General features: G+C 42.3%; 48 protein-coding genes and 1 riboswitch (1 of these 49 running past the window's edge). Of the genes, 24 read left to right on the forward strand and 24 right to left on the reverse strand.

Annotated features, from left to right (window positions below; translation table 11 throughout):
* Both VB836_RS06800 and glgB read left to right on the forward strand, forming a co-directional pair.
* The coding region (locus tag VB836_RS06800) for a zinc ribbon domain-containing protein (RefSeq protein WP_323218619.1) at nucleotides 1-196 on the forward strand (196 nt) is incomplete at its 5' end.
* A gap of 99 nt (nucleotides 197-295) precedes the next feature.
* Entirely contained in the window at nucleotides 296-2,608 is a 2,313-nt protein-coding gene (gene glgB, locus VB836_RS06805; protein WP_323218620.1) for a 1,4-alpha-glucan branching enzyme, read from the forward strand.
* Nucleotides 2,609-2,638: 30 nt separating this feature from the next.
* On the opposite strand, the gene VB836_RS06810 is transcribed toward glgB, so the two are convergent.
* The 4 genes from VB836_RS06810 to psaK form a co-directional block, all read right to left on the reverse strand.
* Nucleotides 2,639-4,447 (reverse strand): GGDEF domain-containing response regulator, encoded by a 1,809-nt coding sequence (locus tag VB836_RS06810; protein WP_323218621.1) that lies wholly within the window; start codon nucleotides 4,445-4,447, stop codon nucleotides 2,639-2,641.
* A gap of 4 nt (nucleotides 4,448-4,451) precedes the next feature.
* A complete protein-coding gene (locus VB836_RS06815; RefSeq protein WP_323218622.1) occupies nucleotides 4,452-7,637 on the reverse strand; it encodes an ATP-binding protein in 3,186 nt (1,061 codons plus the stop codon).
* A gap of 114 nt (nucleotides 7,638-7,751) precedes the next feature.
* Nucleotides 7,752-8,957 (reverse strand): site-2 protease family protein, encoded by a 1,206-nt coding sequence (locus VB836_RS06820; RefSeq protein WP_323218623.1) that lies wholly within the window; start codon nucleotides 8,955-8,957, stop codon nucleotides 7,752-7,754.
* A 99-nt stretch (nucleotides 8,958-9,056) separates the two neighbouring features.
* The gene (psaK, locus tag VB836_RS06825; RefSeq protein ID WP_323218624.1) at nucleotides 9,057-9,335 is read right to left on the reverse strand and encodes a photosystem I reaction center subunit PsaK; all 279 of its coding nucleotides are present in this window, start codon (nucleotides 9,333-9,335) and stop codon (nucleotides 9,057-9,059) included.
* Nucleotides 9,336-9,580: 245 nt separating this feature from the next.
* On the opposite strand from psaK, the gene VB836_RS06830 reads away from it, so the two are divergent.
* The gene (locus VB836_RS06830; protein ID WP_323218625.1) at nucleotides 9,581-10,213 is read left to right on the forward strand and encodes a phosphoribosylanthranilate isomerase; all 633 of its coding nucleotides are present in this window, start codon (nucleotides 9,581-9,583) and stop codon (nucleotides 10,211-10,213) included.
* Nucleotides 10,214-10,216: 3 nt separating this feature from the next.
* Here VB836_RS06830 and VB836_RS06835 read toward each other — a convergent pair whose 3' ends face one another.
* The 5 genes from VB836_RS06835 to ilvD form a co-directional block, all read right to left on the reverse strand.
* A complete protein-coding gene (locus tag VB836_RS06835; RefSeq protein ID WP_323218626.1) occupies nucleotides 10,217-10,405 on the reverse strand; it encodes a hypothetical protein in 189 nt (62 codons plus the stop codon).
* Entirely contained in the window at nucleotides 10,398-10,652 is a 255-nt protein-coding gene (locus VB836_RS06840; protein ID WP_046278956.1) for a UPF0175 family protein, read from the reverse strand. Before VB836_RS06840 ends, VB836_RS06835 begins: the two co-directional genes overlap by 8 nt.
* Before the next feature lie 86 nt (nucleotides 10,653-10,738).
* Nucleotides 10,739-12,430: a sodium:solute symporter family protein gene (locus VB836_RS06845; RefSeq protein WP_323218627.1), complete on the reverse strand. Its 1,692-nt coding sequence runs from the start codon at nucleotides 12,428-12,430 to the stop codon at nucleotides 10,739-10,741.
* Between the two features lie 3 nt (nucleotides 12,431-12,433).
* On the reverse strand, nucleotides 12,434-12,703 hold the full coding sequence (locus VB836_RS06850) for a DUF4212 domain-containing protein (protein ID WP_046278954.1): 270 nt from the start codon (nucleotides 12,701-12,703) through the stop codon (nucleotides 12,434-12,436).
* A gap of 212 nt (nucleotides 12,704-12,915) precedes the next feature.
* Nucleotides 12,916-14,598 (reverse strand): dihydroxy-acid dehydratase, encoded by a 1,683-nt coding sequence (gene ilvD, locus VB836_RS06855; protein ID WP_323218628.1) that lies wholly within the window; start codon nucleotides 14,596-14,598, stop codon nucleotides 12,916-12,918.
* Between the two features lie 342 nt (nucleotides 14,599-14,940).
* Here ilvD and VB836_RS06860 point away from each other — a divergent pair, with 342 nt between their 5' ends.
* From VB836_RS06860 to VB836_RS06870, 3 genes are all read left to right on the forward strand, one after another.
* Nucleotides 14,941-15,774, forward strand: coding sequence for a pentapeptide repeat-containing protein (locus VB836_RS06860; protein ID WP_046278952.1), 834 nt, complete (start codon nucleotides 14,941-14,943; stop codon nucleotides 15,772-15,774).
* Between the two features lie 83 nt (nucleotides 15,775-15,857).
* Nucleotides 15,858-16,874, forward strand: a complete 1,017-nt coding sequence (locus VB836_RS06865) for a pentapeptide repeat-containing protein (protein ID WP_323218630.1) — start codon at nucleotides 15,858-15,860, stop codon at nucleotides 16,872-16,874.
* A gap of 30 nt (nucleotides 16,875-16,904) precedes the next feature.
* Entirely contained in the window at nucleotides 16,905-17,804 is a 900-nt protein-coding gene (locus VB836_RS06870) for a ribonuclease D (protein WP_323218631.1), read from the forward strand.
* A gap of 97 nt (nucleotides 17,805-17,901) precedes the next feature.
* Here the strand turns inward: VB836_RS06870 and pgsA are convergent, their stop codons facing one another.
* The 4 genes from pgsA to VB836_RS06890 form a co-directional block, all read right to left on the reverse strand.
* Nucleotides 17,902-18,420 (reverse strand): CDP-diacylglycerol--glycerol-3-phosphate 3-phosphatidyltransferase, encoded by a 519-nt coding sequence (gene pgsA / locus VB836_RS06875; protein ID WP_046278949.1) that lies wholly within the window; start codon nucleotides 18,418-18,420, stop codon nucleotides 17,902-17,904.
* 125 nt (nucleotides 18,421-18,545) lie between these two features.
* Nucleotides 18,546-19,196 carry a sugar transferase gene (locus VB836_RS06880; RefSeq protein WP_046278960.1) on the reverse strand — a complete coding sequence of 217 codons (651 nt, stop codon included), beginning with the start codon at nucleotides 19,194-19,196 and terminating at the stop codon, nucleotides 18,546-18,548.
* A gap of 365 nt (nucleotides 19,197-19,561) precedes the next feature.
* A complete protein-coding gene (locus VB836_RS06885; RefSeq protein ID WP_323218632.1) occupies nucleotides 19,562-21,325 on the reverse strand; it encodes a hypothetical protein in 1,764 nt (587 codons plus the stop codon).
* Between the two features lie 2 nt (nucleotides 21,326-21,327).
* A complete protein-coding gene (locus VB836_RS06890; protein ID WP_323218633.1) occupies nucleotides 21,328-22,740 on the reverse strand; it encodes a hypothetical protein in 1,413 nt (470 codons plus the stop codon).
* Between the two features lie 127 nt (nucleotides 22,741-22,867).
* Here VB836_RS06890 and VB836_RS06895 point away from each other — a divergent pair, with 127 nt between their 5' ends.
* The 3 genes from VB836_RS06895 to cobT all read left to right on the forward strand — a co-directional run bounded on the left by VB836_RS06895 (nucleotide 22,868) and on the right by cobT (nucleotide 25,738).
* Nucleotides 22,868-23,575 (forward strand): Crp/Fnr family transcriptional regulator, encoded by a 708-nt coding sequence (locus VB836_RS06895; RefSeq protein WP_046278947.1) that lies wholly within the window; start codon nucleotides 22,868-22,870, stop codon nucleotides 23,573-23,575.
* 171 nt (nucleotides 23,576-23,746) lie between these two features.
* A complete protein-coding gene (locus VB836_RS06900; protein WP_082172473.1) occupies nucleotides 23,747-24,349 on the forward strand; it encodes a DUF2232 domain-containing protein in 603 nt (200 codons plus the stop codon).
* A gap of 258 nt (nucleotides 24,350-24,607) precedes the next feature.
* Nucleotides 24,608-25,738, forward strand: coding sequence for a nicotinate mononucleotide-dependent phosphoribosyltransferase CobT (gene cobT / locus VB836_RS06905; RefSeq protein ID WP_046278958.1), 1,131 nt, complete (start codon nucleotides 24,608-24,610; stop codon nucleotides 25,736-25,738).
* Nucleotides 25,739-25,765: 27 nt separating this feature from the next.
* Here the strand turns inward: cobT and VB836_RS06910 are convergent, their stop codons facing one another.
* Entirely contained in the window at nucleotides 25,766-26,146 is a 381-nt protein-coding gene (locus VB836_RS06910; RefSeq protein ID WP_046278944.1) for a hypothetical protein, read from the reverse strand.
* Nucleotides 26,147-26,999: 853 nt separating this feature from the next.
* On the opposite strand from VB836_RS06910, the gene VB836_RS06915 reads away from it, so the two are divergent.
* A complete protein-coding gene (locus VB836_RS06915) occupies nucleotides 27,000-27,539 on the forward strand; it encodes a phycobiliprotein lyase (RefSeq protein ID WP_323218635.1) in 540 nt (179 codons plus the stop codon).
* 5 nt (nucleotides 27,540-27,544) lie between these two features.
* Nucleotides 27,545-28,648: an extracellular solute-binding protein gene (locus VB836_RS06920; protein ID WP_323218637.1), complete on the forward strand. Its 1,104-nt coding sequence runs from the start codon at nucleotides 27,545-27,547 to the stop codon at nucleotides 28,646-28,648.
* 408 nt (nucleotides 28,649-29,056) lie between these two features.
* Here VB836_RS06920 and VB836_RS06925 read toward each other — a convergent pair whose 3' ends face one another.
* Nucleotides 29,057-31,846 (reverse strand): EAL domain-containing protein, encoded by a 2,790-nt coding sequence (locus VB836_RS06925; RefSeq protein WP_323218638.1) that lies wholly within the window; start codon nucleotides 31,844-31,846, stop codon nucleotides 29,057-29,059.
* A gap of 262 nt (nucleotides 31,847-32,108) precedes the next feature.
* Between VB836_RS06925 and sbcD the strand changes: the two genes are divergently transcribed.
* Complete coding sequence (gene sbcD, locus VB836_RS06930; RefSeq protein ID WP_323218639.1) at nucleotides 32,109-33,347, forward strand: exonuclease subunit SbcD; 1,239 nt, start codon at nucleotides 32,109-32,111, stop codon at nucleotides 33,345-33,347.
* On the opposite strand, the gene VB836_RS06935 is transcribed toward sbcD, so the two are convergent.
* Nucleotides 33,344-34,546, reverse strand: a complete 1,203-nt coding sequence (locus tag VB836_RS06935) for a CBS domain-containing protein (RefSeq protein WP_323218640.1) — start codon at nucleotides 34,544-34,546, stop codon at nucleotides 33,344-33,346. The two genes, sbcD and VB836_RS06935, sit on opposite strands and share 4 nt — an antisense overlap.
* Before the next feature lie 415 nt (nucleotides 34,547-34,961).
* Between VB836_RS06935 and VB836_RS06940 the strand changes: the two genes are divergently transcribed.
* The 3 genes from VB836_RS06940 to VB836_RS06950 all read left to right on the forward strand — a co-directional run bounded on the left by VB836_RS06940 (nucleotide 34,962) and on the right by VB836_RS06950 (nucleotide 38,813).
* On the forward strand, nucleotides 34,962-36,875 hold the full coding sequence (locus tag VB836_RS06940) for a hybrid sensor histidine kinase/response regulator (RefSeq protein ID WP_323218641.1): 1,914 nt from the start codon (nucleotides 34,962-34,964) through the stop codon (nucleotides 36,873-36,875).
* 94 nt (nucleotides 36,876-36,969) lie between these two features.
* Nucleotides 36,970-37,069, forward strand: a riboswitch (adenosylcobalamin-variant (AdoCbl-variant) riboswitch).
* 42 nt (nucleotides 37,070-37,111) lie between these two features.
* On the forward strand, nucleotides 37,112-38,098 hold the full coding sequence (locus VB836_RS06945; protein WP_046280855.1) for a sirohydrochlorin chelatase: 987 nt from the start codon (nucleotides 37,112-37,114) through the stop codon (nucleotides 38,096-38,098).
* A 232-nt stretch (nucleotides 38,099-38,330) separates the two neighbouring features.
* On the forward strand, nucleotides 38,331-38,813 hold the full coding sequence (locus VB836_RS06950; RefSeq protein ID WP_053221409.1) for a GUN4 domain-containing protein: 483 nt from the start codon (nucleotides 38,331-38,333) through the stop codon (nucleotides 38,811-38,813).
* 220 nt (nucleotides 38,814-39,033) lie between these two features.
* Here VB836_RS06950 and VB836_RS06955 read toward each other — a convergent pair whose 3' ends face one another.
* The 3 genes from VB836_RS06955 to trxA form a co-directional block, all read right to left on the reverse strand.
* Nucleotides 39,034-39,720: a hypothetical protein gene (locus VB836_RS06955; protein ID WP_323218642.1), complete on the reverse strand. Its 687-nt coding sequence runs from the start codon at nucleotides 39,718-39,720 to the stop codon at nucleotides 39,034-39,036.
* Between the two features lie 41 nt (nucleotides 39,721-39,761).
* Nucleotides 39,762-40,280: a hypothetical protein gene (locus VB836_RS06960; RefSeq protein ID WP_323218644.1), complete on the reverse strand. Its 519-nt coding sequence runs from the start codon at nucleotides 40,278-40,280 to the stop codon at nucleotides 39,762-39,764.
* Nucleotides 40,281-40,537: 257 nt separating this feature from the next.
* On the reverse strand, nucleotides 40,538-40,855 hold the full coding sequence (gene trxA, locus VB836_RS06965; RefSeq protein WP_046280637.1) for a thioredoxin: 318 nt from the start codon (nucleotides 40,853-40,855) through the stop codon (nucleotides 40,538-40,540).
* Between the two features lie 290 nt (nucleotides 40,856-41,145).
* Here trxA and fabG point away from each other — a divergent pair, with 290 nt between their 5' ends.
* Complete coding sequence (fabG, locus tag VB836_RS06970; RefSeq protein ID WP_323218645.1) at nucleotides 41,146-41,913, forward strand: 3-oxoacyl-[acyl-carrier-protein] reductase; 768 nt, start codon at nucleotides 41,146-41,148, stop codon at nucleotides 41,911-41,913.
* A 352-nt stretch (nucleotides 41,914-42,265) separates the two neighbouring features.
* Nucleotides 42,266-43,951 (forward strand): chaperonin GroEL, encoded by a 1,686-nt coding sequence (gene groL, locus VB836_RS06975; RefSeq protein ID WP_323218646.1) that lies wholly within the window; start codon nucleotides 42,266-42,268, stop codon nucleotides 43,949-43,951.
* Nucleotides 43,952-44,087: 136 nt separating this feature from the next.
* On the opposite strand, the gene cutA is transcribed toward groL, so the two are convergent.
* Nucleotides 44,088-44,420 carry a divalent-cation tolerance protein CutA gene (gene cutA, locus VB836_RS06980; RefSeq protein ID WP_046280641.1) on the reverse strand — a complete coding sequence of 111 codons (333 nt, stop codon included), beginning with the start codon at nucleotides 44,418-44,420 and terminating at the stop codon, nucleotides 44,088-44,090.
* 8 nt (nucleotides 44,421-44,428) lie between these two features.
* Nucleotides 44,429-45,004, reverse strand: coding sequence for a pentapeptide repeat-containing protein (locus VB836_RS06985; RefSeq protein ID WP_235440838.1), 576 nt, complete (start codon nucleotides 45,002-45,004; stop codon nucleotides 44,429-44,431).
* Between the two features lie 682 nt (nucleotides 45,005-45,686).
* On the opposite strand from VB836_RS06985, the gene VB836_RS06990 reads away from it, so the two are divergent.
* From VB836_RS06990 to VB836_RS07015, 6 genes are all read left to right on the forward strand, one after another.
* Nucleotides 45,687-51,992: a translocation/assembly module TamB domain-containing protein gene (locus VB836_RS06990; protein ID WP_323218647.1), complete on the forward strand. Its 6,306-nt coding sequence runs from the start codon at nucleotides 45,687-45,689 to the stop codon at nucleotides 51,990-51,992.
* A 65-nt stretch (nucleotides 51,993-52,057) separates the two neighbouring features.
* Complete coding sequence (locus tag VB836_RS06995; RefSeq protein ID WP_323218648.1) at nucleotides 52,058-52,462, forward strand: hypothetical protein; 405 nt, start codon at nucleotides 52,058-52,060, stop codon at nucleotides 52,460-52,462.
* Nucleotides 52,425-53,504, forward strand: a complete 1,080-nt coding sequence (locus VB836_RS07000; protein WP_323218649.1) for an RNA-guided endonuclease InsQ/TnpB family protein — start codon at nucleotides 52,425-52,427, stop codon at nucleotides 53,502-53,504. The genes VB836_RS06995 and VB836_RS07000 overlap by 38 nt, the downstream gene beginning before the upstream one ends.
* A gap of 32 nt (nucleotides 53,505-53,536) precedes the next feature.
* Entirely contained in the window at nucleotides 53,537-53,713 is a 177-nt protein-coding gene (locus tag VB836_RS07005) for a hypothetical protein (RefSeq protein ID WP_323218651.1), read from the forward strand.
* A gap of 126 nt (nucleotides 53,714-53,839) precedes the next feature.
* Nucleotides 53,840-54,205 carry a hypothetical protein gene (locus VB836_RS07010; protein ID WP_323218652.1) on the forward strand — a complete coding sequence of 122 codons (366 nt, stop codon included), beginning with the start codon at nucleotides 53,840-53,842 and terminating at the stop codon, nucleotides 54,203-54,205.
* Entirely contained in the window at nucleotides 54,202-54,606 is a 405-nt protein-coding gene (locus VB836_RS07015) for a putative toxin-antitoxin system toxin component, PIN family (protein ID WP_323218653.1), read from the forward strand. The genes VB836_RS07010 and VB836_RS07015 overlap by 4 nt, the downstream gene beginning before the upstream one ends.
* Nucleotides 54,607-54,642: 36 nt before the next feature.
* Here VB836_RS07015 and VB836_RS07020 read toward each other — a convergent pair whose 3' ends face one another.
* Nucleotides 54,643-54,798, reverse strand: coding sequence for a helix-turn-helix domain-containing protein (locus tag VB836_RS07020; protein WP_323218655.1), 156 nt, complete (start codon nucleotides 54,796-54,798; stop codon nucleotides 54,643-54,645).
* Between the two features lie 2 nt (nucleotides 54,799-54,800).
* Here VB836_RS07020 and VB836_RS07025 point away from each other — a divergent pair, with 2 nt between their 5' ends.
* On the forward strand, nucleotides 54,801-55,007 hold the full coding sequence (locus tag VB836_RS07025) for a type 1 glutamine amidotransferase family protein (protein WP_323218656.1): 207 nt from the start codon (nucleotides 54,801-54,803) through the stop codon (nucleotides 55,005-55,007).
* Between the two features lie 278 nt (nucleotides 55,008-55,285).
* Here VB836_RS07025 and petH read toward each other — a convergent pair whose 3' ends face one another.
* Both petH and VB836_RS07035 read right to left on the reverse strand, forming a co-directional pair.
* Nucleotides 55,286-56,497, reverse strand: coding sequence for a ferredoxin--NADP reductase (petH, locus tag VB836_RS07030; RefSeq protein ID WP_323218657.1), 1,212 nt, complete (start codon nucleotides 56,495-56,497; stop codon nucleotides 55,286-55,288).
* A gap of 198 nt (nucleotides 56,498-56,695) precedes the next feature.
* A protein-coding gene (locus tag VB836_RS07035) for an RNA-guided endonuclease InsQ/TnpB family protein (protein WP_323218658.1) crosses the window boundary here: on the reverse strand, nucleotides 56,696-57,671 show its 3' portion. 203 nt of this gene lie beyond the right edge of the window; the window shows 976 of its 1,179 coding nt (coding positions 204-1,179); its start codon lies beyond the right edge, outside the window — the gene reads right to left on this strand; the stop codon is at nucleotides 56,696-56,698.

Genomic DNA, 57,671 nt, shown 5'->3' on the forward strand with positions numbered 1-57,671 from the left:
CCACCCCGAACCGGGAAAGTCTTACCGTCAGGGAAAAGTGTTTAAGTGTGGTTTTTGCGGTTTTGAACATGACGCTGACGTTAATGGAGCGTTGAATATTGCTCAGTTAGGGGCTGTTGTAAACCAGCCGGAAATCTCGACCTATTCTTGTCAATTAGAGGGGCAACTTTTGTTGTTTCCTGATGGGGTGGGTTAGGGATAGAGCCCACGCCAAAAGCTTTGCGTTGGCGATGGGTAGTTTACATGAATTGCTCGTTTGAGATTAACCTGTTTGTAGTAGTAGCGTGTGAAACCCATGACGACCATTGCACTAGATCAAATTGACCGGATTGTTTGGAATCATCATCACGATCCCTTTGAAGTTCTTGGCCCCCATCAGATCGAACGGGATGGCAAAACAGTATGGGTAGTGCGAGCCTACCTCCCCACTGCTGACGCGGCATGGGTGATTTTGCCAGAGCAACGAGAAGAATATGCAATGCAGTCGGTGCATAACCCCCACTTCTTTGAATGTATTCTCGATTTTGATCTACCGAAACTCGCCAATTATCAAATTCGCTATAAGGAAGGGGAGCATGATCGGGTGATTTATGATCCCTATGCTTTCCGTTCTCCAAAACTGACTGACTTTGACATTCACCTGTTTACCGAAGGAAATCACCACCGCATCTATGAGAAACTTGGCGCTCACTTAGATACGATTGATGGGGTGAGTGGTGTTTACTTCGCGCTTTGGGCGCCGAATGCTCGTAACGTTTCGGTGTTGGGTGATTTCAACTATTGGGATGGCCGTAAACACCAAATGCGGAAATTTGGCAATGGCGTTTGGGAACTGTTTATCCCGGAAGTCGGCGTTGGCGCTCATTACAAATACGAGGTGAAAAACTGGGAAGGACACATTTATGAAAAATCCGATCCCTACGGTTTTCAACAGGAAGTCAGACCTAAAACGGCTTCGATTGTTACCGATCTCGATACCTATCAGTGGAATGATGCTCAGTGGATGGAGGAGCGCCGCCACACTGAACCCCTGACTCAGCCGATTTCCGTTTATGAATGTCATATCGGATCGTGGAACCGGGCGCCGATGTCTGAACCCCATAAACTCCCCGATGGCACTGTAGAACCTGCGATTCAAGCGATTGAACTTGATCCAGGTGGTCGCTTTTTGACCTATCGAGAAATGGCCGAGCAGTTAGTTCCCTATGTTAAGGAACTCGGCTATACCCATATTGAAATGCTTCCGGTCGCGGAACATCCGTTTGATGGATCTTGGGGCTATCAAGTCACAGGTTATTATGCCCCGACGTCTCGCTTTGGAACGCCTCAAGATTTCATGTATCTTGTGGATAAATGCCATGAAAACGGGATTGGCGTGATTGTAGACTGGGTACCGGGACATTTTCCCAAAGACGGACATGGTTTGGCGTTTTTTGATGGGACTCACCTCTATGAACATGGCGACCCCCGCGTTGGAGAACATAAAGGCTGGGGAACGTTAGTTTTTAACTATGGTCGCAACGAAGTTCGTAATTTCCTGGTGGCTAACGCTCTATTCTGGTTTGATAAATACCATATTGACGGAATGCGGGTGGATGCAGTAGCTTCGATGCTCTACCTCAACTATTGTCGGGAAGATGGGGAATGGGTTGCTAATAAATACGGCGGTTGCGAACATATTGAAGCGGCTGATTTTATTCGTCAAACCAATCATGTCTTGTTCGGCTATCATCCCGGTACTTTGATGATTGCGGAAGAATCTACCTCCTGGCCGATGGTGTCTTGGCCGACCTATGTGGGCGGTTTAGGGTTTAACCTCAAGTGGAACATGGGCTGGATGCACGATATGTTGGATTATTTCCACATGGACCCTTGGTTCCGTCAGTTCCACCAAAATAACATCACTTTCAGTATTTGGTATCACCACAGCGAAAACTTCATGTTAGCCCTATCTCACGATGAGGTGGTACATGGTAAGAGTAATATATTGGGTAAAATGCCCGGTGATGATTGGCAAAAGTTTGCGAACGTCCGGTGTTTATTTGCCTATATGTTTGCTCACCCCGGTAAAAAGACGATGTTTATGGGGATGGAGTTTGCTCAGTGGAAGGAGTGGAACGCCTGGGGAACGCTAGAATGGGAGCTGATGCAATTTGAAGCTCATCAGGGTATTAAGCGCTTCTTCCAAGATGTAAATGCTCTCTATCGCTCTGAACCTGCACTCTATGAACAGGACTTTGCAGAGGAAGGGTTCCAGTGGATTGATTGTACCGATAACCGTCATAGTGTGGTGTCGTTTATTCGTCGGGCTAAAGACACGAATGAGTTTATCGTGACGGTGTGTAATTTCACGCCTCAACCTCACAGTCACTATCGCATTGGGGTTCCTGAAGGGGGCTTCTATACGGAGTTGTTTAATAGTGACGCTCGTGAATATGGCGGAAGCAACATGGGGAACCTGGGCGGAAAGTGGACAGAAGAATGGTGGTTCCACAATTATCCCCAATCGTTGGATCTGTGTTTACCGCCTCTGGGTGTATTGATGCTGAAGTTAGATCGAGAAAAAACGGCTGCTGCTTTAGCCGAAGGTGAAGCGTCTCAAGCCTAAATTCGTTTATCTATAGGATCTGACTGGAGTTTAGAATAATTGCCCAGTTTCTTGGAGAGACTGGGTTTTTTTGCTGTTAATATTTTTGTTAATTATAATGCGATCGCGTCCTTGCTGTTTGGCTTGATAAAGGGCGTGATCGGCTGCATTCACTAAAATATTGGAAGCAGTCAGACAACTCGGAATCAGACTCGAAATCCCTAAACTTAAGGTGATATATTGACTAATATCAGACTTGACATGAGGAATGTGAAGCTGTCGAATTTTATCGCGAATTAATTCGGCGACTTGCACCGCCCCATCAACATCCGTATTCGGTAAAATCACTACAAATTCTTCACCGCCATAACGAGCGACTAAATCGGTTGAACGTTTGACGGCTTGAGCCATTGCTTGAGCAACTTGAACTAAACATTCATCTCCCGCTTGATGACCATAATGATCGTTATAACCTTTAAAATAATCCACATCACACAGAATTAAAGAAATAGGTTGTTGTTCACGAGCCGCTCGACACCATTCTCGATCTAATGTTTCATCAAAGCTACGACGATTAGCAATTTGAGTCAAACCGTCAATATTGGCTAAATGTTGTAATTTTTGGTTGGCTTCTTCTAAGGCGGCTAGAATTTTCTGACGTTCGCTAATATCTTTTACAATTGTTAATATACAAGTTTTATTTTCAACTTCTATCAATTCTGCTGAAATCAAAAGGGTTTTAATTTTCCCTGTTTTGGTTCTAAATTCAAAATCTTTATCCCTCACCATCTGGCTTTTCTGCAAAGCTTTAATAAACTTCATCCGTTCATTTAAATTAACCCAAACATTGAGTTCTTTAACGGTTTTATAAATCACTTCCTCTCGTTGATATTCCATCACACGACAAAAACTTTCATTCACTTCTAAATAACGTCCTTCTTCTAGAGTTGTAATCACAATTGGATCAGGACTCGCACGGAAAGCAGAAGCAAACTTTTCTTCAGATTGTTGTAAAGCTTCTTCAATTTGTTTGCGTTCAGTAATATCGGTTTGTATGCCAATATAGTGAGTGAAATTTCCGGCATCATCTCGCACTGGAGAAATAGAAACTTCATTCCAGAAAAGAACTCCATCTTGGCGATAGTTCCGCAGGATAACTGAACAATCTTCGTGATTTTTTAGGGCATTACGAATAATCTCTAAATTGGCTTGATCTCGATCTTCCTGTTGTAAAAAACGGCAATTTTTACCCCGAACTTCTAAAGCGGAATAGCCAGTGATTCTTTCAAAAGCTTGATTCACATAAATAATCGGATGATCGCTTTGAGTTGCATCGGTAATAATCACACCATTACGACAAGCAGAGATGGCTTTATCAAATAGTCTTAACTGGGTTTCTACTTGCTGGCGTTTAATAATTTCTTGGCGGAGGAGTTGATTTTGTTCTTTGAGTTGTTTTTTTTGATCTTGAAGTTTTAATTGCAGTTGAACTCTCACTAATACTTCTTCAGCTTGAAAGGGTTTAGTGATATAATCTATTCCGCCCACTTGAAAAGCTTTGACTTTATTAAAGGCTTCGTTAAAGGCACTGATAAAAATAATCGGAATATCAGAAGTTGCTGGATTTTCTTTGATTTTTTTACAAACTTCATAACCATCTATTCCCGGCATGACAATATCTAGTAAAATTAAATCTGGAGGCTTAGAAAATGCTGAGTTTAAAGCCATTTCACCATGAATTGCTTTTCGCAGCTTATACCCTTGAGCGCCGAGAATTTGAGTTAAAATTTTTATATTGTCAGGCTGATCATCAACGATTAAAATATTTGCAGGTTGAGAAGATGCTAAGAGGTTATTCATTTTTTTATCTGATCGGTTCAATGATATCTATAATTTTATCAAAACGAAAATTTTGAACGCAATCTGTTAAAGCTGCTGCAAGAGTTGCATGATTTTCAGGAATTTGAGCGATCAGCGTTAAAATGCAGTCATCATCTAAATCCATTGAGGCTTGATAAACTTCCTCTAACCAATCTGCTGACATCACCTTTAAACGCTCTGCATCCAAAGTATAACGGATTGTTTCCTTTTCAGCTAAATGGGTTTCTTCATAAACATAACGAACTCCTAAATGTTTTTCGATCATTTCAAATATTATAGATTCTTCAAACGGTTTGCGAACAAAATCATCACATCCGGCTGAGAGAATAATGTTTTTGTCATCTTTTAACACACTGGCTGTAATCGCAATAATCGCTGTTGCTTGCCCTTTTATTGTCGTTTTAATCTGTTTTGTTGCTTCATAACCATCCATCACAGGCATTCTCATATCCATAAAAATCAAATGGGGTTCCCAATCTTGCCAAATTTTAATTGCTTCTTTACCGTTTGTTGCTTCTTGGAGTTCAAACCCCAGAGGATTTAGGAGTTTAATTAAAAGTTTACGGTTAATCAGATTATCATCAACAATTAGAAGTTTATAAGACGGTTGATTGGGTTCAAGGGCAATAATCCGACGCTGCGAGATTTTCGTTTCAACTTCTGTCAGATTAACTAAGTTTACCTGAATTTTAAAGCTAAAAACACTTCCAATTCCCACTTGACTTTTAAGGTTAATCTCACCGCCCATCAGTTGCACAAATTTCTGACTAATTGCCAACCCCAAACCCGTTCCTTCTTGAACTTGTTTTCCACTTTGAGTTTGACTAAAGGCTTCAAAGAGTTGATTGAGTTCTTCGGGAGCGATACCCACTCCTGTATCTTCGACTTCAAAATAGAGGGTTTCGGTTAAAGGTTCTGTTTCTGGAGTTGATAAGCTTTTGACTCTCACAGATACACCGCCTACTTTTGTGAACTTCATAGCATTACTGAGTAAGTTAATTAAAACTTCCCGTAACTTAATCTCATCCGTTTGAATATATTGAGGAACATCATCAGCTCGTTCAAAATCTAATTGTAATCCTTTATTAATCGATTTAAACTTAAATAATTCTTCTATTTCATCTAACAGTCGATAGAAATCAAAGCTTTTGAGGTTGAGTGTTATTTTTCCAGCTTCTATTTTACACAGATCTAAAATATTATTAATCAGCGTCAACAAATATTCACCACTCCGTTTAATAATGTTAATATCTTCTCGATGATCACTTGAAAGATCATTAGAATCAGTCATCAGTTGAGAAAACCCAAGAATAGCATTGAGGGGAGTGCGTAATTCATGGCTCATATTGGCAATAAACTCACTTTTCGCTCTGTTTGCAACTTCGGCTTTTTCTTTGGCTTCTGCGAGTTCTTGAGTGCGTTGAGCAACTTGTATCTCTAAGGTTCGGTTATAATCTGCTAAAAGTTGTTCGGCTTGTTTACGTTGGGCAATATCTTGAAAAGCGGCAATTGTATAAATAATATTACCTTGTTCATTATAAATCGGAGTTGCCCAAACTTCTAGGGGTATAATTTGATCACGATACTGAACTTCTAGATCATCAGCGTAGACTGTTTTTCCAGTTAAAGCACGAACAACGGGTAAAGCTTCTGTGGGATAAAGTTTTCCGGTTACCGCTTGATAAATTTGGTAAGCTTGACTCAGTTCTTTTGTTTCAGCATCCAAAGGAGATTGAATGTTTAAAAGTTTTCTACTGGCTTGATTCGTATAATAAACCTTTCCGGTTTTATCATGAACTGAAACTCCCACAGGTAAAGCTTCTAGATATTGAATCAGGCGATGTTCACTATCTTTGAGTTCCGCAAAAGAAGTTTGAAGTTGATCAGCCATTTGATTGAAAGAATCAGCGAGTTCTCCCAATTCATTCGTGCGTTTTATTTCTGTGATTTTATCCCATTTTCCCTGAGCGATATCTTTAGCGGCTTGATTTAATTTAAGAATGGGTTTTGTTAGCCAACGAGCCGTGAGAATGCCTAAAAGAGTTGCTACTGTTAAAGCTATAATACATAAAATAACGGTGGTTTTAGTATTGGCATGAATCCTTGCCATAAAGTCAGATTCAGGAACAACAATTACCGTCAAGAAGTCTAAGTTTTTGTCTTGTTGAGTTCGACTGACTTGTAAAAAATAACTTTTATTGTCTAATTTAAACTTAAGTTGTTGACGATGATCAATGTGCTTGAGACTCGGAAAATGGTAAAATAAGGCTTGGGTGGCACTGCGAACGAGAAAACTTTGACTGTTAATCGCTAACTTTTTCCGTCTTTTTGGATCGAGGGTTTTGGCTTTGTCAGTATCAAAGTTTTGATTAAAAGGCATTTCTCCTGTAGAAGTTGCAATCAAAAAACCTTCAGAATTAATAAGAAATGCTTCTCCGGTTTTACCAATATCTAGCTTTGCTAAAAAATCTCCAATTTGAGAGAGATGAAAAGCCGCAGTCACCACTCCAGAAAAATTGCCTTTCTGATCATAGAAGGGTTGAAAATTTACGAGGGTTACAATCGGTTTGTCATAACCTAAAGGCGCAGAAACACTGTGTATCCAGATTAATTTTCCTGCCTCTCTTGTTCGGCTATACCAAGGATTACCGGGCGGATCGTTATGAGGATCGTAACGATGAGTTTCAATCAGTTGAATCGGATTGCCTTGCTCATTCAGTTTGTAGTTATATTGTTCTCCTTGAGTAGATTGATTAGAAATTCTCAGAACTAGAGATCCCGGTTCTATAGCTTCAATTAATAAAAAATCTTTCGTTTCGGTGACAATTCCAATAGCATTAGCCCGATCAAAAATTTTAATTTGTTGCCAAAAGTAACGCTGTAAAAGTTCGAGATCATCGGAAGGCAAAATCCCCATTTTTAGGATTTCTGCATTATTACGGGTAACTTTTTCTAGGCTATTCAAATAATTGGAAAAATTCTGCTCAACCCGATCTCCTATTTCATCCATTAACTGATGTGCTAAATCTTCAACGGCTTTTTGTCCGTTTTTATAGGAAAGATAGCCCACTAATCCGACTATCCCAAAGATTTGGAGCATAAAGGGAACAATCAGAACGACTCGCAGGGGTAGTCTAGCAAAAACTTTAGCAAACGGTTTTATCGGCATAGCAGTCAGGTCATTTTATCTGACTTGATCATTCCAATAATAACTCTGATTGCATGAACTGAGAAAATCTAGCGAAATCAATGATAAAGTTTTTGGGATTCCTCAACCCTATCTTTAAGATTTGTTATAAGAAGCTGCCATTTGAGCGATCGCAGGTAAAGGTAATCCCGGCGGATAAGTTCCTTCTGATTTAATCCGTTTGATCTCACTTTCAGGAACAGGAACTTTCAATTGAGTTAACACCGCTCTAACAATATCACCGCGATCAATAATACCTGCGACAGCACCCGCAGGAGATAAAACGGTAATTCGGGGAAGTTTTTGGATTTCTAGATAATTAATCACTTCAACTAAGGGTGATTTTTCCGAGACTGTTACTAATTGAGCGAGCGGTGTGACAATATCATGTAGGGTTTGAATATTCCACTGACTGCGTTCAATCACCCGTAGAGCCTCAACCGAAACTAAACCCCGATAACGACCATCAGACGCCGCAAAATACACCGGAATAATATCAGGTGTAATCAGATATTCATCGGCAAATTCTCGCAGGGTTAAATCGGCATCAACAACGCGAAATTCCCGCGTCATCGTTTGTTCGGCGGTGATTTTGAGTAAAATTTCTTGTAAGTCAGTCATGCGATTGTAGGAGGTTGCATTCCGAATCGCAAACCAACCAATAAACGCGATCCACAATCCCCCAAATTGATTTTCTGCTAAGGAGATTGTTAATCCTAATGCGATCGCTAACCAACCGATGAGTTGACCTGTTCTCGCCGCCCAACGAACCCCTGTAAAACGACTTCCTGTGAATTTCCACACGGCTGCTTTTAAGACTTGACCGCCATCTAAAGGTAAGCCGGGAATCATATTAAATAGAGCTAAAACGAGGTTAATTCCAGCTAGCCGATCCGCTAAGGCTCCTGTTAAACTCGATTCGGGCAGAACCTCAGCCGTTAAACTCAAAACAAAAAATAATCCTAAACTAACGAGAGGGCCTGCAATTGCCACTTGAAAAGCTTGACCCGGAGTTTTGGATTCCCGATCAATGGATGCAATCCCTCCAAACAAAAATAAAGTGATAGAATTGACTTGAATTCCTTGAGATTTGGCGACTAAACTATGCCCTAGCTCATGCAATAATACAGAGCCAAATAACAAAAGCGACACGGCTAATCCCGCAGTCCACGACAAGATTTGCCCCCACTCCAAGTAGTCCTGCCCATTGGCAAGGGTTACGACTAGCAAAATTAAAAACCAAGAAGAATCGATATAGAGTGGAATGCCAAATATCGATCCAATTCGCCAACCTGCTTGCATGAGCTTTGTCCTTGACTTTCGCTATTCCTGTTGTTGATATCCAGGATTGATTGATCTTCTTTCTTCCAGTGTACCAACAACAGCCTTATTCGTTGAGCTTTAGAGGACGCCTGCGTTACTCAGTCCGAGAATCATTCCGGCACCGAGTAGATGTCCGAAACTGGCTGTAGCCAGCAATTCGGGAACACCGAAACCTGCAAATAAACCGGGTAATTGCACCGGGAGAGCGGGGCCTTTGCCGCGATTTTGAATCGCATAAAATCCAATGATGATCGCAAATAAGTTACAGGCGATCATTACCAGTGCCACTTTCGGCGACCACGCTGCGGTTGAGGGAACGGTAGATTGCACAGCCAGAAGTAAAGATGAGTAAATCAAAATTTGGCTCTCCTAATTCAATTGATTGATGCTAAAAATGCGGTAGAATTTTAATGATCATCTGGCATTATAGGGAGTCTTTTGCCTAAAGTAGAGTTTTGTTGAAATAATTAACATAGACGTTAAAATTTGCAACAAACTCAGGTCGGATTGGAAAAATATTTCATCTGACTTCCGATAGATTCATCAAGATCGCAATAATGATTTGAGTTTAGAATTAAACCACAAAGGACTCAGGTAGAGAAATGCGCGTTAAAATTTGTGGAATTACGAAACCGGATCAGGGAAAAGCGATCACCGAGTTGGGGGCGACGACACTGGGATTTATTTGTGTTCCGAGTTCACCTCGGTTTATTACTCCCCAAGACATTCAAGCTGTTATTCAAGTGTTACCAAAAACCGTTGAACGGATCGGAGTATTTGCCAATGCGAGTTTAGATGAAATTCGTCAAACTCTATCTGAAGCCAAATTGACCGGAATTCAACTACATGGTAACGAATCTCTAGAATTTTGCGATCGCTTGCGTCAATTCTTTCCTGATTTAGAAATCATTAAAGCCATTCGAGTCAAAACACCAGAAGCCTTAGATTTGGCGGAAACTTATATTCATCACGTTGATACCTTACTCTTAGATGCCTATCATCCTCAACAACTCGGCGGAACAGGTCACACGTTAGATTGGCATAGTTTACAACAATTTCGTCCGGCTTGTGCGTGGTTATTAGCTGGAGGTTTAACGCCAGAGAATGTATTAGAAGCGTTAACGTTATTAAAACCCGATGGCATTGATTTATCGAGTGGTGTTGAATGTTCTCCGGGTGATAAAGATTTAACTAAAGTTGCTCAATTATTTCAAGTGTTATCGCTATCTGTCTGATCATTAATTAATCATTCTCATTTCGGTGTTCAGCCAGATTTTAGCCAAGTCGTCATCCATTCCATCATTAATTTCTTGAACAACTCCCGTAGGAATAACTATCTGATCACATATCTGTGAAAGTAAACCAATCTGAGAAATTTTTGCTAAAACAATTAGAGGGGAAGCATTAATCACCCATTTTCTAGTCACGGGTTAATTCCTCAGCCAGTTCATCAGGGGTGACTTGAAATGGAGAGACATCATAACGGGAAAGAGCGGTGAGAAATTCATAACGACTTATACCTGCGATCTCTGACGCCTTTGACTGAGAAATTTTCCCCAGTTCATACCATTTTACAACCGCAGCTAAACGCATTTCCTGAGCAAACTCTTGGGGGCTAATTCGCAGGGCTGAGAAAGCACTTTCAGGAAGATCGATCTGAATCTGAATGCTCATAATAAAATTGTTGATCGGGTCTACCTTTTAAAGTAGCATTGATTGTCAACTTTGTAAGGGCGCTGAATGCCCGCGCCCTAAGTTGTCTAATCCAAATAGTCTTCTCCGACTTCTTCAATGGCCGGCGGTTCATCACCAGGACTTCTTAACTCCTCAACCAACCGTTGAACCGACTCAGGTGGTGGTGGAGTAACGCGAGAAACCCCAAACGTAACAATCAAGTTAAGCATCATCCCTAACGTTCCAATTCCCTCAGCCGAAACCCCAAAAAACCAGGGTTCCATATTGTAGAATTTCACCCCAAGAATATAATACATCGTGAAGGCTAAACCGACAATCATTCCCGCAATTGCACCTTCTCGGTTGGTGCGTTTATCGAACACTCCAAGAATAATCACAGGGAAGAAACTTGCAGCCGCTAACCCAAATGCAAACGCCACAACTTCCGCAACAAATCCTGGGGGATTAATCCCAAAATAACCTGCAATGGCGATCGCAAAACCGACCATAATTCGGCCTACCATTACCCGCAAAGATTCCGATGCTCCGGGGTTAATCATGCGATAATAAACATCGTGAGCGACTGAACTCGAAATAACGAGTAATAAACCCGAAGCCGTTGATAAAGCCGCAGCGAGTCCTCCTGCTGCTACTAATGCCACAACCCAAGGGGCTAATTTTGCGACTTCTGGAGTCGAAAGAACGATAATATCACGGTCAATTTTGATTTCGTTAGTTTCAGGATCAGGAGTGAGTTGAAAGCGTCCGTCGTTGTTCTGATCTTCAAACCCTAAAAGTCCGGTTTTTTCCCATTTATTCACCCAATCTAACTGACGAACTTGTTCAATGGGTTGGTCATGTAACGTGCTAATTAAGTTGTAACGAGCGAAAGCAGCGAGTGCAGGTGCAGTCGTGTATAATAGAGCAATAAACAACAACGCCCAACCCGCAGAATATCGAGCCGCACGCACATCAGGAACCGTATAAAACCGAACGATAACATGAGGTAAACCTGCTGTTCCGACCATTAAAGCAATGGTGATAAACAGCACATCTAACATAGATTTATTCACAAACGGTTGGGTATATTCTTGAAACCCTAAATCCGTTTGAATTTGATTCAGTTTGGGGAGAATATCACTAAAAGGTAAACTGAGTTGTGGAATCGGATTTCCGGTTAGCAGTAGGGAAATAGCGATTGCGGGAATTAAAAAGGCAAAAATTAACACACAATATTGAGCAACTTGTGTCCAAGTGATGCCTTTCATGCCCCCTAAAACGGCAAAAAATCCCACAATCACCATGCCAATCACAACACCTGTTTCGATGTTAACTTGGAGGAAACGACTAAAGACAATTCCCACCCCTCGCATTTGTCCAGCGACGTAGGTTAAAGAGACAAAAATTGCCGCAAAAACTGCCACTAAACGAGCTATATTTGAATAATAGCGATCGCCCACAAAATCAGGAACCGTGTACTTACCAAACTTGCGTAAATAAGGCGCCAAAAGCAACGCTAACAACACATAACCGCCCGTCCATCCCATCAAATAAATGGAACCATCGTATCCCAAAAAAGAGATTAATCCCGCCATCGAAATAAACGAAGCCGCAGACATCCAATCCGCCGCAGTTGCGGCACCATTAGCGAGGGCAGGAATGCCTTGTCCAGCCACATAAAATCCTTTACTATCTCGAACTCTCGAACTCCAACCAATATAGAGATAGAGAATAAACGAGATCAACACTAAAATAGTCGTCCAAACTTCTACTGACATGATTTAATCTCTCCGTTTAATATCGTATTTGCGATCCAGTTTATCCATCTGATGGGCATAGACAAAAATCAGAATAACGAACACATAAATTGATCCTTGTTGGGCAAACCAAAAGCCTAACGGGACGTTACCGAGAGAAATATTATTCAAGACAGGAACCAGAATAATTCCGCATCCTAAAGAAACAAATGCCCAAATAATCAGGAGAGTGATAATTAATTTGATATTGGCACGCCAGTAGGCTTGATGCCGTTCTTGAGAGTTGGGATTCATGATATTTTGAGAGGTGAAAAGACTAACTATACTTTCACTCAAAGTTGAATATTTTGCTATTATTAATCAAAAGGTAGATCCTTAGACAAAATATTATAAAAGTTAATCAAATTCAGTTTTTCTAACAAGGCAATAGGCACCAGAAGAAACCCCAGCCATAAACGGATGGGGTCGTTGATCACTGAGAAATCTCAAAGCACCCTAAACATTAACTAACAGTCTAAATCCGTCACTGCCCCAACACTACTCGAAGACACCAACTTCGCGTATTTCGCTAAAACCCCTTTCGAGTAACGAGGTTGAGGCGGTTGCCATTTTTGACGACGTTCTTCTAACTCCTGATCCGAAATATTCAACTGCAATAACCGTTGTGAAGCATCAATAGTAATACTATCGCCTTCTTGCACCAAGGCAATTGTACCGCCAACAGCCGCTTCAGGGGCGACATGACCGACCACTAAGCCATAGGTACCACCCGAAAACCGTCCATCGGTAATCAAACCCACAGCATCGCCTAACCCCGCCCCAATAATCGCAGAAGTCGGCGCCAACATTTCCCGCATTCCGGGGCCACCTTTCGGGCCTTCATAGCGGACAACCAGAACATCTCCGGCGTGAATTTCACCCGCTAAAATCCGTTCTAAACATTCTTCTTCCGAGTCAAACACCCGGGCGGGGCCAGTCATTTGCGGTTTTTTGACGCCTGTAATTTTAGCAACACTGCCTTCTGGGGCGAGATTTCCCTTGAGAATGGCTAAATGTCCTTGCTTATAAAGGGGATTATCCCAGGGTCGAATTACCTGTTGATCAGGGGACGGTTGAGACGGAATATCAGCCAACTGTTCCGCAACCGTTTTTCCGGTAATGGTTAAAGCATCACCATGAATTAAACCCTGTTCAAGCAACATTTTCATAATCACCGGAACGCCCCCCGCTTTATGAAAATCTGTGGTAACAAATCGCCCACTGGGTTTAAGATCACATAAGACCGGAACCCGACCCCGAATCGTTTCAAAATCATCAATTGTCAGTTCCACACCTGCCGCATGAGCGATCGCTAATAAATGCAGGACAGAGTTCGTCGAACCGCCAACCGCCATAATCACCGCGATCGCATTTTCAAACGCCTTGCGGGTGAGAATTTGCCGAGGTAAGATGCGTTGATGAATCGCTTCGCGCAAGACAAAGCCAGATTTTTCCGTACTGTCAGCTTTTTCCGCATCTTCTGCCGCCATCGTCGAGGAATACATCAGACTCATTCCCATCGCTTCAAAGGCGGAAGACATGGTATTTGCGGTGAACATTCCCCCACAGGAACCCGAACCCGGACAAGCCTTGCGTTCGACTTGCAGCAAACGATCATCGTTAATTTTCCCAGCGCTGTGTTCACCAACAGCTTCAAACGCACTGACAACAGTTAAATCACAACCGTCTAAATTCCCCGGTTTAATCGTACCGCCATAGACAAAAATCGCCGGAATATTCATGCGAGCGATCGCAATCATCGCCCCTGGCATATTTTTATCACAGCCGCCAATCGCCAGAACCCCATCCATACTTTGGCCGTTACAAGCCGTTTCAATGGCATCTGCAATCACTTCCCGGGAAACCAGAGAATATTTCATCCCTTCGGTTCCCATCGCGATCCCATCACTAACGGTAATTGTCCCAAACATTTGGGGCATCGCCCCCGCCTGTTTTAAAGCGGCTTCCGCCCTTAACGCCAAATCATTCAATCCAACGTTACAGGGAGTAATCGTACTGTAACCATTGGCAATGCCGACAATCGGCTTATCAAAGTCTTCATCCCCAAACCCCACAGCCCGTAACATCGCCCGGTTCGGCGTGCGTTTCGAGCCTTGGGTGATGGCTTGACTTCTGAAGTTATCTGACATGAGTCTCTCCTGTCTCAAAGTTTAATGGTATGGTGGTCTGTTGCAAGTCAGTTAGATTCTTCCATCTTTTAGACTGTTGCGACGATCTGCCCATCGGGTTGTAGAGGTGGTATATCGCGTCTCTACCATTACCCAGTTTCCTTTCTCTGTTGTATCTATTGTCGCAGAGTGTGGGGATTTCTCATCCCTAAGTTGAGGTTGTGAAGGCACAGGTGAGAAACTATGCCAATCTGAGAGTTAAGATGGCAGTGTTTTGACGCTGAGTCTTCCATTGAATTTGGAAAGATGAAAGCTACAGCGTGAATCAGAAGAGTTAATCAAAAATTAGTTGAGGTAAATTATATGCAAGTTGATGAACTTTTGGAGCGATATGAAGCAGGTGAACGGATGTTTCGAGCCGTTAACCTGATTGGAGTAGATTTAGGAGGTGTTGATCTCAGTGAAGCGGTTTTAGTACGAGCGAACTTGCAAGATACAAACTTCATTAATGCTAACCTCACCCAAGTTAATTTTCGCGAAGCCAAACTGATGGGCGTTGATCTCAGCGACGCCAACTTAATGGAAGCTAACTTAATTGGCGCTAACCTGACTGAAGCTAAATTTGATCGGGCTAACCTGATGGGATCAAATCTTCGAGGTTCATCGTCTAAATTAGTCAGTCTCGCTCAAGCCAATCTCACCGATGCTAACCTGACTGAAGCCAATTTAGCCGAAGCGAATTTTGTTAAAGCGAATCTAACTAATGCTACCCTGATTCGCACTAATTTAATGAAAGCAAACCTGACGGGTGCTATTCTAGAAGGAGCAAATCTGACTAACGTCATTCTCCGAGAGTCTATCTTAGAAAAAGCAAACCTGATTAATGCTATTCTCAGTGGTGCATTATTAATTGGTGCCAACTTCAGTGAAGCCGATATGAGTCGAGTTACAATGATTGGGGCTGATTTGAGTGAAGCGAACTTGAGTGGCGTTAATTTACGAGCAGCTAATGTGAGTTGGACAACCCTGCGAGGCGCTAACCTCAGCCGAGCGCGACTCTACCGCACAAAACTGAGTTGGTCAAACCTGAGCGGTGCTAATCTGATGGAAGCGGTACTGCTTGATACTCGTCTTGATCGAGCGAACTTACGAGATGCAGACATTCGAGGAGCAATTTTACCGGATCGACGCGAGTAGATCAATATGTCAAATTGTAACGAATCTGAGTAACTTCCCCAGTGTAGCGTGCCACAATTGAACTAAAAGCTGGAGGCTCCCTGATGGAGATTAAAGAACTTTTAAAACGTTACACGACTGGAGAACGAGATTTCAGAAAAATTAACCTGATTGGCGCGAGTTTAATTCATGCTAATTTACCTGGGGTTAACTTTGCTGAAGCTTCCCTTGCTGGAGCAAATCTCAGCCGCACCATACTCAATGAAAGTAATCTCAGTAATGCCTTTCTATACGCTAGTAATCTCAGCTATATTCAACTTGGAAAAGGACAATTAATCAATGCTGATATGACGAAAGCTAACCTCGAAGGTGCCTTTTTAGTGAAGTCAGATTTGCAGGGCGTTAAACTCAGTGGAGCCGTTTTGCGAGGGGTGAATTTACGTTCAGCGAACCTGACTGGGGTAAATTTATGTGGGGCGAATTTAAGTGGTGTTAATTTACGTTCAGCTAATCTTACAGGTGCAAACCTCTGTTGGGCGAATCTCAGTTATGCTCGTTTAAATAGTGCTAAACTTGACGAAACTCGTCTCACTGGAATTAACCTCAACCATGCTCATTTAGTCGAGGTAGATTTGTCAAGACAGGATCTAAACGGTGTTAATTTTACTCAGGCGAACCTCAAAAAAGCGAACTTGCAAGAAACTGATCTCACCGCAGCCAATTTTCATCTCGCCCAAATGACACAAGCAAACCTGAAAAAAGCGACTCTACATGGCGCGAACTTAACTCAAGCTATTTTACAACAATCCAATCTGACTGAAGCGGTTTTGCTGAAAGTTGATCTATCTGAAGCTGATTTAATTCAAGCTGATTTAAGGGGAGCAAATTTGAATCTTTCAACTCTAGCAGGTGCGAACTTAACGAGCGCCAATCTACAAAATTCTTATCTCTGGAAAGCTGATTTACGCGGTGCAAATTTATCCGGTGCTGACTTACAAGGTGCGAGTTTACGAGGTGCAAATGTTGACGGTGCAAATCTGGATGGTGCCATTTTAACAAACACCATTATGCCCGATGGTTCCACTTGTGATCAAGCCGCGCATTTGTGTCTTTGTTCTTAAAAAGATTATCCTCAAGTCTTCGTAAAACTCATGCCTTATTTAACCGATACCGAACAAATTAAAGCCGTTATTAATCAACTGTCTTCTGCTCAAATTTTGTGGATTGATACAGAAGTTGCAGATTATAAAAGTCAACCTCGGTTATCTCTGATTCAAGTTTTAACAACAGTCAATGATCAAACAGACGATCACTTCTACCTCTTAGATGTTTTAGACAAAACGGAATTAATCAGTCATTTTATTGATGTGATTATGATCAATCCCGCCATTGAAAAAGTCTTTCATAATGCCAACTATGATCTAAAACTTTTAGGAAAAAAACAGGCTAAAACTGTCACCTGCACCCTAGAAATAGCCAAAAAAATCCCCTATTATTTACTTCCCGTTCCCAACTATCAACTGAAAACCTTAGCAACAACATTAGGCAACTTTAGCAATATTGATAAACAAGAACAAAGCAGCGATTGGGGACAACGGCCTCTCAGCAAAAAGCAACTTGAATATGCTAAAATGGATTTAGTCTATTTAGCTAATATTCATCAACATTTGCTCCAACTGCAAGCCAAATCTTCACCCGATCCCACAACAGAAAACCTCGATACACTCGCCACTCGTTATCAAGAAATCGCCGAACAATGGAAACTCTTCGACTCAGAAATCACTCACATTCAAGAGCGTCTCAAACAAGCAATGAAAACTCAACAAATTTCAGAAACAGATAGCTTTAAACTCACCAGTTCCCAACGCAAAACCCTAAAAACTTCCTTGACTGAACTCTCCCAATTGATTCAAACTCAAAACCTAGATTTTGATTTCCCTATTACCCTAACTCAAGACTTACAAAAACAACTCGGAAAAACCCTAGAACAACTTCCAACCCAAGAACAACAAACAACCATTTGGCGTCTGATTCCCAAATCAAAAGAATAAAAACCACGCTCGACACGCTCGACACAAAGAGAAAAAAAACTTCGTGTCTTGGTGTCTTGGTGGTAAATTTCCCGGATTTTGATGACGCAACCCCAGACTAAATAGATGTCTCATGTTTAGCAGGTAATAAATAAACAATACCCGAAATCCAGGTGATAGCCACAGCCGCCCAAAACGCCACTAAACTAACAATATCCCACTCAGAAGATAGAGGCGCAATTAATAAACAAATGGCGATAATTTGAATAACCGTTTTCAGTTTTCCCCAGAGGTTCGCCCCTGATATTTTAGTTTGATTCACCCGCCAACCTGCGATCGCTAATTCTCGTGCTAAAATCAAAAATACACCCCAAGCAGGAACTTGTCCGAGTTCAACCAAAGCCAAAAGCGGCGCCAACACCAGTAATTTATCCACCAATGGATCAAGAAATTTCCCCAGATCAGTCACTTGGTTAAGTTTCCGCGCCAGGTAGCCATCCAGCCAGTCTGTAGAAGCGGCGACAACAAAAACCGCCAAACACACCCAGCGACTCTCTAGCGTCGGTTCATGCAAGCCATACAGGAGTATGGGAACACCCAGTAAACGAGAAAACGTGATCCAAGTGGGTAAGTTCATTGAAAGTATTGATTCGTTTATCGCCTCTACAATCTTAAAATCTAGCAGGAATTTCCCCGCTAGACTTGAGCCTAAAGGCATATTTCAGAAGGTTTAAGGTAAAATTTAATAAAGTACAACCTTGATTAACAAGCTCCGTCTTTATTCAGAACGGCTGTAATCGTTTTCATAATCAACACGATATCATAAAATACAGACCATTTGCGCTGATAGTTAATATCCATCATCACAATTTCTTCAAAATCATCAATACTCGAACGACCATTGGCTTGCCATTCTCCTGTAATTCCCGGTCGAACATCTAACCGTCTCCAGTGATGCTCTTCGTATTTTTCAACCTCATCTGGAGTCGGAGGACGAGTACCCACGATGCTCATTTCTCCGCGCAAAACATTCCAAAATTGAGGAAATTCATCGAGACTCGTTTTCCTTAAAAATTGACCTAAACGGGTAATGCGAGGATCGCGATCATTCTTGAAAATATGACCTTTGGCTTGGTTTTCTACCAAATGCTTCATCTGATCCGCATTAACAACCATCGATCTAAATTTCCACATCCGAAAGGGTTTTCCCCGAAAACCACAGCGAATTTGACTGTATAAAAGGGGGCCTGGATCATCAAAATACATAATGATCGTGATAGGAATGGCTATGATTGCTGTAATTGATAATCCAACTAAGGCTACCCCAATATCGATTAAGCGTTTAACTTTTGAACGAACAGAAGGATGGACTCTTGTTCCAAATTGGAAAGGATTAGAAGGGTTTCCTTCAATTAAATATTTGCTGGCTGAGTGGATAGATGATTTGGAAATACCAGTCACAACTGTTTACCCCGGTGATTTTTTGGTGAATTGAGACTCCAGTTTCATTCTAAGTAAATTTGTTATTAACCGGAAGTTTTACGTTGAACTTTCCTCAAAATTTTACGAAATCTTTAAACTCAATGACTATTTTATTCACAAATCCCCTGAGTTTGTAAAATTGCCGTCAGATTTTTTATTGTGCGCTGATCAGAGGATCAAGCATTCGGAAATGGCCGATTTCACACTCTCAAATCCTCTGCAAAAAAGAGAAAATTGTAATTCAATATACAAAATATTGATGATCAATCTGATACGAGTATTCAGGAGGAGTCCATCTAAAAGGGAATCACCGCAGGCTCTTCTAAAGATTGTTGATAGTCCGAAAGCAGTTGCTTGAGATACTGACGAACTTGATCCGCTTGTTCACGATTGAGGCGATAACAGCGATCGCCCTCTTGTATAAACAAATTCCCCTCGCTGAGACGTTGATAATCGGGAGTTTGTCGAGAAGCCGGATGAATCAATAAAAGTTCTGGCTCCCTGGGGATTAACCCTGGTGGAAGTTGCGCTTTTAAAATGTTGAGAATTCGCGACTGACAGGAGCGGGTATTAATTCCGCGACTTTCCAACAATTGCATCACCTGATCAATAGACAAGGATCGCTCCTCAAACCCATTTAACAACTCTGTCAGCAGAAAATAATCACTATACTGATGTCGGGAGCGATCAAGAACTTGAGGATAAAGCGGTAACGTCGCCAAACCCATCGCCACCTGAACCTGATCCCACAAAAACCCCTCCTCAACGCCGATTTCTCGACTATCATTTTGAAAAATCATCGCACTGGGTAATTTTTGTCGCAACCAACGATTTAACTTAGTCCAAACTCCATTTCCGCCCAAACAAATGGCTTGATTAATTGCGAGACTAGAAATTCCAGCTTTCGCGATCGCATGATTGAGTTCAGAGTTAAACTGATTAATAAACGGAACCAAAACCAAGCGTTCTAAATCTGTCCAGTTGAGTTCCCATTGATAATCCTCAATGTTTAACCTGTAATGTTGTTGTTGAGGAAGAATAACTTTTAAAGATTTTGCAGCTTCCAACAACGCCACCCCCAAAGGCTGACTGTTTAACTGTTGCTGAAGACGATAACGATGCTGTAAATCAGGACATCCTGTTTGCGGTTTGATCAACTCTTGCTCCGAAAATACCTGAGATTGTAACCGTTTTCCTGTGGGCGAGTTTAACAATAACTGACAAACAATATCGAGATCTAGTGCATCTCCCCCATAAGCCCAACTATGACAAAAAAAATCAGCATGAGTCAAATCTTCAATGGGATCAGGAAGTTCAACCAAAGCAATTTCTGTTGTTGTTGCTCCCGCATCGATGACTAATACACCGCCATCTGAGATTGATATCATCCCATCAGAACGCAGTTGAGCCAACATGATGGCGATCGTTTCTTCTAACCATAAAATATGCTCAGAGCTTTTGACAAGATTCGCATCTAAAATCGCTTTCTCCACATTCAAACGATAAGCTTGCGTTCCCTGACAGGGAAAACCAACAATCACTCCAGCTAGGTGTTTGAGAACAGAATCAAGGGTTTTTGAGTCTAAACCGATCGCTCCACAGGTGTAGAATTTGGGTAACATCAAACCTTTGAGTGGCTTTTGAGACTCCTCATGGGTTAACGTCGAGAGTAATAGCTGTAAAGCCCGTTGAAACTTGCCTAAAAAAACCGTTTGATTGTCGGATAATTGGATCAACGGTACCGGAACTTGGCTGACTTCTGAAGCGGTATCCTGAGTAATTCTGACGTAGGGAATAGCAATATTAAGATAGGGCTTGAAATTTTTTAATTTTCGCTCCTTACCGTTGGGTGTTTCCTGCCAGTCTACTTCACAAGGTAGGCGAAAAGTCACCTGATCGGAATCAGAGGGACTGTTAGTGTTGCTTTTCCAATAAACAGGATACACTTTTTGACTGTTACGGTTCAGTAAACAGGCGGACAGTCCTGTTCCAAGATCAAGTGAAAGATACCATTGATCCGGTGCTGTTTTTCGGTCTTTACTGTTGTACTCAGGTGGCATAATTACTGTTGCAGTTTCCGATTCAAAGCCTCAAAATTGAGATCGTCTGATTGTTCATCTGGGTGAGTTGTTTCTCCCTCGTTTTGATCGAGATCATCGAGCAGTTCATCAAGGTTCATTTCAGACGCACTGGCTTCAGCAAAGGGATTAAGCTCAACGGGAGAAGTTTCAGACCATAATTGCTCAAAAGTCTCGATCTCCTGAGTTGTTGGGAGTGGGTTGGAAAAGTTAGGTGTTGTGTGATCTTCCCCAATAAAAGATTGCTGTTCTAAATTCAACAAATCTTCCTCAAGTTGTTGTCTGATACTCTTATCAACCATCAGGTGAGTGTCTAGCTGATCATCGTCGTCTTCTTGTTGCTGATCATGGGGTAAAAGGTTTTCCAGGGGTGAAGCATGAATATAGCCTTCTTGATCGAGGAGTTGATGGATCGGATCGGGTGGCGTAGTCGGCTGAGTTGGGGTAACAGAAGGTGAACGTAAGGCTTGAGACTCGACGAATACGGCTTCCCTTAAGTCCAACGCTCCGAAGACATCATTCACCTGATTGACGCCCTCTGAGGAGATTTCTAGGGGGTTTTCCTCTGGTGTTGAGTCTGGATCTAAAGATACAATCACCTCGGTTGTGTTGAGAGTGGATTCTTGTAGGCCCTCAAGGGTTGGGGAAATTTCCAGTTGCGGTGCGACTAACTCTAACTCTACCCTGTCAGGGGGATCATTTTGAGTCGGGGTTTCTTCGGATGATTCCTGTTTTGCTAAACAGGGAAGGTTGAGCAGCTCCGATTGATCAGAGTCTAGCTGTTGAGATAAAGTCACATCTGGCATCGTAGCGATTGGTTCAGGGTTTCTGGAGGCAGAAACAGCAACAGATGTCACCAGAGACTCTAACTGCTGTGGGGGAAGTTCCACCCCAGCATAGGGGAACAATTCCTGTACTCGTTCCTTCGATGAAGGATAACGATAAGTTGCTGTCGGCTCAACAAATACCGTTTGCACCCGTGCGGGAGATTGAGGCTCTTGACTCAGTTGAGAAGCGGTTTCGGCTTGTTGTCGCTGCTGTCTTAACAGTCGCAGTTCTCGGATCAGAACCCTTCGCTCTTGCCGCATTGCCTGGATTTCTGCTTGAATCGTTTGAGTCAACTGAGTTTGTAACTGTTGAAATTCCTGACGAATTGCCAGTCGCAAAGATTGTTCCAACGAGTCGAGTTGCTGTTGAGAGTCGGGGATAATATCCAGACTCCCTGAAGAGAGACTTTCGGAGTGAGACAATAAATAACTTCTGACCTGTTCTAAAACTTGGCGTGATTGAATGATGCTATCTCCCAGGACAACCAGAGGTGGCCGAGGATTGGATAAGCTCAACGCTTTGTCTATATTCAAGATCAGAGCTTTGATGCGATCGCTTTGAGCAGTCACGGCTAGAACCTCCCCCTAAAACTGATACCATGATAGGCTAGGGAAAGAGCGTACTCAAGTAGAACTAGCCCCTATTTTAGATCCTCTCTAACCATCGCTGAAGCGAAATTTACAGTATGAGACCCTCATGGAAGATCGGTACTTCTCCCGCGAGACGCAATCTGATATCATTCAGATGATCCTCTCCACATCTTTCTTTCAAGGTTTGCCGACTGAGGCAATAGATAAAGCCACATCTCACGTTGTCGGCCGCCAACATCCTCCAAACCAAGTCATTTTATTGGAAAATGATTGGGGGAGTTCCGTGTATTTTATTCTTGATGGTTGGGTCAAAATTCGTACCTACAACCTAGACGGTAAAGAAGTGACACTCAATATCTTGGGAAAAGGAGAAATATTTGGTGAGATGGCCGCCTTAGATGAAGTTCCCCGTTCGACAGATGTGATCACCCTTGCTCCTACTATGATTGGGAATATGCCCGCCCAGGATTTTGTAGAACTGATTAACACTGAACCCAAGGCGGGTATTCGGTTAGCGCAATTGATGGGAAGGCGTCTACGTCAGGTGAACCGACGACTACGGCTGCGAGAATCAGACAGCACCTCCCGAGTTGCTGATATTTTGTTGTTTTTGGCAGAAGGACAGGGAAAAACCACCGAAGAAGGCACCCAAATTCCCAATCTTCCCCATCGGGAGTTAAGTGGCTTGAGTGGACTGGCACGGGAGACAGTAACCCGAGTTCTCAGTAAACTGGAGAAGAAAGGATTGATTCATCGCGATCGCGATGTTCTCAGTATTCCAGATGTTCACGCTTTAGAGCGAATTCTCGTCTAGTCCTGGACGCACTGATTCCTGTTGCTCCTTGATTCTCTTTTGAGTCAAACCACCCCTTCTCCCCCCAGATTTTTTGTGACAAAGACCAAAAAACCTCACCCTTCCAGTCCCCTTTTCTCTCAAAATCAAAACAACGCTCAACCCGACAAAAAGCCTCGTTCTCCCATTCCGATGGTGGAAACGGCATTTCTCGCCAGTACAGCGAGTCTCATTTGGTTTGCTAACTATTATTTTCCGATGGGGCCTGTGTTGCGGGTGTTTTTTCCTTTACCGATTGCTTTGCTGTACTTACGCTGGGGAAAGCGAGAAGCCTGGATGGGTGCTTTGACTTCCCTGCTGTTACTGACGGTTTTGATGGGGCCTACTCGCTCGATTATCTACTTGATTCCCTACGGTTGGATGGGAGTTGTGATGGGGGGTTTGTGGAAACGTGGCGCTAACTGGTTTGTTTCCATTGGAATTGGTGCGATTATCGGCTCTTTTGGCTTCTTTTTTCGCTATTGGTTATTATCGATTTTACTGGGTCGAGATCTCTGGGTTTATGCCACAACTCAAATTACAGAATTAGCGGAATGGATCTTTATCAAGTTAGGAATACTCGCTCAACCGAGTTTAACCCTTGTTCAAATCCTTGCCATTGTCATGGTTGTCGTTAATAGTGCGATTTATCTGTTTGTGGTTCATCTGGTGGCGTTATTATTGCTCGATCGCCTCAAAAGCCCCATTCCTCGCCCTCCCGCTTGGGTGCAAGTTTTACTCGACTACGAAGGTTGATTCAGGCAACAGGCAGAAGGCAGAAGGCAACAGGCAACAGGCAGAAGGCAACAGGCAGAAGGCAACAGGCAGAAGGCAACAGGCAGAAGGCAACAGGCAGAAGGCAACAGGCAGAAGGCAAAAACTGGTCACTGGTCACTGGTCACTGTTCACTGGTTACTGTTCACTGGTCACTGGTCACTGGTCACTGTTCACTGTTCACTGGTCACTGTAAACTGTCTCCCCACCCCCGACCTATAATCATTTCATCTGAGGACTGTGACTGTACTTGTCTATTGTCAAGCGGAACGGGCGAACCACTGGTTAAAACAATATCGCGGAGGTCAGCCAATTTTTGCCTGTGTTTTGGGGTTTACTGAAACTGGCTTGATTCCAGGTATTTCGGCTGCGGGTGCCACGCCTAAAGATCGCCAATATACCTGTGTTGCGGATGCCGAATTTCTCTACAACGGCCCCCAACAATCACCTGAATATCCTTTACCGCCTCTAAATGCCGGGGCTTCCCCGGTGTTGATTTCTCGGGCGGTTGTCGAGGGCTTGAAGATTCCGCTTTGTCTGTTGAATGCGGGATTACCTGTGGCTTCTGCGGTTCCTACGATTGATTTAGGGGGAGTTCCGGCAAAATGTGTCAGTTCGGGTCAAGCAATGGATTTAAGCACGGTTAAACACCTATTTGAACAAGGGTTAATTTGGGGTGAACGACTCGCCCTGCAAGCAAATTCCCCCAGTTATATGATTATCGGTGAATGTGTTGTTGGGGGTACGACTACGGCTTTAGCAGTCTTGCTCGGTTTGGGGTTCGCCGCCCAAAATAAGGTTAATAGTAGTCATCCTGATTGTAATCATCATCAAAAGTTGGCGATCGCAACGGCGGGACTACAAGCGGCGAACTTATGGCATCCTCAATCGATTCAGGGTTTAGATCCTCTGAAATTAGTAGCTGCTGTTGGTGATCCGATGCAAATTGTCGTTGCAGCAATGACAATAGCCGCTAGTCGTACTGTGGGAGTTCTTCTAGCGGGGGGAACACAAATGCTGGCGGTTTATGGTTTAAGTGAAGCGCTCGTTAACTATTTTGATTTAGATTGGCACCCGGAACAAGTGATAGTCGGAACAACCCGTTGGGTGGCTGAAGATCCAACTGGCGATACAGTAGGACTAGCTCAAGAAATTGGTTCTGTTCCCCTACTGGCTACCCCTCTCAACTTTTCAACTTCCCGTTATCCTCAACTGCGAGCTTATGAGCAGGGATATGTTAAAGAAGGGGTCGGGGCTGGTGGATGTGCGATTGCGGCTCATTTAAAAGGTTGGAACTCTACCCAACTGCTAGATGCGATTGAAGCTTTAGCCGATCAATATCAAGCTGTTGTAAACCGTGATCAAATGTAGAGACGTTAACTAGAACGTCTTACAGAGTTAGTAATGAGTTCTCTGGGCGAGCAACTGTTCTTCTAAGGCGGCGATCCGGTTGTAAGCAGCTGTTAGTTGAGCTGTCAGTCTCTGAACTTGCAGATCGGCGGTAATGTTGGGTTCTTCTCGATGAATCATCACTTTGGTTGTGATGTAGTCGTCATCGCTTAAAACATCTTTATGTTCTAATCTCGACTCGAGCGAAAGGTGTCGCCTGGTAAAAGATTGACTGTGAGTAGGTTCTACTGGGGATTTTCGATTTTCGGTTTGGGTGGGTGATTGGGATGTGATCAATTCGCCTACTCTGTCATTGACTTGCATAACGATTTCGTAAAGTCGATCAACTTTGTGATTCAAAGCGATGACTTGTTGGTTGAGCGTATCCATGAAAATTCCTTTACTGTCTTTAGTGGATTTCTATCTTTAATCCTAGACAAAAAATTGCTCAACTGGGAAGTTACTTCTACATTATTTAACTTTTACCCTCAAACTCTCATTAAAGAAATTTTAATTCTCTGCTTTTGACTCTCACCCAAAAGAAGCCAAATCTTTGCTGAGATTGCCGTAGGAGTAAAAAGCTGTTTCACTTCCGGCTCTTGATATGGCCTATTGTTATCCTTGGGTTGTATAGACCCTCTGCTTTTATACTTTTGATAGATTGAACTCGACTATTTTTGATTAATTTCCCTGCTCAGAGCGGCTGATCAACATTCATAAATTGGCAGTTACTTGATTAATAATCAAAGCAAAATCATTAAAAATAATGATAAATTTTCACTGAATCTGTCTGAAAGAGTCGCTGATTGTCTTGTCTAGAATTTAAGCCTAAATTACCCAGTTCTTGATTCAAGCCTAATAGTATTTTTTAGATCTCTACCGTTTGGAGGATTAATCACTCAGTCCGGTTTATGAAAATTTGTGATAAACTGAAACAAAAATCTAATCTTTCTCATAAAGATTTGCTGTAAATCAGTAAAATCTTGGCTTGAATTCAGGGTTTTGTATCAAGGGCAACTGCACTCTGATTTTTGGGTCTTATATTCTCAGTTGTAATTAAGAGCCGCAAATTTCTCATCATACCGGAAATTCTCAAGAGACTCTTGTAATCACAAAAAACGACTGTTGAGATTGCCATGTTGAGGTTTTTGTGTGTATATTAAGAAATATAACAAAATCCGAGCCAGGGTACTTAAACATTGCGTTTTGTACTTCAGTAGAACCGAGAGGAGGACTTCTTTAAATGAACGCACCGATCCAACAAATCAAAAGATATACAGTACCTCAAATCGAACAATATTTTCGCCAATCAGAAGGAATGTGGCATTCTGAACGTCGGTACTACACGCTCCCGGATGGAAAATCTCAAGAATGGGTTAGCCGTCTGACGGTGAAATTTTTAGCCCAAGGTAGCCCGGAACTGATCAAACTGGCTGAACTGCACAACCTCAGCGATCACGAAGTATTATTCTGTGGTTCTTATGTAGAATGGTTAAGCACCCGCTCGACAAGCGATCGCCCCCAATCAGAAGGGTCAACAATTTTTGGGGTATTGGGAAATATTCTGTATCGCGATCGCGGTTTTGCGACAGATAAACCCATCAACGCTAAATATTATCTTCCCAATCCAGACACATTATGCTTGCGAACCGAGTACAATAATTCTGTATTCGAGGAAGAAATCAAACACATCGGCACGAAGTACCGAACCCGTCAGTCGATTATCACCAGAGCGGGTGAACAGCAAATGATTGGTCAGTATCTAGAAAAACGAATTCAGTAACACCTGTGAAGCGACGGAATTTTCTCCTGGGGACAAGTGCTATTACGTTAGGAAGTATCGCAGTCGGGTGCCGACAGAAAACGGCATTCAGAATCGAACTCTTAAAAGGTTCAGTCCCCGTCCAAATGGTCAGTAAGTTCCGTCAGGGACTCTTAGATCGTCCTGTGATCGATTTTGTTCCTCAGCCTCAACTCAAAGACCTCTATGGCTTGCTACAACAGAACTCTGCAACCACAGATTTAGTCATGCTTGGGGATTTCTGGTTGAGTGCTGCTATTCAACAGAAATTACTACAACCTCTCGATGCGAGTGTTTGGCAACAGTGGAATCAACTCCCGCAGCAATGGCAAGCTTTAGTCACCCGCAACCGTGAAGGACAGTTAGATCCCCAAGGGCAAGTCTGGGCGGCGCCCTACCGTTGGGGAATGACAGTCATCGCCTATCGAGTCGATCAGTTTAAATCTCTCGGTTGGACACCGAAAGATTGGGGCGATTTGTGGCGAGAAGACATCCGTCATCGCTTTTCTGTTCTGGATCATCCTCGGGAAACGATTGGTTTAATCTTAAAAAAACTGGGTTCATCTTACAATATTACAAATCTGGAGCGGGTTCTTAGCTTAGAAGAAGAACTGCGTCAACTCCACCGCAACGTTAAACTTTATGACTCTAATAATTATCTCAAACCATTAATTACCGGAGATACTTGGTTAGCGGTTGGTTGGTCTACTGACTTTCCCGAAAAGATTCGCCGTCAACATAATCTCGCCGTTGTCGTCCCGGCGTCGGGAACCCGCCTTTGGACTGATTTGTGGGTACGCCCTGCCTCTACAAAACCTGTCTCTGAAGTTCCCTTAGCCCAACAGTGGATTGATTTTTGTTGGCAACCGGAAATAGCAACTCAAATGTCTTTACTCACGGGTACAACCTCCCCCATTGTTCCTCAGATGAACCCCAATGAGTTACCGTCCGCCCTGCGAAATAATCCCTTACTGTTTCCAAAAGCAGAAATTTTAGAGCAAAGTGAATTTTTGCTTCCTTTACCCGAATCTACTTTAGAACAATACCGATCTTTGTGGACAAAAATTCGCACAGAAACAGTTGGGAGTTGATCAAAAAAACACGCTCGACACAAAGAACACTAAGAATAAATCTTTGTGTCTTCCTTTCTTGGTGGTGAAATAAAAAAACACGAAGACACAAAGAACACCAAGAATAAATCTTCGTGTCTTCCTTTCTTGGTGGTGAAATCAAAAAACACGAAGGCACAAAGAACAGTAAGAATAAATCTTTGTGTCTTCCTTTCTTGGTGGTGAAATCAAAAAACACGAAGGCACAAAGAACAGTAAGAATAAATCTTTGTGTCTTCCTGTCTTGGTGGTGAAATCAAAAAACACGAAGGCACAAAGAACACCAAGAATAAATCTTCGTGTCTTCCTTTCTTGGTGGTGAGTTTCTTCAGACAAAGAACAGTAAGAATAAATCTTTGTGTCTTCCTGTCTTGGTGGTGAATTTTTACCCTAAAAAATCGGATGACGCTGAATAAAAGCTGTCATTGTCGCCGCATCAACAGCCGGGGAAAATAGGTTTCCTTGTCCGTATTCACAGCCAATTTGTTGAATGATTTGTTTTTGTTCGAGGGTTTCTATTCCTTCTGCAACGATGCTAAACCCTAAGCTGTGAGCGAAATTGGCGATCGCTTCGACAAATTTTGAATTGGAGTTTGGGGAAGTCATTTGACTGACAAAGGAGCGATCTATTTTGAGGGTATCGATGGGAAAACGTTGTAAGCGATCTAGGGATGAATAACCTGTGCCAAAATCATCAATTAAAATTTGAATTCCCATTTGTTGGAGTTGAGTTAGGCGTTTGGCTACCCATTCTAAATGTTCGGCGATCGCACTTTCGGTAATTTCTAGGCGTAAATTGGCTGGGGTTAATTCTGTTTCCTGCAAAATTTGTTGAACTTGACGAACGATTTTCTTTTGAGAAAATTGTTGTCCGGCGACGTTCACACTGACTGATATATTGGGATCTAATCCCTCTTGAATTTGCCATTGTCGAAGTTGTTGACAAGCGGCTCGTAATACCCATTCTCCCAGGGGAACAATTAACCCGGTTTCTTCGGCAATGGGAATAAATTCACCGGGAGAAATTAAGCCTTTTTTTGGATCGGGTAAACGAACTAAAGCTTCAAAACTCTTGATTTTTCCTGTTTTTAAACAAACGATAGGTTGATAGTAAACTTTGAGTTTGGAAGACTCTATGGCGGCTCGTAGATCATTTTCTAAACGGAGTCGCATTAGCGTATTCATCTGCATTTTGCTATCAAAAATCGCATAGCGTAAGCTACTATGATGCTTGGCGTGGTACATGGCGATATCAGCATCTCTGAGTATATCGGTGCTATGTTTGTAGGAATGATTGGCTGCATAGTAATGGCTGAGGGTAATTCCAATACTGGCACTGATTGACACCGATTGATCTTCGAGAAGAAAAGGTTCTTGCAGTGTGGCGAGAATGAGTTCGGCGACGAGAATACTATCAGAAATTCCTTGAATTTTGTCTAATAAAATTGCAAATTCATCTCCGCCCAAACGTGCCAAGGTATCGTTAATATTAATGCAGTGTAGGAGTTTTTTGCCAACGCGAATCAGTAATTCATCTCCGGCTAAATGTCCTAAGCCATCATTAACCAGTTTGAAGCGATCTAGATCAATGAATAAAACGGCAAATAAGTGATCAGAATGTTGACGGGCTTGATTGAGGGTTAACTGAAGTTTATCCATAAAAAAAGCCCGGTTGGGTAAACGAGTTAACGAGTCGTGATAAGCGAAATAAAAGAGTTTAGCTTCGGCTTGTTTGCGTTCACGAAGTGCAGCTTGCTGTTGGCTGAGATCGGTTTGAGAACCCACCATGCGGATGGGATCACCCTGATCATTCCACAGGGCTTGACCCCGATGTAAAACCCATTTGTAGCTGCCATCTTTGCAGCGAATACGGTATTCTGTGCTGTAGTTATGGGTTTTTTGGTCTAAATGATCTTCAATGGCTTTGAGGACTCGTTCTCGATCTTCGGGGTGAATTTGCTTTTCCCACTCAGCCAGATGGTTATTGATTTCGTGGTCTTCATAGCCTAACATTTCCTTAGCACGCGGCGAGAAGAACAGTTCATTGGTTTGGACGTTCCAATCCCAAATTCCATCATTGCTTCCCTGAAGGGCTAATTTCCACCGATCTTCACTGATTTTGAGGGCTTCATCTAACTGTTTTAAACTGCTACTTCGGGGCTGATTTCTCTGTTCTAGGTTTTGGTTAATCCGTTCGAGGGTCGCCTGGGCTTGACTTGAGGTATGGTGATAATCGGGGGGAATTTTTTGGATAAATTTTGATTCGGGTGTGACTAATACAATTAACCAGTTTAAACCGCGACTATCATTAAAGGGAAATACATCGATTAACTGAATTTCCTGATTCCAGGTGAATTCTAACTGATGATCTGAGTTGATTTCAGCAAGATTTTCAAAATGTTGGTATAAATAAAGGGTGGTGGCTTGAATTAAGCGATCGCTACTGTGGATAGCCTTTAAATAGGTTGCGGTTTGAGTCGGATCGACAGTCAAAGGATGAGTCATAGAGGAACTTGCAACTAATGTACCAGAAGGTTCGACAATAAAAGCAATACTCCCCTGATCAACGGTGAGTGTTTTGAGAAATTCACCGATGTGAGATAAAGACAGATCACAGCCTAAAACACCCATAAAACAGTTTTTCGCATCATATAACGGTAAAACCGCCATCAAACCGAGTTGAACTTGAATGGTGTTAGAATATTGATAAATCGGACTCCAAGTGGCACAATTAAACTGTTGAGCCGTTTGATACCAAAGCCGATGACGAGGATCGTAGTTCGGACACAAACCAATTGGCTCAAAGGTGCTATTTCCACAATCATCGAGAGCATAGATGTATTTGTTTACACCTGTTGTTGGGGTTTTGATTTCGAGTGTTGGTGTGTGATCCGCGAGTAAAGTAATCCCGATATATTTCCCGGTGTTGTCACCCCAATTCATCCCACTGACACTATCAAAAATCTGGATTTGTTGCCAAAAATATTGCTGTATGCTCTCGAAATTATTGCGATTGATCTGAGCATATCGGATTGCATTGGCGTTAATCTGATTAACTTGGTGAGGTGTATCGAGATAGGTTTTGAGGTATGCTGAAATATGAGCCGCAGTTTTACGGCGCAATTGACCCGCTAAATCGAGAACGGCTCTTTGTATTGGAGTTAAGGATTGTGATTCCATTGTATGATCGAACGCACCTTGTAATAGAGCTTTGAAGAAAGGCATAGATAGGATTACGAGTTCAAAATGAATCCATTATTCTGGAGTAGATCTTCCCTGATTGTCCGATGAGGAACTGTTAAAATTACTGATTAAATCAGTGACCCCTTTAGTAGATCAGTGAATTGAGCAGTAGATTTATTAGAATCCTAGCAAAGCACTACAAATTTAGCATCCTCTCTTTCCGGATTTTATATCCAAATTATTGAGTTCTTTGTCCAATATGATTAAAATTCTCCATCTGTCTGATATCCATATGGGTAGTGGCTTCTCCCACGGACGTACCAACCCCGAAACGGGTTTAAACACTCGTTTAGAAGACTTTGTAAAAACTCTGGGACGGTGTATTGATCGGGCGATCGCAGAACCGGTTGATCTGGTGTTGTTTGGGGGAGATGCGTTTCCCGATGCGACTCCGGCGCCGTTTGTTAAACAGGCGTTTGCTCAGGAATTTCGACGGTTAGTGGATGCTGAAATTCCGACTGTTTTATTAGTGGGAAACCATGATCAATATTCTCAAGGACAGGGGGGAGCGAGTTTAGGAATTTATCGGACATTAGGTGTACCGGGGTTTGTGGTTGGCGATCGCTTAGAAACTCATAAAATTAATACTCGAAATGGGGAAGTTCAGGTGATCACGCTTCCTTGGTTAACTCGTTCGACTTTATTAACTCGTCCTGAAACGGAGGGGTTAACGTTAAGTCAGGTTAATGAGTTATTAATTGAACGACTTAAAATCGCAATGGAAGGGTTAATTCGACGGTTAGATCCTCAACTTCCGACGGTTTTACTGGGTCATTTAATGATCGATAAAGCCAGTTTAGGAGCCGAACGTTTTTTAGCGGTTGGGAAAGGGTTTAATATTCCTTTATCGTTGTTGATTCGCCCTTGTTTTGATTATGTCGCTTTGGGTCATGTTCATAAACATCAGAACTTGAATAAATCTAATGATCCACCAATTATTTATCCGGGAAGTATCGAACGGGTTGATTTTAGTGAGGAGAAAGAAGACAAGGGTTTTGTATTAGTGGAGTTGGAAAAAGGTCAGGTTAAATGGGAGTTTTGTGCTTTACCTGTGCGTTCTTTTTGTACAATAAAAGTCGATGTTTCTCAAGCTGAAGATCCCCAAGCTATGCTCCTTAAAGCGATTGAGAAAAAACCGATTGAAGATGTAGTCGTGCGGTTAATTTATCAACTGCGTTCAGAACAGATTGATTTGATTGAAAACTCTCGTTTACATGAAGCTTTAACTGCGGCTCATAGTTATAGTATTCAAGCAGAATTAGTCAGTCAATTGGCTCGTCCTCGTATTCCTGAACTAGATCGTCATACGCTTGATCCCCTCGCCGCTTTAAAAACCTATTTAGGGAGTCGCGAAGATCTCAAAGAGATTGAACAAGATTTGATGGATGCGGCGGAAGAGTTGTTAGCGGGGGCGACACCAGAAGAAGTAGAAGTTTAGTTTTTTGGCTGTTGTTTGTACTTCAAAACCCGCTCAATGGTTTGGATGATAAACTCAGCATCTGCGGAATTTTGTTGAGTGACTTGATGTTGCAGATTGGATGAATTGACAAGCTTTTCTAACTCATCTAAAACGGCTTCAGCCTGTTCAACGTGAGAAAGCATTGAGCAAGTAATCCGAGCGTCTTCAATGGCAGATTCTTGGAGTTCTTGTAAGTTAAAGTTTAGCTGATTTGCAATCGTATGAGTTTGATCACTGACTTTTGAGGTTTCACGAATCAGTCGATTAATTTCCAGGCTAATTTGACTGAATCCCTGGGGTTGAGGAGAATCAGATTGATAGGTAACAATGGCGGCTTGTACGGCTAGATGACGAACTTTTTGAATAATCTCTCCCAGCATTTGAGAAGTCGAATTGATGGCTGCGAGATCGTCAGCGATCGCTTGACTGATTTTAAATAAATGTTCAGTATTACGGTAGATCGAGTTTGAACCGACAAAGATCGCATAAAACGCTTTGCGAGTTTCTACAGAAATCCGTTCACTCATTCTCAGAAAATGCTGATTAAACTGAAGAATCGGTTGAGTATACTGAGCGAGTTTAGCTTTGCGTTTACTGTAGTCTTTATCATATTGCTTAAAAATTAAATCTTTCTCCTGTTTGAGTGATGCTGCATATTCTATAACCTTGTTTTTTTCTTGCTGCAATTTTTGCTCAAAGGTTTGTAATTTCAAGTTTTGTTGTTCTATTTGGCGACAAGAAAAATTTAACAGATTATTTTGAGCCAAAAGTAAGTTATAAATATCTAGGAGTCTAAATTCTCCTTGCTCTAACTCAATGATTATCGGTTCATAAACGAATTGTTTGGGTCGAGTTAATGCTTGATTCGCAGCGAATAAAATTGTACAGTTTTTAGACAAGACCAGAGGGGGAATTCGGATGACATCTAATAGCAATTGAATCGGTTGATTAAAATACAGATTTTTGCGATTGAGATTATTCATCTGTTCGCGGAAATTGGCTTTAGAAATCATCCCAACTAATTGATGATCATCAACCACAATTACACCCGGTAATTCGGGATTTTGATGAAATTCTTGGGCAATCACTCGTCCAGGTGTGGTAGAATTGACTTGGAAAGTATGGGAAATAAGATCTTCAACGGTAGACTCAAGGGTGATCCGAGATGAGCTGCTCATTCAACTAAACTCGTTCTAGGGATTGTGGACTGAAGCATTTTTTGATATCATACATATTGGTCACGGCAGTCCTATTCTGTCAAGTCGGAAAAAGAACGCCCCAACTCCATACATCTGTCAACTGCGATCAACGCTTAACATTCTGTTCTGTTCAGGCTGAACAAAGGAGTATCAACCTATTTTTCGGTTCCGCTTCTCTTGGTCTACACTCTGTTTGTACCTAAGTCTAGCTATTGTATTCAAAGTTAACACAATTCGCTTTCCATAGGAGCTAAACTCAGCAAAGATAATTAGGGGAACTCAGTCATGGACTCAGTAAAGCAATTTAGTGTTATCTTGACAATAGAACTAGAATAACAATCATACAGATACAATTGTGTTCTACCCATTTTGCTGTTGATTTTGATACAAACCTGTGGATAAAGCCCTGTATCAACAACTCGAACAAGAGAGACTTTTAAACCAAGTGACTAGCCAGATTCGCCAAAGTCTGGACTTGTCTGTTATTTTGTCAACAGCAGTTGAACGGTTGCAGCAATTTTTGCAGGTTGATCGCTTATTGATCTATCAGTTTGACTTTGAATGGTCTGTTCCTCCAGGCGAATGTATCCTAGAACGAGAAGGGGAAACAGAGGAACGAAAGCGAAATACTTCACCCCCTCGACTCCCGACTTCCTCTGGTTTGTCTTCAGTTAACAGCAATAGTCGCAAAGGATGTGTCACCTACGAAGCTCGTTCGTCTGATCAAATCTTGTCTGTTCTTCACTTAAGCGAAGCAGATAGCTGCTTTTTTGAAAAGCCAGAAGCTCAAGCAAAATTTACAAAAAGTCAGGCGTTTTTGATGATTCAAGATGTGGAGAATACCTATCAATCTTCACCCTGTTTTTTGGCGTTTTTAAAACAGATTAAAGTTCGCTCAAAGCTGGTTTTTTCAATCATTGTACAAAATCAATTGTGGGGATTATTAATCGCCCATCAATGTTTCCAACCCCGTTCTTGGACTGAGGATGAAAACAAGTTTCTCGCTCAAATAACCGAACATTTATCGATCGCAATTTATCAAGCCCAACTCTACGCCCAACTCCAACAGCAAAAGCAAACCTTAGAGCGACGAGTTACAGAACGCACACAAGCCCTTCACGACGCCTTATTAGCGGCTCAATCTGCCAATCGAGCGAAAAGCGAATTTTTAGCCACCATGAGCCATGAATTGCGAACGCCGCTCACCTGTGTCATTGGGATTTCAGCTACCCTATTACGTCTTTATTCTAACAGTGAAGAACTGCCAAAAATTCCCCGAGAAAAGCAGCAAGAATATCTAAAAAAAATTCACGACAGTGGAGAACATTTATTAGAACTAATTAACGATATTCTCGAACTTTCTCAAGTAGAAGCCGGAAAAACAGTCTTACAAATCAGTGAATTTTCTCTAACTAAACTCGCTCAACAGAGTTTATATTCCTTTCGAGAAAGAGCGCAAAAACAGGATATCATCCTCACCAGTGATATTCAGATAAAACCCGATCAAGATAAATTTTCGGCTGATCAACACCGAGTCAAACAAATTTTATCCAATCTATTAAGTAATGCGATTAAATTCACCCCAGAAGGCGGACGAGTTACTCTACGAGTTCGAGTTGATGGGAACACAGCGATTTTGCAAATCCAAGATACTGGAATTGGAATTCCCGAGGAACAACAACCTTTATTATTTGAAAAGTTCCAACAACTTGATTCTTCCTATCGTCGTCAATATGGCGGAACAGGTTTAGGTTTAGCGTTGACCAAACAATTAGTTGAACTTCATGGAGGAGCGATTAGATTTACCTCAACTGAAGGTATCGGTTCTAAGTTTACCGTTCACCTTCCCGCTCTACCTAATCTCTCTCCAAATTCTCAGCAACGAGTGAAAGCTTCTTCATTCAAAACCTCACTACAAACAATATACACTAATAACCCACGAGGTCGGTTTATCCTGATTGAAGATGATGAAGAAACAGCAACACTAATCTGTGAAATTCTAACGGCGGCGGGTTATCAAGTGGTTTGGTTAGTAGAAGGATTAACCGCACTCGGACAAATTGAATTGTTACAACCGACAGCCCTTATTGTTGATATGTACATAGCGGGTCAAGATGGTTATGAAATCATTCACCACCTAAAAAACACCAAAGCTACACAACAAATCAAAATTTTAGCAATCACAACTGAAACTGAATCTACATCTCCAGAAAGTGTCTTAATCACTCAGGCTGATGATTTTATTACCAAACCCATTCAACCGAATCAGTTACTTAATAAAATTATCAGTTGGGAGGCGCGAGAATAAAGATTAAACTTGTCCATCGCTTCAATTATGTTGATTCGTTACATTTGCAGCAAAATCCACTCAACTTGCTATGCTATAAAAGTTATTACTCAGTAAACAGTAACCTGTTGGGAAACTCCGGTTAAAATCCGGGGCTGTGCGGCAGCTGTAAGTCATGGACTCGCCAATTGACAAGCCAGAATGCCAACTCGTTACAGACCACTCTACATCCTGCCAAGCACAGGAAAGGGGCTTAAATGCTTATTAGTCAAACTCAAAATTTCAACCTCAGTCTTCCCCCTTTACCCTTGCAACGTCCTTTGTTGCTGATCGGACATGGGACTCGCGACACCGAAGGCCGCCAAACCTTCCTTGATTTTGCCGAAGCTTATCAAGCCCTTGACCATTCTCGTCCCGTTGTTCCCTGTTTTCTCGAACTCACAGGCCCAACTATTCAAGAAGGCATTGAACGCTGTCTCAAACAAGGCTACACTGAACTTTCAGCCTTACCTCTGCTCTTATTTGCAGCCCGTCACAACAAATTTGATATTACCAACGAACTTGATCGCGCCCGAGAAACCTATCCGCAACTCAAGTTTCATTATGGGCGTCATTTCGGTATCAGTCCCCTGATTTTTGACTTGTGGAAAACTCGTTTAGCAGAACTTGATCGCCCTGATATTGATCGTTCTGAAACCGTTATCCTCTTTGTAGGGCGGGGTTCTTCTGATCCTGATGCCAATAGCGATGTCTACAAACTCGCTCGAATGGTGTGGGAAGGAAGCGGTTATCAAACCGTCGAAACCTGTTTTATTGGAATTACTCACCCGCGTCTAGAAGAAGGCTTCCGTCGCGCCCGTTTGTATCAGCCCAAACGGATTATTGTCTTGCCTTATTTCTTGTTTACAGGCCTGTTAGTCAAGAAAATTTTTGATATCACCGCCCAACAACAAGAACAATATCCCGATATTAGCATGACTTGTTTGCCCGAAATGGGCATTCAACCCGAACTGTTGCAACTCTTACGCGATCGCGAAATTGAAACCCAACTCGGTCAAGTTCAGATGAACTGTGAAGCCTGTAAGTTCCGGTTAGCAGCCGTTGCTGGCGACTCACACAGTCATCATCATCACGATCATCACGATCACCATCATCACAGCCATGATCACGGTCACTCCCATGAGGCTGTTGACCCCTATGCCGATCCGCAGCAATATCATCAACGCATTTGGCAAACCCCATAATACCCTGAAACTCTTTCTCAGCGAAAATTCATCTCAGTGAGATTCAATAGATAATTAGTTTGGATCTACCCCCCCCTCATGCTCCGCTTATGCAGTCTTAGAGGGGGTTTTGTTAACTACAGCCAAGATCAAAAGTAATATGAAATCGAAAAAATAATGCTATAAAAGGCAAAAGGCAATATTGATAACAGGTACGGGTAATTTATGAATTACCCCTTCACTGAAAAAACCGATGATTGACTACAATCCCCTACGCGAACTTCTCGCTGCTGCACAATGGAAGCAAGCAGATGGTGAAACATATCGATTAATGCTGAAAATTGCAGGTAAACAGGCGACGGCTTACTTAGATATCGAGAGTTTTGAAAAGTTTCCCTGTAATGATCTTCAAATGATTGACCAACTCTGGACAACACACAGCAATGGAAACTTTGGGTTCTCTAAGCAAAAGCAAATCTATCAACATTTGGGGGGAAACAAAGAGTATAACCAGAACATTTGGAATACTTTTGGCGATAGCATGGGTTGGAGAAGGTCAGGAAAATGGTTAGAATACAATGAATGTTGGCACACTCAACCCCCACTTGCCGTATTTTGTCGGGTTGAGATTGATATCGAAGGTTGGGATATATTGCGCTCATGGTTCTGTCGAAGCAGGGAGTCTGCAATGTTGTTTGCTACTCTAGTATCCAGGTTGAACGACTGTGGCTTATAACTTCTATTCTGTACCCGAACTCAACAAAACCTTCTAAACCGGGTTTCTCTACAAAAAATTTAGCCGATCAGCTAAATTAGCAAGAAACCCTGTTTCTGATAGGGATGCAAGATCTAATATCATGTCCGACTAATCAATAATGATTCTGTAGGGGCGGGTTCAGTCAATATCTTTAGCACTACTCCGAGATTGAGATAAACCCGCCCCACCTCATAACTTTCTATTGCAACTTTTGGGTTAAATTCCAGCAACCATTGCGATGCTCAAAAATATAAGCCCCAGGTTCTCCATAAGTGCGAACAAGATATTCTTCTTCACCCACTTGAGGATCATAAGCATACTCAGCTTTAATATAGTCTACTCGAAAGGTGTTGTTGTTAAAGCGTATAAAGTCAATTTGCAAGCGAGTATAGGGACTATTATCAACACTAGAAGGCACCAATTGAACCCAACGGTAATCTCTCAAATCTATGCTAAACTCATCATCTTTTTTACTTATAACTTCTATGAGAATACTAGGATTTTTATAGTCTCGGACTTCAATAGTATCTGCTGTATAAGTAAAACGTGTTTCCTTCCCTTGGTAATCTTGACCCCGCACAAAATGCTCAAAAAAGCTTTTGTATTCATCAGGTGAACAATATTGAGGTAAAGCCGCAAGCAGTTGATGATTGTTGTTTGTGATGGGATGATCTGTTACGAGTTCACTGGGCGAATTGAGATCATTAAGTTCGTTAGTTGCTTCCCAACTCGAAGCTGTAACCATCGCTTGAGGTTGAGTTTGAGCTTCAGCAAGTGGTAATCTATTAGATACAATAGAATTTCTACAGCCTGTAATCAGTCCAATCAGAATCGTAACAATTAGAACTGTGGGCGAAGTTGAAATGAAGCTATATTTTATGGGCATGGCGTTGAAAAAATTGGGGTATATTTCAGCTTTATGCAGGTTTATATTCCACAGGTAGACACATAAAGTCTCTTTCTAATTGCTGACCATTCTTGAGCATCAGTAGTTCCGGGCTGAAGCTTTTGTCCAATCATTTGCGGATAGCGACTATAAAAAATTACATCTGTTAAATAGTCATAGGGATTAGAATAAGAATCAGGTTGTCCACCGAAATGAAACTCCCACCGACCATCAGGTTCTGCAAACGCACAAGCTACCTCAGTTGGCTTAATGAGGGGTGCAATTGCGGCTCGTAAATTATCCCACTCTCGAATATAATTTCGATCTCGACTTGTTAGTTTGCGACCTTGTAATTGAGGGTTCGCTTGATAGAAGAAATGATCCGTATACTCATCAATCAGTTGGGTAGGGGCTTGTCTGGAAACCTGGGTGAACTCTCTATTAGCACGTTGGGGTATTGCATTTGCTATTGTTGTATGAGTCAAAAATAAAGTACCGGATAGGAGACATAATCCAGAAAATCTTGAGAGAGTCCGGGTGGAAAATAGGGGTTTTATCATAGAGTTAATAACAAAAAAAGCCGGGATTTTTTCAGATGCTTCACCGGAGTTGATTATGGCTTTTACTACATTGCCTGAATCGAGAATTCCGCAAGCACCAAAAATTTACAGACTTCGTTCATCCTGAGCATAACTGAGAATCACTGCTCACTCTATATTGCTGCTTTGGAGGTGATACTCTGAGTAAACTCTCCAAAGCAAACTCCTGATGATCAACCCCTAATCCTTCTCTACATTTCCCGAACATACCAATCAATTTAGAGCAAACCGTACAACCGTTGAATCAGATCAGGCGCTCGGACAACTCCCTCAATTCGATCAACGGGTTTACCTTTTTTAAACAACACCAAAGTCGGTAAAGCTTCTATTCCATATTGAGACGCAATCTGTGGATATTTGTCTGTGTCAATTTTCACGATTTTGATTTGTTGATTCATTTGTTGATTAACTTCCTCTAAAATCGGCGCCATCATGTGACAAGGGCCACACCAAGTCGCATAGAAATCAACCAAAACCGGAAGATCTGAACCCTCTAGAAGTTCTTGAAAGCTGCTAAACGTCTTTTTGACCGACATGGAGAGAAACTCCCTCTAATTTGATGTTTTTATTATAATCTGAGTCCTATCGCAGTTGACTCTCTCGACTGATAACCTTGAAGTTCACACCGCACAGCAAGAATCTATTCTTGAGTATTTTACCCATCCATAAAATTTGATTTGAAATCCCGTTTTGATTGATCAACTGTTACTCAACTCTCTATCGAAATCACAGTTGATGAACAAAGTTTGATGCTCTCGGCGTACCAAAAGCTGTTAACCTCTAGAATGGAAAGATTGACCGGTGAACCACAGGAGAGGAAATATTAATGGACGTTTTACCCGAAACGCTACAACATCTAAAAGAACAAGTTGCTATCATTACAGGAGCATCACGGGGAATTGGTCGGGCGATCGCGATCGCTCTAGCCAGCGAAGGCGCTAATATTGTCGTGAACTACGCGAGTTCTTCAGGTGCCGCCGATGAATTGGTGAGCGAAATTACTCAAGCCGGAGGAAATGCGATCGCCCTACAAGCCGACGTTTCCCAAGCCGATCAAGTCGATACCCTGATCAGCAGCGTCATGGAAAAATGGGGGCGGATCGACATTTTAGTAAACAATGCAGGCATCACCCGTGATACTCTACTGTTGCGGATGAAACCCGAAGAATGGCAAGCCGTGATCGACCTCAACCTCACAGGCGTTTTTCTCTGCACACGCGCCGTTAGTAAAATTATGTTGAAACAACGATCTGGTCGAATTATTAATATTGCGTCGGTAGCAGGTCAGATGGGAAACCCCGGACAAGCGAATTATAGTGCAGCCAAAGCAGGCGTGATCGGATTTACCAAAACAGTTGCAAAAGAACTGGCCAGTCGTGGACTAACTGTTAACGCTGTCGCCCCTGGGTTTATTGAAACGGATATGACAAAAGATCTGAAAAATACCGAAGACATTCTAAAATTTATTCCCCTCGGTCGGTACGGTCAACCCCAAGAAGTTGCTGGAATGGTGCGTTTTTTAGCCGCAGACCCCGCCGCAGCCTATATCACAGGTCAGGTGTTTAATGTTGATGGGGGAATGGTCATGGCTTAAATTAGGGAATAGAGGACAGGGAATAGGGAATAGGGGACAGGGAATAGGGAATAGGGAATAGGGAACAGTTAGAGACTTCCCCTCCTGCCTTCTGCCTCCTGCCTATTCCCTCTTGCCTCTTGCCTCTTGCCTCCTGCCTCTTGCCTCTTACAAGATTGCCTCTTGCCTTCTGCCTCCTGCCTCCTGCCTTTTGCCTTTTGCCTTTTGCCTTTTGCCTTTTGCCTTTTGCCTCTTGCCTCTTACAAGATTGCCTCCTGCCTCTTGCCTCCTGCCTCTCTTGTACGGTTTCCACGAATTAGCACTCAGAACCTAAGAGTGCTAAATTGCAAGGTGGAGAGCTAACGGTCGTTACATGGCTAAAATTGTTGCATTTAATGAAGAGTCGCGGCGGGCGCTCGAACGGGGTATTAACGCCATTACAGATGCAGTGCGCGTCACCCTCGGGCCAAAAGGTCGAAATGTATTAATAGAAAAAAAATTTGGTGCGCCCGACATCGTAAATGATGGGATTACCGTCACCAAAGAAATCACACTTTCTGATCCTCTAGAAAATACGGGTGCTAGATTAATTCAAGAAGTTGCATCTCAAACGAATGATATTGCAGGAGATGGTACAACCACAGCCGCAATCTTAACTCAAGCGATGATTGCTGAAGGCTTAAAGAACGTCGCAGCCGGGGCTAATCCCGTTTCTCTGCGTCGGGGGATAGAAAAAACCATCAGCAGGTTAGTCGCGGAAATCGTCGCCGTTGCTCAACCCGTAGCAGGAGATGCGATCGCCCAAGTCGCGACAGTATCGGCGGGAAACGATCAAGAAATTGGTCAGATGATCGCCGAAGCGATGGAAAAAGTCACCAAAGACGGCGTGATCACCGTTGAAGAGTCTAAGTCCTTGATAACAGAACTTGATGTTGTCGAAGGGATGCAGTTTGATCGCGGTTATCTGTCGCCCTATTTCGTCACCGACAACGAACGGATGTTAGTTGAGTACGAAAATGCCCGTATTCTGATTGTTGATAAAAAAATTAGTAGCATTCAGGACTTAGTTGCAGTCCTGGAAAAAATTGCAAGGGCGGGTCAGCCTTTACTAATTATCGCAGAAGATGTTGATGGAGAAGCCCTGGCGACTTTAGTTGTTAATAAAGTTAGAGGCGTATTAAATGCAGCCGCCGTGAAAGCCCCAGGGTTTGGCGAACGTCGTAAAGCCATGCTGCAAGACATCGCCATTCTCACCAATGGTCAAGTCATTTCTGAAGAGATTGGCTTAAGCTTGGATCTAGTTACCCTAGAAATGCTCGGAAAAGCCGACAAAGTAACCATTGAGAAAGACAAGACGATCATTGTCGCATCCGGTAATAAAGCCGATGTCGAAGCCCGTATTGCTCAATTGCGGCGACAACGGGAAGAAACCGATTTAGAGTATGATCTCAATAAACTGCAAGAACGAATTGCCAAACTTGCAGGTGGTGTTGCTGTGATTAAAGTTGGGGCGGCGACAGAAACCGAGTTAAAATCTCGTAAACTGCGAATTGAAGACGCGCTCAATGCGACAAAAGCCGCAGTCGAAGAAGGAGTTGTTCCCGGTGGTGGTACAACGCTGATACATTTGGCGAAAAAAATCGATCAAATCATCGAGGAACTCGTCGGAGAAGAAAAAATTGGCGCGAGAATTGTCGCTAAAGCTTTAGAAGCCCCTCTGTGTCAAATTGCCAATAATGCCGGGGTAGAAGGAGCTGTTATCGTTGAAAAGGTTCGGGAAACCGAGTTCAACATTGGTTATAATGCTCTCACGGGTGAATGTGAAGACCTGATCAAAGCAGGGATTCTAGATCCGGCGAAAGTTGTCCGTTCAGCGCTACAAAATGCAGGTTCTATCGCCGGAATGGTTTTAACTACCGAAGCGTTAGTCGTTGAGAAGCCTGAGAAGAAACCCCCCGCACCCGACATGGACGGCATGGGTGGTATGGGCGGCATGGGCGGCATGGGCGGCATGGGCGGCATGGGTATGGGCGGTATGGGCGGCATGGGCATGATGTAAGCCGTTCACCGTTCAACAACTCAATGCGCGAGTTTTGTTATTAATTTATCAGCAACCCAAAAAAATAGGGTTGTTTTTTTATTGCCATTATTCCCCTGATTTTACCGAGATCATTTTTCAAGTAAATTGCTTTATATTAATTCAATGAATTTGTCGCTAAAGTTTGCCCCATCCACTGGAGATAATCTAAAGAACCTGCAACAATTGGAATGGCAATAATTTCGGGAACTTCATAGGAATGCAGTTGACGAATTTTGGCTTCTAAGGCTTCAAATTGAGTTAAATCTGTTTTAATCATCAGTTGCCATTCTTCGTCTGAACACAATTCATTTTTCCAGGTATAAATTGAACGAATTGGAGCCAGACTGACACAAGCGGCTAACTTAGATTCTACCAAGACCTTAGCGATCGCCTCAGCTTCGGTTTGAGAACTTGCTGTTACGAGAACAATACCATAATTTGTCGTCATATGAATAACTAACTCGCACTCATTCTATTAGACATCGAAGCTGATCCCACCGAAAAAATAGCCGATGATAGTTCAAGATTTTGTTGAACAGATTCCGGTAAAATCGCCCGATTCAAACAAGTTCCATACAGTTGAGAACCCTTTAACTGAGCATCTGTTAAATCCGCTTCTGTTAAATCTGCATCAGACAATTGAGCATAATTCAAATTCGCTAGTTTCAAACAAACCCCTTCTAAATTCGCCCCGGTTAAATTCGCCCGACTCAACCGTGCGGCTCGCATTTGAGCATAACTCAAGTTCGCCCCCATCAGTTTGGCTGCGGTTAAATTCGCTCCATTCAACCTCGCCTGACTCAAATTCACCCCATCGAGTTCAACTTGAGCGAGATTCACCCCATTCAGACAAGCCCCCCGCAAGTTAACCCCTGTTAGCAAAGTTCCCGCCAACTTCGCCGCACTCAGTCTCGCTCCTCCCAGATTTGCCCATTTGAGGTTCGCTCCGGTTAAGTCTGCTCCCCGGAGGTTAATCCCGTTTAAATCCCCAGCGCAGAGATTAGCATTTGTTAGGGTTGCGGCTCTTGACATACTCCCCATTTCTAAAGAAAGGGGATTCTCCAAGCCTCACGGCTTTGGATTACTGATTCATTGACAACCCTTACAGCAAGCTAGTTTCCTAACCTACTCCAGAGGGGTGAGTCTCCCCAGTCGTTCATCCCATTTCAGAGATAGTTTCGGTATGCCCTACCGTACTTGAGAAAAAAATGCTTTGTTCTCTGTACTTGGTGCTTTAAGGTTTTATATGGCCAAAGCATTTCTTGCAAGAACCCCATACCTTAAGTTTTCAAGGTTAATTGCATCGATTAGATGCTGGGTTTTTCAACTGGTTGAATACCCTGCCAGTAGAGTTATTATAGCATTAGAAAGAGCCTTATATCCCCATACCTGAAGGTAGGGGCGTGTGCGGCAATTTTTGGTAAGTCTATCCCTGTAAAGTCTATTTCGCCTTGTTCATAACGTCTAAGCAAATAACTGACTTTCATGGAAATTTAACACCAACAGTCTATGATTACTATCTTGGCATGAACCCTTAAGAAATTTTTTATATTTTTGTTGACGAAATGTCCCGACTTGCCTCGGAAATCAACTTGAGCGGATTCATCCTCACGGGGCTTGCATTCTCTGAGCTGATCTCGTAAAAATAAACAGGGATTGGCTGGACTAAAGTTTCTGGTTCAGTCATCCTTCCCCTTCAACGTGAAATAGTGTAATGACGAACCCGCCCAACCCCAACACCGAAAATACTTCTCGTCCTCGTCGCCGTCTGCGTCGCATCTTGATTTGGGGAAGCGTGGGACTGGGAGTGACAACTATCGCTGTTGGAACCGCAGCGACTTGGTTTGTCAAAAATCGGTTAGCCCCTATGGTGGGTGATATCGTCGGGGGTATTGTCCAACGTCCTGTGATTGTTGGGCCAGTTGAACGGGTGACGCCTATCAGTATTCGCTTCGGTCGTTCTTTGATTCCTACGACTGATAATAACCCAAATAACGCTACAACAGAAGCGGTTGAAGTCGGGTTTTCGTTATTTTCGCTCTTGACTAACCCGACGGTTAAATTTGATATTACTTTAGTCAATGCGGATGTTTATCTGGAAGAAGATGCTTCGGGAGATTGGATTAGAACTGAATTAAATTTAAAAGGTAATCCGCCTGTTGATATTGAATTTGGTACGGTGGGCGTGAGGAATGCTGATATTAATCTGAAACCTTATTCTGAAAATCGTTCGGCTGAAATTATTGCGCTGAATATTGAGCAAGCGGTTGTTAATATCAGTGAGGAAAATCAACGGATTAAAGGTCACTTGAATGGCAGTTTTGCTCAAGGGGGAACGTTTAATGTTAAAGCAAATGTTTATACTCCTGATAACAATATTGAAGGGAGATTGCAAGCGAATAATATCCCTGTATCGCAATTTTCCGGTTTAATTAAAAATCCCGATTTTGCTTTACAAGCAGGCCGTGTTGATGCCAATATTTTCGTCAATTTAGAAGATTCTAAGTTATCCAAAATTCAAGGTAGAGCTAGTCTTGATGATGTTCAAATTTTCACCGATCTAGAACAACCTGTACAACCGATTAATGCTCAATTTCGCTTTGCTGGAACTCAAGCTAGAATTGAAAGCTTGACAACGGGTTTAGGAGATATCGGGGTTAATATTGTCGGAACTGCGACGGCTAATCCTCAACTTGATTTGTTAAAAACAAAGTTAGATATTACCGCTAATATTGAACCGACTACTATTTCAACTCTTCTCGATATTGCTAAAAATGTCGCTGAAGAGCCGATTAATTTACCCGTGCCGATTTCGGGAGAAATTCAAACGGGTATTAATTTAACCGGAACCGTTCAGAAACCTATCGTTTCGTTAGACATTAATACAACTGCACCGACGCAAGTTGATAAAATTACACTCGATTATTTAGCCACAAATTTACAAATAACGGCTTTAATTGATGAAAATTTTTCATTACAGTCCGATCCCAATATTATCGTTCAATCCCTACAAATTCAACCGTCAACTGGAGGAACAATTACCGGACAGGGAGAAGTGAAACTCACGGGATTAAAACAACTGATTACTGAAAGTCAAAAAATCATTGTCGAACCCCTAAATCAACCAAAAGAAAAAACACAACTTCCCCCAAAAATTCCGCCTCGCCCTCCCACTCAATCCCCACCGACACCGCCTATTTTACTTCCCGTTCCCCCAACACAAACCCCAGAAGAAAAAGCAGAAAAATCTCCGCTCAATCCCCAAATAAAACTCAATCTAGATATCGATAATGTTGGCTTAGATTCTTTAGCAGAATCCTATGGTATTGTTTCGCCTTTTCGTTGGGGTGAACTTTCAGCAGAAGCAGAAGTTTCAGGAACATTAGAAAAGTTTACAGGGGAAGCTAATTTTTCCTTACCCGCAGCAACAACACCTATTTTTGGTCAAGCAAATTTAGATAAAAACCAACTCAATTCTACGATTCAAATTGCCGAAGGTAACGTTAATATAACCGCTCAAAGAAATCAACAACAGCGATGGAATGCGAATATTAACGCCAGTCAAGTTTCACTCGAACCTTTAGTGAATGCGGGTTTACTATTTGCTGATTTAGAACCGAATCTCAAGTCAGATATTGCCAGCATTAATCTATCAGACGGACGATTAGATTTACAAGCCAATTTATTGGGAAGTTTAGAAAGCTTTGATCTTTCTACTATTCGCGGTGAAAGTGATATTCAAATCAATTTAGGCGGGAGTTTAATTAATGCAACCGCCCAACTCAGACAAGGTGAATTTGCAGCCGCTTTTGATACCGAACCCTTGGCATTAACTCGAATTTTAAATGCAGGAATTACCCTGGCTAATCTTCCCGCCAATACTCAAACTCAAATTCAGGATTTCGACCTAAGAAACGGAACTGTACAAGCCGAAGGAACCGTTAGAGGAAACATTAATAACATCGATGAAATCATCGCTAGAGGCGAAGGATTAGTTAACCTGGGAAATACAGGTGGAGTCATCAAAGCGAGTGGGCGTTTGAGTGGAGATTTATTCCAAGCCGAAGTCGATACTTCAACCATCCCACTGAATCCTTTAATTGATTTAGGCTTACCTCTTGCTAATTTATCACCCGATACAAACAATTCAATTCAAAATATCAATTTTAGCAACGGAACTCTAGAAGCACAAGCCCTATTTTCTGGTAATATTAACAATTTAACTCAGGTTACAGGCACCGCCAACAGTCAAATTAATTTAGGCAATTTAGGCGGAACCGTTGCAGCCCGAGGACAATTAACCGATGGTCAATTACAACTTAGCGTCAATACTGATGCAATTCCCCTTGAACCTTTAATTGATGTTGGTTTACCCTTCGCTAATTTACAACCCGATTTAAAGGCAGAAATTCAAGAGATTAACCTCAGAAATGGAGAATTACAACTACAAGCTTCGGTTTCGGGAAACTTAAACAATATTGGTGAGTTAGAAAACCCGATATCTGCCATTACCGCTAAAATTGATAGTTTGGTAAACTTAGGACAAGAAGGTGGAAATGTCGCCGTCTCAGGTCAAGCAATAGCCGGACGTTGGCAAACCATTATTAATGCCGATCAAATCGCCTTAAATCGGTTTTCTAATTTAGTAGAATCTCAAACTCAAGACCTTTTACAACCGCTACAACAACAGGGTTTAATTACCCAAGCTGAAGCAATGCCTTTATTGCGAGGATTACTCAATACTCGTTTAAGTGCGAGTGGTTCTTTAATCGAACTTAAACCGGAATTAGTTCAAGCGATGGGACAGTTAGAATTAACCGAACTTCCCATTATTCGACAACCTTTAGAAGCAGCGTTTAATTGGAATGGTCAACGTTTAGAAATAGAAAAAGCTGAATCTCCACAATTTGGGGCGAATGGGTTTGTCGGGGTAGAATTTTCAGGAACCGGAGTTCCCCAACTCTCAAACCTCAACCTCAATGTCCGTCTGTCTGACTTTAATTTACAGTCTCCTGCGGTACAACGCTTATTAGCAAATGTTCCCCCAGAAGTTGCCGGAGATTCACCTTTAATTGCAGGTTTAGTAAACTTTCAGGGGAAATTAACGGGATCATTGTCTACCTTACAACTCGCCGGAGATTTAAGTTTAGAGAATTTAATTGTGCGAGAATTAGCATTTGATCCGATATTAGCCGGAAGCCTAAGCGCTGGATTAAATCAAGGGGTAAATTTAGCCTTAGCAGGACAACAAGATCGCATTGAATTGGTTCTAAATAATCAATATTTACCCGAAAGTTTCCTGATTCAACAAGATGAAGCGATCGCTCAAGGAACCACCGTCGGCGAGAATTTATTAGTAACCCTAGAACAATTTCCCCTCAGCGTCCTCAGTTTAGCGCCCTTAGCCAATCAAGGCATTGGAGAAATTCGCGGTATTGCTTCAGCGAACCTCACCATTTCTCAGTTAGCCACCCTCAACCCCTCTCAAATTGGCGCCCAAGGCACGATAGCCGTAGAAGACCCCGCCCTCGGTTATATTGATTTAGACCGCTTCAGCGCCAATATTAGCCTGGCTAACGGACTCTTTCAGTTAACAGAGGGTCAACTCGGACTCGGAGAAACTCAGATCTTAATTGCTGCTCGTGCTAATTTAGAAGCGATTATCGAAGATTTGCAAGCAGGTGTCACGTTATCCTCGGGCGCTAATACAGAAAGTCCTCCCGACTTTGAAGCCAAAATTGACATCCCCAACGGCACCTTACAGGATGTATTAGCTGCTTTAGAATTTTATAATCTTAGCGATCTGGTTCGAGGCATCAACACTCCCGAATATGGAACCGCAGCCGATGTTATTCCGGTTCCTGTGGGTTTACCTCCAGATGCAACCCTGACTCAACAATTGCGACGCTTTGAAGAAATTCAAGCGATATTGAGACGACAACTCCTAAAACAACAAGAAGAACCCCTACCGCCGTTAGAAGCGCTGCGAGGGAGTTTTACCGGAGAAATTGCGGTTCAAGGTTCCATCGCCTCTGGTGTGACTGCAACTGTCGCCCTTAATAATACAGGAGATTGGACTTGGGGGCGGTTTGAAGCCAATGAGTTTATTCTTAATGCCAGTTTAGATCCAGATAATGTGTTGCGGGTGTTGCCTTTGCAACTGACTTCCGAAGAAACGGTTTATGATTTTCGCGGACAATTTGCTTTAGATACACAGCTTCCTTCGGGACAGTTTCGTGTTAAAAATATTCGTTTAGAACGACTGCAAGATGAATTAGAGAATTTTGTTGATCTCCCCAATATTGATGTTAATGGTCAGTTGAACTTTCGAGCGAATATTGCCGGAAGTTTAGCCAATCCCCAAGCGACGGGAGAATTTACTGTTGTTGAAGGAAGTTTTAACGCAGAACCGATCAAAGAAGCCCGAGGCAGTTTCAGTTACAATAACGCTCGTCTATTTTTAGGAAGTAATATTCTTCTAACTGAAAAAGATCCCATTCGGATAAAAGCTCAAGTTCCCTATCGTTTACCCTTTGCAGAAGTATCGCCTGAAAGTAACCAACTGCGAGTACAGGTCGATATCCAAAATGAGGGGTTGAATATCATTAATCTACTGAACCCCGAAATTAGTTGGGTGCAAGGAACCGGATTAGTCGAGTTGAATATTAACGGGATTTTACAACAAGACGCTAATGGAGATATCGAACAAATTTCAATTCAACCGGAGGGATTATTAAAAATTCAAGATGGTATATTGAGTGTAGAAAGCCTCAAACAGTCGATTGTTGGACTCTCAGGAACCGCAACTTTTGTCGGCGATCGCATTCGGGTGAATGGAATTCAAGGTGAATTAGTCGGTGAGGCGGGAACAGGTAATATTCTCGTTCAAGGGATTTTACCGCTTATTTTACCCTTGGCTGATGAAGATCCCGATGCCGAAAATCCCCTTCGCATTCAGTTAGAAAATTTGAAGGTTGATGTAGCAGAATTGTATGTTGGAGATGCGGCGGGAATTGTTAGAATTGGGGGTACTGCATTAAGACCGGAAATCGGTGGGGGAATTAACCTTTCAGATGGAATTGTGATTTTACCTGTCGCCGCCGCAGCATCAGGAGGCGCTGGGGGAGGATTACCCGATACCGGGCCTGTTAGAATTAGTTTGGATAATTTTAGATTGACTTTAGCTGAAAATATTCAGATAGAAACTCCCCCCGTTAGTCAATTTTTGAGTGTTCCCATTGTTGACTTTTCAGCAGAGGGTACAATCACCGTTAATGGAGTTCTAGAAACTTTAGAAGATATTCGTCCGAGTGGTACAATCGAACTGACAGGCGGCGCCCTGAACCTCTACACCAGCCGCTTTACTCTAGATCGGGGTTATCCCCAACAAGCAATTTTTGTCCCCTCGAAAGGGCTTGATCCGATTTTAGATTTACGACTGGTGACTCGCGTTGCTGAAACCACTCGTTTTCAAGCCCCAACTTCGGCGTTTTCTTCAGAGATTTCAGAAGGTCCGACTGCTACTAATTTAGGAAGAGTCAGAACAATTCGGGTGACTGCATTGGTCAAAGGCCCAGCTTCTCAGATTAACGATATTGTACAGTTGCAAAGTTCTCCCTCCCGCTCTCAAACTCAATTAATCGCCTTGTTGGGGGGAAGTACATTTGAAGGAATTACAGGGGATAGTACCTTAATTTTAGCGAATATTGCCAGTGCGGGTATTTTCAATCAAATTCAGCAAAATGTATTAGATGCAACCGGGTTGACGGAATTTCGGATTTATCCCGCTCGTATTTCTAAAAGTGGCGGTTCAACAGAGTCTTCGGCTTTGGGTTTAGGAATAGAAGTTGGTTTAGATGTTACGGATAATATTTCGGTTTCTCTCTCTCAAGTTTTAGCCGACGAGCAACCCACCCAGTTAGGGGTCAATTATCGAGTGAATGATAACTTATTAATTCGGGGTGCAACGGGTTTGGGTAGTGAAAGTGAGATTCGTTTTGAGTATGAAATTCAGTTTTGATTCCGGGTTATACTGGGTTTAATACATCTCTAGAAGTCGGAAACAAAAATTTATAAGTAAAACTCATGCAACAAGTTAATGATTCAACTGAACCAAAATATCGTAAACAACAAGACAATAAATGTCCCGATTTTCTGTATTTTGATTTAGAATTTAAGGATACACCAACTGACAGACTGGAACAGACCGAACTCCCCCAAAAAAAGGATTTATATCTAACTCTAAACTTTAATGAAGAATGGTTGGAACTACTCGGCGGAAAAGTTAAATATGGTCTTCGAGGGGGCGAGCTAAGATTGGAGTTGACCAATTGTAAGAGTCCTTACTCTGACCCATGTTTAAATGATGAGATGAAGCTGGTTACTGAACGAGAAGTGGAAACTAAACGGGGTGTTGAAAAAAGTGGTAACGTATCAAGAATGACCCAAACTTATGCAACGAGCCTTGAAAACAAAGCTAAAGCTGAATAACCGACAAAAAACCTTGATGGCGACCCACGCGGGTTACTCTAGATGGGTGTGGAACTGGGGTTTGGCGATGTGGAATGAAGCTTACAAAGAAGGATTAAAACCTTCGGCAAATAAGCTCAAGAAATTCTACACCAATCATGTTAAGCCTTACTACCCCTGGATGAAAACCTTGTCCTCAAGGGCTTATCAGTTTGCCTTTATGCACTTAGGAGAAGCTTTCAGTCGCTTTTTTAAAGGCTTGGCTAAATATCCTAATTTCAAAAAAAAAGGCAGAAATGATAGCTTTACCCTTGATAATTCCGGTAAGATTATGCAATTTTCGGGAACTCGGTTAAAATTACCGTTTATTGGATGGGTTAGCACCTATGAGCCGTTACCTGAAATCAACACAAAGCGAGTCACAATTAGTCGAGTAGCCGATGATTGGTACATATCGGTCGCTTATGAATTTGAACCTGAACACACTCTAAAATCTAGGGATTATTTAGGTGTTGATGTCGGTGTAAAAGTTCTAGCGACTTGTTCAGATGGGACTGTATTTGAGAATCCTAGAGCCTATAAAAAGGCGGCCAAAAAGTTAGCACGACTTCAAAGAGAACTCTGTAGAAAACAAATCGGTTCAGCTAACAGGAAGAAAACCCGACTCAAGTTAGCTAAAGCTCATCAACGTATCGCTAACATCCGAAAAGATGCAATTCACAAGCTAACCTCTTGGCTCTGCAAGAACCACGCAGTCATTGGATTAGAGGATTTGAATGTTTCCGGTATGATGAAAAATCATAAGTTAGCGGGTGCTGTTGCTGATTCGGCTCTGTATGAAATTCGTCGTCAGATTGAGTACAAGGCTGACTGGTACGGATCAACTGTGGTGTTCGCTGATAGGTTTTATCCCAGTTCTAAAACTTGTTCAAACTGTGGGCATATTCAGCAAATGCCGCTCAAAGAACGAGTTTTCAAATGTGAGGCTTGCGGTATCATTCTTGATCGAGATTTAAACGCAAGCCTCAATTTAAAGCATTACGCCGAAGGCTATTCGGTTTGAGCCTGCGGATCGGGTGCTGCCGACAGTCCGAGATGAAGCAGGAACGGAACATTAATACGGTTTGTACCGCATTATGTCAGTTTTCGATAGCAGCCAACCTCAGTGATGCTCAGGTTCAAAATGCACGTTTTAGCAGTAATAGTCCGGGAATGACGGAAGAACTCAAACAAGATTTAATCAAGCGGGGAGCTATTTTTGATGGGGGTTAAAGAGATCGGGTTTTTGTACCAATACGCCCGTTAATATAAGAATTCCAACTGTGAAACTTGGATTTGTTTCTGGTATTTGTTGCTCTGATACACTTGAAAGGTTAACCCAAAAGCCAAGATAACAATATGACTGAAATTATTCTAGATTCCGAACAAGAAAAGTTATTGCAGGAACAGTTAAAAACGGGGAAATATACAACTGCAAATCAGGTAATTACCGATGCTTTAAAAGCTTTGGCAGAAAAACAAAATCTTAATCAACCCCGTCAAATTATCACCCTGATTTCAGGAGAATCCGCACAACAGCTACTCGAAGAAAAACTAAAAAAAATGCGGGAAATTAAGCAAAATTATCAACCCGCTCCGCACAATCAAACTTTAGCCGAAGACTTTATAAATTTATGTCAAGAAACCCAAGCTTTACACGCCGATCATCCTTTAACCGATGAAGAAATAGCCGAAGAAATAGCGGCTTACCGGGGAGAAAAATGAAAGTTGTTATCGATACTAATATTTTGGTATCTGCGGCTATCTCTGGAAGAAAACCCGAAGCTGTGATTAAATGGATTCTCAATCAACCGGATTTTGAATGGATGGTTTCCGAAGAAATTGTAGCAGAGTATCGGGAGGTATTAAATAGACCCAAGCTAAAATTAACAGAGGTTCAGAAAGAAAAATGGTTGAATTTAATTCGTCGTTCAACAACACTAATTGATGTCTCTATCGAAGTTGATTTTCCCCGAGATCAAAAAGATGCTAAGTTTATTGCTTGTGCGATCGCTGCCAATGCAGATTTTTTAATTACAGGCGATCGCGATTTTACTGAAATTCAAAGCTTGGGGAATACCTTAATTATTTCGGTTTCAGTTTTTGCAGAATTAATGTTAATTTAACCAATACTATCAGTTCCGGTGTTGTTTGAATTCTAATCAGGAATCAAAAACAACCGAGTTTTGAGTAATCCAAAGTTGAGCGCCAATTTCAGCATTGGTTAGCCCTTGAGCCACTAATTCGGCAATTTGTAACTCTCGCCGAGTCAAACAAGCAGCTTGAGAAGAATTAAACTCTAAAGTTGGCGATCGCATGATTGCCAAACTCGCGGATAGATGAACGAGTAGTTGTTGATCGAGATCGAATTACTGGCGGAGGAGTAACAGCAGGAATTGATTTTGGATTAGTTGTTGTCTGTCAGCTTTGTGGTGTAGAAGTTGCACAAATGATTCAGCTTTTACTGCAATATGATCCTCAACCCCCTTCAATGCAGGTTCTCCAGAAATGGCGGGAGAGAAATTAGTAAAGCAAGTGAAGCAATTTGGACATAGCTTAATTCAACAGTCTCTTGAAACGACTCAACAGGTCGCTGCAAAATTAAAAGCAGATACTTATCTTTGAAAAACAAATTGAGTAATATCATGTTCGATATAACAAAATCAATCAACCAGACGATATGAAGTATCCAATTGAGTATTCCATCATCTAATAAAGGGGTGAAGGCTATCAATTAGTCCCTCACCCCAAACCTAATTAACTCACAGAAATTTGAATGCCATCAAAACCTGCTAACGTGAAAAATTAGTAGGTTTCAACGTGCCAACGGTGTTCTTTCTTCAGTTGCTTTTGGTATTCACCCCAATCAGCGCCAAACTTACTAGCGGCGGCAGACATTCCCTCATCAATACCGCCTTCCATACCCTTCAAACCGCAAATATAGGTGTGGGTATTCGGTTTTTGATTCAACTGCCACAGTTCATCAGCATTTTCTTGAATCCGGTGCTGAATATACATTTTGCCACCATCTTTATTCTGTTGTTCGCGACTGATGGCATAAGTGACGCGGAGATTGTCAGGGAATTGACGTTGTAACTCTTCAAGCTCTTCTTTGTAGAGAATATTGGGAGTGTAGGCACAACCGAAGAATAGCCAAGCCAAACCTTTGAACTGATAATCAGGATTTTGTTCTCTTTCCTTAAACATCCGCCATAAGAAAGCCCGGAAAGGAGCAATTCCTGTACCTGTTGCCATCATAATAATTGTGGCCTCCTCATCATCCGGTAAGAGCATTTCCTTACCAACCGGGCCAGTAATGGCAATATCAGCACCCGGTTCGAGGTTGCACAAGTAGGAAGAGCAAACCCCATAAACGGTTTCACCTGTTTCAGGATGCTTATACTCCAGTTGGCGTACACACAGAGAAACAGTCTTGTCATCAAGATGATCTCCGTGACGAGTTGAAGCAATAGAATAAAGTCTCAGCTTGTGAGGCTTGCCATTTGCATCTGTGCCTGGAGGGATAATCCCAATACTTTGACCTTCAACATAATGCAAATCGCCGCCGGAAAGGTCAAAGGTGAGGTGACGAACAGTACCTTCTCCACCCTCTTGAACTAATTCTACACTAGACAGACACTTGCCAACAAAGGGATTTTTAGGCTTGTAGATGTTGACAGGAACTTCAGTATGAACTTTAGCTTGTGTCATGGGTTTTTTCTGTTCTCCAGACTGTTGACTCTGTAATCCATTTTCTGGTGTGGTGCTGCTTTGATCTGGGGAAGTTCCATCACAGGCACGAATATTAACGATCCGACCCCCCAAACGCGAAATCCGTCGCATTTCCTGATTCATCCGTTCATAAGGCACGGTGATCAACACTCTGCCACTACGACGAATGGGGTAAGTCTGTTGATCGCTATTTCCCCCTTGACGTATTCCCTCAACCTCAAAGACAAAGACCCGACTATTTGCCCCTGTCTTTGTCGCAACACCAGATCCACTAGGACTATACATTGATAAATTTCTCCCTTACAATACCGAGCGATTCACCTACAGAATGTGACATATAAATCACTTTAAGCCATTCTTAAGGTGGTGTTCTTCCACGAAATACCACGACTATTATCCAGTAAGTGTAACTGCTCACTCAGACAAGAGTCGCTTTTTTTGTTAGACTTTTAATCATTTTACGGTAAATAGTGGACAGTAAGCTTACCCCCGACTAAAGTCTCGGGGCATTCGCACTAATCCGATATACGCTTCTAGTACCGAACATGATAGAGGATTGCGCGTTACAGGCAGGCTTACAGACTGCCCCACAATTGAAATCATCTTTGCGCCATTGAGATCTGCATCCCCTTTCCAACCACAATGACCACATTTAAAGTTCTTTCCATTGCGGTAAGACTTTCCTTGTTCTGGATGAATGTGTAAACACTTGTGGCAAGTTTGACTGGTGTATCGAGGGGAAACGGCAATCACTTCAACCCCAACTTTTACTCCTTTGTAATGAAGAAATTGTCGAAGTTGGTAGAACGCCCAATTGTTAGATCGTCTGCGTTCAGTCTTGTTTCTGGGTTGAGTATTAGTTCTCTTTCTGATGCCTGTCAAGTCTTCCACAGCCACATTAGCAACCTGTTCGATAGCACAAGAAATGATTTGTTTGCTAATGTTGTGGTTTACCCAGGTTTGATATCGCTTCTCTCTACCAGATAGCCGTTTGAGGAGTCGTTTTGCTCCTTTTGTGCCTCTCTTTTGAACAGAAGCCCTTACCCGGTTAAACTTGTCTCGAACCCTTGTAATGCTTTCACCACTCCAACTTTCCCCCAAAGAAGTAACTGCAATATCACTGCGACCTAAGTCCACACCAATAATATTGTCAGTATTTTTAGGGGTTGGAGAGGTGTCTTTTATTTGGATATGGATGTATAGTTGCCCGTCACGATGTTTTGACAAGGTTGCTGATGTGGGAGTTTTCCCTTTCAACTTCCCTATCTGATAGTTTCCTAAAATTAATTGAACTCGCTCTCGACCCTCTACCGTAGATAAACTAACCGTTTGATCTTTTTCTCTATAAGAGAAAATACGAGCGTCATAATCTGCTGATGTTGGTTTAAAACCCTTAACAGGCTTTTTCTTCTCTGCTGCTGTTTTACGGTTAGAAGCCACTCTAGCACAAGCTCTCACA

Source organism: Limnoraphis robusta BA-68 BA1 (genome assembly GCF_034932365.1).
Classification (GTDB): domain Bacteria; phylum Cyanobacteriota; class Cyanobacteriia; order Cyanobacteriales; family Microcoleaceae; genus Capilliphycus; species Capilliphycus robustus.

Bases quoted from the DNA above. Each gene is read 5' to 3' on its own strand.
- glgB (WP_323218620.1), top strand. From the start codon at position 296: ATGACGACCATTGCACTAGATCAAATTGACCGGATTGTTTGGAATCAT.
- VB836_RS06810 (WP_323218621.1), bottom strand. From the start codon at position 4,447: ATGAATAACCTCTTAGCATCTTCTCAACCTGCAAATATTTTAATCGTT.
- VB836_RS06815 (WP_323218622.1), bottom strand. From the start codon at position 7,637: ATGCCGATAAAACCGTTTGCTAAAGTTTTTGCTAGACTACCCCTGCGA.
- VB836_RS06820 (WP_323218623.1), bottom strand. From the start codon at position 8,957: ATGCAAGCAGGTTGGCGAATTGGATCGATATTTGGCATTCCACTCTAT.
- VB836_RS06830 (WP_323218625.1), top strand. From the start codon at position 9,581: ATGCGCGTTAAAATTTGTGGAATTACGAAACCGGATCAGGGAAAAGCG.
- VB836_RS06840 (WP_046278956.1), bottom strand. From the start codon at position 10,652: ATGAGCATTCAGATTCAGATCGATCTTCCTGAAAGTGCTTTCTCAGCC.
- VB836_RS06845 (WP_323218627.1), bottom strand. From the start codon at position 12,430: ATGTCAGTAGAAGTTTGGACGACTATTTTAGTGTTGATCTCGTTTATT.
- VB836_RS06850 (WP_046278954.1), bottom strand. From the start codon at position 12,703: ATGAATCCCAACTCTCAAGAACGGCATCAAGCCTACTGGCGTGCCAAT.
- ilvD (WP_323218628.1), bottom strand. From the start codon at position 14,598: ATGTCAGATAACTTCAGAAGTCAAGCCATCACCCAAGGCTCGAAACGC.
- VB836_RS06860 (WP_046278952.1), top strand. From the start codon at position 14,941: ATGCAAGTTGATGAACTTTTGGAGCGATATGAAGCAGGTGAACGGATG.
- VB836_RS06865 (WP_323218630.1), top strand. From the start codon at position 15,858: ATGGAGATTAAAGAACTTTTAAAACGTTACACGACTGGAGAACGAGAT.
- VB836_RS06870 (WP_323218631.1), top strand. From the start codon at position 16,905: ATGCCTTATTTAACCGATACCGAACAAATTAAAGCCGTTATTAATCAA.
- pgsA (WP_046278949.1), bottom strand. From the start codon at position 18,420: ATGAACTTACCCACTTGGATCACGTTTTCTCGTTTACTGGGTGTTCCC.
- VB836_RS06885 (WP_323218632.1), bottom strand. From the start codon at position 21,325: ATGCCACCTGAGTACAACAGTAAAGACCGAAAAACAGCACCGGATCAA.
- VB836_RS06895 (WP_046278947.1), top strand. From the start codon at position 22,868: ATGGAAGATCGGTACTTCTCCCGCGAGACGCAATCTGATATCATTCAG.
- VB836_RS06900 (WP_082172473.1), top strand. From the start codon at position 23,747: ATGGTGGAAACGGCATTTCTCGCCAGTACAGCGAGTCTCATTTGGTTT.
- VB836_RS06910 (WP_046278944.1), bottom strand. From the start codon at position 26,146: ATGGATACGCTCAACCAACAAGTCATCGCTTTGAATCACAAAGTTGAT.
- VB836_RS06915 (WP_323218635.1), top strand. From the start codon at position 27,000: ATGAACGCACCGATCCAACAAATCAAAAGATATACAGTACCTCAAATC.
- VB836_RS06925 (WP_323218638.1), bottom strand. From the start codon at position 31,846: ATGGAATCACAATCCTTAACTCCAATACAAAGAGCCGTTCTCGATTTA.
- sbcD (WP_323218639.1), top strand. From the start codon at position 32,109: ATGATTAAAATTCTCCATCTGTCTGATATCCATATGGGTAGTGGCTTC.
- VB836_RS06935 (WP_323218640.1), bottom strand. From the start codon at position 34,546: ATGAGCAGCTCATCTCGGATCACCCTTGAGTCTACCGTTGAAGATCTT.
- VB836_RS06945 (WP_046280855.1), top strand. From the start codon at position 37,112: ATGCTTATTAGTCAAACTCAAAATTTCAACCTCAGTCTTCCCCCTTTA.
- VB836_RS06950 (WP_053221409.1), top strand. From the start codon at position 38,331: ATGATTGACTACAATCCCCTACGCGAACTTCTCGCTGCTGCACAATGG.
- VB836_RS06955 (WP_323218642.1), bottom strand. From the start codon at position 39,720: ATGCCCATAAAATATAGCTTCATTTCAACTTCGCCCACAGTTCTAATT.
- VB836_RS06960 (WP_323218644.1), bottom strand. From the start codon at position 40,280: ATGATAAAACCCCTATTTTCCACCCGGACTCTCTCAAGATTTTCTGGA.
- trxA (WP_046280637.1), bottom strand. From the start codon at position 40,855: ATGTCGGTCAAAAAGACGTTTAGCAGCTTTCAAGAACTTCTAGAGGGT.
- fabG (WP_323218645.1), top strand. From the start codon at position 41,146: ATGGACGTTTTACCCGAAACGCTACAACATCTAAAAGAACAAGTTGCT.
- groL (WP_323218646.1), top strand. From the start codon at position 42,266: ATGGCTAAAATTGTTGCATTTAATGAAGAGTCGCGGCGGGCGCTCGAA.
- cutA (WP_046280641.1), bottom strand. From the start codon at position 44,420: ATGACGACAAATTATGGTATTGTTCTCGTAACAGCAAGTTCTCAAACC.
- VB836_RS06985 (WP_235440838.1), bottom strand. From the start codon at position 45,004: ATGTCAAGAGCCGCAACCCTAACAAATGCTAATCTCTGCGCTGGGGAT.
- VB836_RS06990 (WP_323218647.1), top strand. From the start codon at position 45,687: ATGACGAACCCGCCCAACCCCAACACCGAAAATACTTCTCGTCCTCGT.
- VB836_RS06995 (WP_323218648.1), top strand. From the start codon at position 52,058: ATGCAACAAGTTAATGATTCAACTGAACCAAAATATCGTAAACAACAA.
- VB836_RS07000 (WP_323218649.1), top strand. From the start codon at position 52,425: ATGCAACGAGCCTTGAAAACAAAGCTAAAGCTGAATAACCGACAAAAA.
- VB836_RS07005 (WP_323218651.1), top strand. From the start codon at position 53,537: ATGAAGCAGGAACGGAACATTAATACGGTTTGTACCGCATTATGTCAG.
- VB836_RS07010 (WP_323218652.1), top strand. From the start codon at position 53,840: ATGACTGAAATTATTCTAGATTCCGAACAAGAAAAGTTATTGCAGGAA.
- VB836_RS07015 (WP_323218653.1), top strand. From the start codon at position 54,202: ATGAAAGTTGTTATCGATACTAATATTTTGGTATCTGCGGCTATCTCT.
- VB836_RS07020 (WP_323218655.1), bottom strand. From the start codon at position 54,798: ATGCGATCGCCAACTTTAGAGTTTAATTCTTCTCAAGCTGCTTGTTTG.
- petH (WP_323218657.1), bottom strand. From the start codon at position 56,497: ATGTATAGTCCTAGTGGATCTGGTGTTGCGACAAAGACAGGGGCAAAT.